This window comes from Streptomyces sp. NPDC005863 (assembly GCF_042871345.1).
GTDB lineage: Bacteria > Actinomycetota > Actinomycetes > Streptomycetales > Streptomycetaceae > Streptomyces.
Map to the genome: position 1 here is coordinate 914,611 of NZ_JBIAII010000002.1, position 56,152 is coordinate 970,762.

At 71.1% G+C, this 56,152-nt stretch carries 50 protein-coding genes and 4 pseudogenes (2 of these 54 running past the window's edge); 36 read left to right on the forward strand and 18 right to left on the reverse strand.

Going from position 1 to position 56,152, the window contains the following annotated elements:
* The 6 genes in view from ACFYO9_RS10025 to ACFYO9_RS10050 are tightly spaced (at most 48 nt apart) and all read left to right on the forward strand, a layout consistent with a single transcriptional unit that may run on beyond the window.
* Nucleotides 1-672, forward strand: the 3' portion of a protein-coding gene (locus ACFYO9_RS10025; RefSeq protein ID WP_358776888.1) for a pyridoxal-phosphate dependent enzyme. The gene continues 324 nt to the left of window position 1, outside the view; the window shows 672 of its 996 coding nt (coding positions 325-996); the start codon falls outside the window, past its left edge; it ends in the stop codon at nt 670-672.
* 37 nt (nt 673-709) lie between these two features.
* The gene (locus tag ACFYO9_RS10030; RefSeq protein ID WP_358776889.1) at nt 710-1,555 is read left to right on the forward strand and encodes a Rossmann-like domain-containing protein; all 846 of its coding nucleotides are present in this window, start codon (nt 710-712) and stop codon (nt 1,553-1,555) included.
* Nucleotides 1,552-2,829 carry an MFS transporter gene (locus ACFYO9_RS10035; RefSeq protein ID WP_358776890.1) on the forward strand — a complete coding sequence of 426 codons (1,278 nt, stop codon included), beginning with the start codon at nt 1,552-1,554 and terminating at the stop codon, nt 2,827-2,829. Before ACFYO9_RS10030 ends, ACFYO9_RS10035 begins: the two co-directional genes overlap by 4 nt.
* Nucleotides 2,826-3,929 (forward strand): iron ABC transporter permease, encoded by a 1,104-nt coding sequence (locus tag ACFYO9_RS10040; protein WP_358776891.1) that lies wholly within the window; start codon nt 2,826-2,828, stop codon nt 3,927-3,929. The genes ACFYO9_RS10035 and ACFYO9_RS10040 overlap by 4 nt, the downstream gene beginning before the upstream one ends.
* A gap of 1 nt (nt 3,930) precedes the next feature.
* On the forward strand, nt 3,931-4,704 hold the full coding sequence (locus ACFYO9_RS10045) for an ABC transporter ATP-binding protein (protein WP_355815902.1): 774 nt from the start codon (nt 3,931-3,933) through the stop codon (nt 4,702-4,704).
* Nucleotides 4,705-4,752: 48 nt separating this feature from the next.
* Nucleotides 4,753-5,757, forward strand: a complete 1,005-nt coding sequence (locus tag ACFYO9_RS10050; protein WP_358776892.1) for an ABC transporter substrate-binding protein — start codon at nt 4,753-4,755, stop codon at nt 5,755-5,757.
* Nucleotides 5,758-5,759: 2 nt separating this feature from the next.
* Here ACFYO9_RS10050 and ACFYO9_RS10055 read toward each other — a convergent pair.
* Both ACFYO9_RS10055 and ACFYO9_RS10060 read right to left on the reverse strand, forming a co-directional pair.
* Nucleotides 5,760-6,669: pseudogene (locus ACFYO9_RS10055) on the reverse strand (SMP-30/gluconolactonase/LRE family protein).
* On the reverse strand, nt 6,669-7,436 hold the full coding sequence (locus ACFYO9_RS10060) for an IclR family transcriptional regulator (RefSeq protein ID WP_355815910.1): 768 nt from the start codon (nt 7,434-7,436) through the stop codon (nt 6,669-6,671). The pseudogene ACFYO9_RS10055 and the gene ACFYO9_RS10060 overlap by 1 nt, the downstream one beginning before the upstream one ends.
* 213 nt (nt 7,437-7,649) lie before the next feature.
* Between ACFYO9_RS10060 and ACFYO9_RS10065 the strand changes: the two genes are divergently transcribed.
* The 6 genes from ACFYO9_RS10065 (at nt 7,650) to mmsB (ending at nt 14,884) form a co-directional block, all read left to right on the forward strand.
* Nucleotides 7,650-8,816 (forward strand): mandelate racemase/muconate lactonizing enzyme family protein, encoded by a 1,167-nt coding sequence (locus ACFYO9_RS10065; RefSeq protein ID WP_355815913.1) that lies wholly within the window; start codon nt 7,650-7,652, stop codon nt 8,814-8,816.
* Complete coding sequence (locus tag ACFYO9_RS10070; RefSeq protein ID WP_358776893.1) at nt 8,813-9,826, forward strand: alcohol dehydrogenase catalytic domain-containing protein; 1,014 nt, start codon at nt 8,813-8,815, stop codon at nt 9,824-9,826. Before ACFYO9_RS10065 ends, ACFYO9_RS10070 begins: the two co-directional genes overlap by 4 nt.
* Before the next feature lie 108 nt (nt 9,827-9,934).
* Nucleotides 9,935-10,903, forward strand: coding sequence for a hypothetical protein (locus tag ACFYO9_RS10075; RefSeq protein ID WP_358776894.1), 969 nt, complete (start codon nt 9,935-9,937; stop codon nt 10,901-10,903).
* 2 nt (nt 10,904-10,905) lie between these two features.
* Nucleotides 10,906-12,063, forward strand: a complete 1,158-nt coding sequence (gene chvE, locus ACFYO9_RS10080; protein ID WP_358776895.1) for a multiple monosaccharide ABC transporter substrate-binding protein — start codon at nt 10,906-10,908, stop codon at nt 12,061-12,063.
* A gap of 35 nt (nt 12,064-12,098) precedes the next feature.
* A complete protein-coding gene (gene mmsA, locus ACFYO9_RS10085) occupies nt 12,099-13,643 on the forward strand; it encodes a multiple monosaccharide ABC transporter ATP-binding protein (RefSeq protein WP_358776971.1) in 1,545 nt (514 codons plus the stop codon).
* 8 nt (nt 13,644-13,651) lie between these two features.
* Nucleotides 13,652-14,884 (forward strand): multiple monosaccharide ABC transporter permease, encoded by a 1,233-nt coding sequence (gene mmsB / locus ACFYO9_RS10090; protein ID WP_358776896.1) that lies wholly within the window; start codon nt 13,652-13,654, stop codon nt 14,882-14,884.
* Between the two features lie 83 nt (nt 14,885-14,967).
* Here the strand turns inward: mmsB and ACFYO9_RS10095 are convergent, their stop codons facing one another.
* Nucleotides 14,968-16,032 carry a WYL domain-containing protein gene (locus tag ACFYO9_RS10095; RefSeq protein ID WP_358776897.1) on the reverse strand — a complete coding sequence of 355 codons (1,065 nt, stop codon included), beginning with the start codon at nt 16,030-16,032 and terminating at the stop codon, nt 14,968-14,970.
* A 61-nt stretch (nt 16,033-16,093) separates the two neighbouring features.
* Between ACFYO9_RS10095 and ACFYO9_RS10100 the strand changes: the two genes are divergently transcribed.
* Nucleotides 16,094-16,873, forward strand: coding sequence for an NIPSNAP family protein (locus ACFYO9_RS10100; protein WP_358776898.1), 780 nt, complete (start codon nt 16,094-16,096; stop codon nt 16,871-16,873).
* 177 nt (nt 16,874-17,050) lie between these two features.
* Here the strand turns inward: ACFYO9_RS10100 and ACFYO9_RS10105 are convergent, their stop codons facing one another.
* Nucleotides 17,051-17,944 (reverse strand): NADP-dependent oxidoreductase, encoded by an 894-nt coding sequence (locus tag ACFYO9_RS10105; RefSeq protein ID WP_358776899.1) that lies wholly within the window; start codon nt 17,942-17,944, stop codon nt 17,051-17,053.
* Between the two features lie 70 nt (nt 17,945-18,014).
* On the opposite strand from ACFYO9_RS10105, the gene ACFYO9_RS10110 reads away from it, so the two are divergent.
* Complete coding sequence (locus tag ACFYO9_RS10110) at nt 18,015-18,602, forward strand: helix-turn-helix domain-containing protein (protein WP_358776900.1); 588 nt, start codon at nt 18,015-18,017, stop codon at nt 18,600-18,602.
* A 67-nt stretch (nt 18,603-18,669) separates the two neighbouring features.
* Here ACFYO9_RS10110 and ACFYO9_RS10115 read toward each other — a convergent pair whose 3' ends face one another.
* Nucleotides 18,670-19,551, reverse strand: a complete 882-nt coding sequence (locus ACFYO9_RS10115) for an alpha/beta hydrolase (protein WP_358776901.1) — start codon at nt 19,549-19,551, stop codon at nt 18,670-18,672.
* A gap of 125 nt (nt 19,552-19,676) precedes the next feature.
* Between ACFYO9_RS10115 and ACFYO9_RS10120 the strand changes: the two genes are divergently transcribed.
* Complete coding sequence (locus tag ACFYO9_RS10120) at nt 19,677-20,237, forward strand: CGNR zinc finger domain-containing protein (RefSeq protein ID WP_358776902.1); 561 nt, start codon at nt 19,677-19,679, stop codon at nt 20,235-20,237.
* Nucleotides 20,238-20,304: 67 nt separating this feature from the next.
* Complete coding sequence (locus ACFYO9_RS10125; protein ID WP_358776903.1) at nt 20,305-20,787, forward strand: hypothetical protein; 483 nt, start codon at nt 20,305-20,307, stop codon at nt 20,785-20,787.
* Between the two features lie 63 nt (nt 20,788-20,850).
* Here the strand turns inward: ACFYO9_RS10125 and ACFYO9_RS10130 are convergent.
* A pseudogene (locus ACFYO9_RS10130) lies at nt 20,851-21,445 on the reverse strand (sigma factor-like helix-turn-helix DNA-binding protein).
* Nucleotides 21,446-21,534: 89 nt separating this feature from the next.
* On the opposite strand from ACFYO9_RS10130, the gene ACFYO9_RS10135 reads away from it, so the two are divergent.
* Nucleotides 21,535-22,584 carry an FAD-dependent oxidoreductase gene (locus tag ACFYO9_RS10135; RefSeq protein WP_358776904.1) on the forward strand — a complete coding sequence of 350 codons (1,050 nt, stop codon included), beginning with the start codon at nt 21,535-21,537 and terminating at the stop codon, nt 22,582-22,584.
* A 60-nt stretch (nt 22,585-22,644) separates the two neighbouring features.
* A pseudogene (locus ACFYO9_RS10140) lies at nt 22,645-23,062 on the forward strand (DUF2199 domain-containing protein); the annotation flags it as partial.
* A gap of 199 nt (nt 23,063-23,261) precedes the next feature.
* Here the strand turns inward: ACFYO9_RS10140 and ACFYO9_RS10145 are convergent.
* Nucleotides 23,262-23,876: a CGNR zinc finger domain-containing protein gene (locus tag ACFYO9_RS10145; RefSeq protein WP_388666117.1), complete on the reverse strand. Its 615-nt coding sequence runs from the start codon at nt 23,874-23,876 to the stop codon at nt 23,262-23,264.
* A gap of 80 nt (nt 23,877-23,956) precedes the next feature.
* Between ACFYO9_RS10145 and ACFYO9_RS10150 the strand changes: the two genes are divergently transcribed.
* Nucleotides 23,957-25,186 carry an MFS transporter gene (locus ACFYO9_RS10150; RefSeq protein WP_358776905.1) on the forward strand — a complete coding sequence of 410 codons (1,230 nt, stop codon included), beginning with the start codon at nt 23,957-23,959 and terminating at the stop codon, nt 25,184-25,186.
* Nucleotides 25,187-25,303: 117 nt separating this feature from the next.
* Nucleotides 25,304-25,897, forward strand: a complete 594-nt coding sequence (locus tag ACFYO9_RS10155) for a GNAT family protein (protein ID WP_358776906.1) — start codon at nt 25,304-25,306, stop codon at nt 25,895-25,897.
* A 7-nt stretch (nt 25,898-25,904) separates the two neighbouring features.
* Here ACFYO9_RS10155 and ACFYO9_RS10160 read toward each other — a convergent pair whose 3' ends face one another.
* Both ACFYO9_RS10160 and ACFYO9_RS10165 read right to left on the reverse strand, forming a co-directional pair.
* Nucleotides 25,905-26,591, reverse strand: coding sequence for an HD domain-containing protein (locus tag ACFYO9_RS10160; RefSeq protein WP_358776907.1), 687 nt, complete (start codon nt 26,589-26,591; stop codon nt 25,905-25,907).
* 51 nt (nt 26,592-26,642) lie between these two features.
* Entirely contained in the window at nt 26,643-27,206 is a 564-nt protein-coding gene (locus tag ACFYO9_RS10165) for a barstar family protein (RefSeq protein ID WP_358776973.1), read from the reverse strand.
* Between the two features lie 263 nt (nt 27,207-27,469).
* Here ACFYO9_RS10165 and ACFYO9_RS10170 point away from each other — a divergent pair, with 263 nt between their 5' ends.
* On the forward strand, nt 27,470-28,252 hold the full coding sequence (locus tag ACFYO9_RS10170) for a hypothetical protein (RefSeq protein ID WP_358776908.1): 783 nt from the start codon (nt 27,470-27,472) through the stop codon (nt 28,250-28,252).
* Between the two features lie 132 nt (nt 28,253-28,384).
* A pseudogene (locus tag ACFYO9_RS10175) lies at nt 28,385-28,714 on the forward strand (ABC transporter ATP-binding protein); the annotation flags it as partial.
* Nucleotides 28,715-28,750: 36 nt separating this feature from the next.
* On the opposite strand, the gene ACFYO9_RS10180 reads toward ACFYO9_RS10175, so the two are convergent.
* The gene (locus ACFYO9_RS10180; protein WP_358776909.1) at nt 28,751-29,695 is read right to left on the reverse strand and encodes a Gfo/Idh/MocA family oxidoreductase; all 945 of its coding nucleotides are present in this window, start codon (nt 29,693-29,695) and stop codon (nt 28,751-28,753) included.
* 318 nt (nt 29,696-30,013) lie between these two features.
* Between ACFYO9_RS10180 and ACFYO9_RS10185 the strand changes: the two genes are divergently transcribed.
* On the forward strand, nt 30,014-30,991 hold the full coding sequence (locus ACFYO9_RS10185) for a YafY family protein (protein ID WP_358776910.1): 978 nt from the start codon (nt 30,014-30,016) through the stop codon (nt 30,989-30,991).
* A gap of 123 nt (nt 30,992-31,114) precedes the next feature.
* Nucleotides 31,115-31,828, forward strand: a complete 714-nt coding sequence (locus tag ACFYO9_RS10190; RefSeq protein ID WP_355815976.1) for an NAD(P)-binding domain-containing protein — start codon at nt 31,115-31,117, stop codon at nt 31,826-31,828.
* 22 nt (nt 31,829-31,850) lie between these two features.
* On the opposite strand, the gene ACFYO9_RS10195 is transcribed toward ACFYO9_RS10190, so the two are convergent.
* Entirely contained in the window at nt 31,851-32,240 is a 390-nt protein-coding gene (locus ACFYO9_RS10195) for a VOC family protein (protein ID WP_355815979.1), read from the reverse strand.
* Nucleotides 32,241-32,399: 159 nt separating this feature from the next.
* Here ACFYO9_RS10195 and ACFYO9_RS10200 point away from each other — a divergent pair, with 159 nt between their 5' ends.
* Nucleotides 32,400-33,278 carry a LysR family transcriptional regulator gene (locus tag ACFYO9_RS10200; RefSeq protein ID WP_355815982.1) on the forward strand — a complete coding sequence of 293 codons (879 nt, stop codon included), beginning with the start codon at nt 32,400-32,402 and terminating at the stop codon, nt 33,276-33,278.
* A 10-nt stretch (nt 33,279-33,288) separates the two neighbouring features.
* Here the strand turns inward: ACFYO9_RS10200 and ACFYO9_RS10205 are convergent, their stop codons facing one another.
* The 5 genes from ACFYO9_RS10205 to ACFYO9_RS10225 all read right to left on the reverse strand — a co-directional run bounded on the left by ACFYO9_RS10205 (nt 33,289) and on the right by ACFYO9_RS10225 (nt 41,509).
* Nucleotides 33,289-34,008: a class I SAM-dependent methyltransferase gene (locus tag ACFYO9_RS10205; RefSeq protein WP_358776911.1), complete on the reverse strand. Its 720-nt coding sequence runs from the start codon at nt 34,006-34,008 to the stop codon at nt 33,289-33,291.
* 224 nt (nt 34,009-34,232) lie between these two features.
* Nucleotides 34,233-36,773 carry a SpoIIE family protein phosphatase gene (locus tag ACFYO9_RS10210; RefSeq protein WP_358776912.1) on the reverse strand — a complete coding sequence of 847 codons (2,541 nt, stop codon included), beginning with the start codon at nt 36,771-36,773 and terminating at the stop codon, nt 34,233-34,235.
* Nucleotides 36,774-36,940: 167 nt separating this feature from the next.
* Complete coding sequence (locus ACFYO9_RS10215) at nt 36,941-39,421, reverse strand: MFS transporter (protein ID WP_355815991.1); 2,481 nt, start codon at nt 39,419-39,421, stop codon at nt 36,941-36,943.
* Between the two features lie 257 nt (nt 39,422-39,678).
* Nucleotides 39,679-40,122, reverse strand: coding sequence for an SRPBCC family protein (locus ACFYO9_RS10220; protein WP_355815994.1), 444 nt, complete (start codon nt 40,120-40,122; stop codon nt 39,679-39,681).
* A 139-nt stretch (nt 40,123-40,261) separates the two neighbouring features.
* Nucleotides 40,262-41,509, reverse strand: coding sequence for an SLC13 family permease (locus ACFYO9_RS10225; RefSeq protein ID WP_358776913.1), 1,248 nt, complete (start codon nt 41,507-41,509; stop codon nt 40,262-40,264).
* Nucleotides 41,510-41,644: 135 nt separating this feature from the next.
* Here ACFYO9_RS10225 and ACFYO9_RS10230 point away from each other — a divergent pair, with 135 nt between their 5' ends.
* Nucleotides 41,645-42,685: an Rv2578c family radical SAM protein gene (locus tag ACFYO9_RS10230; protein ID WP_358776914.1), complete on the forward strand. Its 1,041-nt coding sequence runs from the start codon at nt 41,645-41,647 to the stop codon at nt 42,683-42,685.
* Between the two features lie 60 nt (nt 42,686-42,745).
* Here the strand turns inward: ACFYO9_RS10230 and ACFYO9_RS10235 are convergent, their stop codons facing one another.
* On the reverse strand, nt 42,746-42,949 hold the full coding sequence (locus ACFYO9_RS10235; RefSeq protein ID WP_358776915.1) for a hypothetical protein: 204 nt from the start codon (nt 42,947-42,949) through the stop codon (nt 42,746-42,748).
* Nucleotides 42,950-43,300: 351 nt separating this feature from the next.
* Here ACFYO9_RS10235 and ACFYO9_RS10240 point away from each other — a divergent pair, with 351 nt between their 5' ends.
* From ACFYO9_RS10240 to ACFYO9_RS10250, 3 genes are read left to right on the forward strand one after another with little or no spacing between them, the layout of a single operon-like run.
* The gene (locus ACFYO9_RS10240; protein ID WP_358776916.1) at nt 43,301-44,929 is read left to right on the forward strand and encodes an alpha/beta hydrolase; all 1,629 of its coding nucleotides are present in this window, start codon (nt 43,301-43,303) and stop codon (nt 44,927-44,929) included.
* Nucleotides 44,926-45,324, forward strand: coding sequence for a RidA family protein (locus ACFYO9_RS10245; RefSeq protein WP_358776917.1), 399 nt, complete (start codon nt 44,926-44,928; stop codon nt 45,322-45,324). Before ACFYO9_RS10240 ends, ACFYO9_RS10245 begins: the two co-directional genes overlap by 4 nt.
* Nucleotides 45,325-45,894, forward strand: coding sequence for a GNAT family N-acetyltransferase (locus ACFYO9_RS10250; protein ID WP_358776918.1), 570 nt, complete (start codon nt 45,325-45,327; stop codon nt 45,892-45,894).
* A gap of 173 nt (nt 45,895-46,067) precedes the next feature.
* Here the strand turns inward: ACFYO9_RS10250 and ACFYO9_RS10255 are convergent, their stop codons facing one another.
* Nucleotides 46,068-46,649, reverse strand: a complete 582-nt coding sequence (locus tag ACFYO9_RS10255; RefSeq protein WP_358706654.1) for an adenylosuccinate lyase — start codon at nt 46,647-46,649, stop codon at nt 46,068-46,070.
* 379 nt (nt 46,650-47,028) lie between these two features.
* Here ACFYO9_RS10255 and ACFYO9_RS10260 point away from each other — a divergent pair, with 379 nt between their 5' ends.
* The 7 genes from ACFYO9_RS10260 to ACFYO9_RS10290 all read left to right on the forward strand — a co-directional run.
* Nucleotides 47,029-48,810, forward strand: a complete 1,782-nt coding sequence (locus ACFYO9_RS10260; protein ID WP_358776919.1) for a 3-hydroxyacyl-CoA dehydrogenase family protein — start codon at nt 47,029-47,031, stop codon at nt 48,808-48,810.
* 94 nt (nt 48,811-48,904) lie between these two features.
* Nucleotides 48,905-49,729, forward strand: a complete 825-nt coding sequence (locus ACFYO9_RS10265) for a TetR family transcriptional regulator (protein WP_355816232.1) — start codon at nt 48,905-48,907, stop codon at nt 49,727-49,729.
* 392 nt (nt 49,730-50,121) lie between these two features.
* On the forward strand, nt 50,122-51,483 hold the full coding sequence (ccrA, locus tag ACFYO9_RS10270; protein ID WP_388666120.1) for a crotonyl-CoA carboxylase/reductase: 1,362 nt from the start codon (nt 50,122-50,124) through the stop codon (nt 51,481-51,483).
* A gap of 22 nt (nt 51,484-51,505) precedes the next feature.
* The gene (locus ACFYO9_RS10275; protein ID WP_355816015.1) at nt 51,506-53,533 is read left to right on the forward strand and encodes a protein meaA; all 2,028 of its coding nucleotides are present in this window, start codon (nt 51,506-51,508) and stop codon (nt 53,531-53,533) included.
* Nucleotides 53,530-54,495 carry a CoA ester lyase gene (locus ACFYO9_RS10280; RefSeq protein ID WP_358776920.1) on the forward strand — a complete coding sequence of 322 codons (966 nt, stop codon included), beginning with the start codon at nt 53,530-53,532 and terminating at the stop codon, nt 54,493-54,495. The genes ACFYO9_RS10275 and ACFYO9_RS10280 overlap by 4 nt, the downstream gene beginning before the upstream one ends.
* A gap of 5 nt (nt 54,496-54,500) precedes the next feature.
* On the forward strand, nt 54,501-55,013 hold the full coding sequence (locus tag ACFYO9_RS10285) for a MaoC family dehydratase (RefSeq protein ID WP_355816021.1): 513 nt from the start codon (nt 54,501-54,503) through the stop codon (nt 55,011-55,013).
* A gap of 4 nt (nt 55,014-55,017) precedes the next feature.
* Nucleotides 55,018-56,152: the 5' portion of an acyl-CoA dehydrogenase family protein gene (locus tag ACFYO9_RS10290; protein ID WP_358776921.1), read on the forward strand. Its footprint extends 71 nt past the window's final position; 1,135 of the gene's 1,206 nt are visible here — the first part of the coding sequence; its start codon is at nt 55,018-55,020; the stop codon falls past the right edge of the window.

Sequence of the window (56,152 nt, forward strand, 5' to 3'; positions counted from 1 at the left end):
CGCCTGGACCAGGAGTTGCGCGTCAAGCGCATCGCCGAGATCCTCGCGGACCACCCCTCGTACCACTGGATGCGGCAGTACCACGACGACATCCACTACTACGGGTACCGCGAGGTCGCCGAGGAGATCGACCAGGAGCTGCCCGCCGGGCCGCTCGCGCTGGTCGGCGGGGTCGGTTCGGGCGCGTCGACCGGGGCCGTCGCCACGTATCTGCGCGCGGCGGGCCGTGACGTGTCGCTCGTCGGCGTGCAGCCGTTCGGCAGCGTCACCTTCGGCGCGGCACACGTCGCCGACCCGGACATGATCATCGCCGGGATCGGCAGCGCCATCGAGTTCCGCAACGTCCGGCACGAGCTGTACGACCGCGTGCACTGGGTGAACTTCGACAGCGCCCTCTCCGGAGCCGTCGCCCTGCTGCGCACCACCGGCATCTTCGCCGGCCTCTCGACGGGTGCCGCCCATCTGAGCGCGCTGTGGGAGCGGACCAGGGATACCTCGCGCCACTACGTCTTCATCGCCGCCGACACCGGCCACCGCTACGTGGAGAGCGCCTACGTACACCACGAACAGGCCCCGGACATCGATGGGTTGAAGCCGCACGAGATCACCTCGCTCGACGAGCTGCGCCACCCCTGGTCCACGACGGCCTGGCCGCCCGCCGCCACCTCCTGAGCACCGAGCCCGTCCCCGTTTCCCGGAAAGAACTCTCATGCCGCATCCCACACCCCACACCGTCGCGGAGCTCACCGACGCCGTCCTGTCGGGCGCGCACGGCCCCGACCCCGCCGGCCTCACCGTCACCAGCGCGTTCTGGCTCTACAACACCACCCGCCTCGCCGACGGCGACGTCATGTACCACAACCACTATCTGCTGCTCCGCGTCGGCGACGCCTTCGGGGCCTGCTCGTTCGAGGTGGGTGAACTCGCCCCGGAATTCTGCGAGAACGCCTCGGGGCACTCCCTCGACAAGCTCCTGCGGGACGAGTCCGCGGTCGTACGCACCGCCGCCCTCGACGCGTACCTCGCCCGGGTGCGCCCGCACCGCGAAGCCGCCGAACTCGGCGCAGCCGAGCGCGTGTTGCTGCCCGCCGGTACGCCCGAGGTGCGCGCGGCGGCCCGTGACGCCTCCGTCGCCGGGCTGCTCGACATCGGACCCGGCGCCCGGGTCGCCCTGATCGGCGTGGTCAACCCGCTCGTCGCCGCGATACGGGAGCGGGGCGGCGTCTGTCTGCCCTGCGACCTGAACCTGCGTACGACCGCGTGGGGCGAGCCCGTCACCGACGACATGACGGAGGTCCTCGCCTCCGCCGACGTCGTGGTCGCCACCGGAATGACGCTCAGCAACGGCACGTTCGACCTGATCCTGCGCCACTGCGTCACCCATGGCGTGCCGCTGGTCGTCTACGCGCAGAGCGGCAGCGCCGTCGCCCGCGCCTTCCTCGGCGCGGGCGTCACCGGGCTGAACGCGGAGCCGTTCACCTTCTCCCAGTTCAGCGCCGACCCCACGCCGATGTACCGGTACCGGGCCGCCCTCGCGAGCGGGGTGACCGCGTGAGCGTCGACACCACCAAGGACACCGGCGGCCCGTCGCCCGACGCCGCCGACGAGGCCGTGCCGGGCGACCTGCGGATGGCCCGCGCGCTGTGGCCGGTGCTGCTGGCCTCGGCCGTCGGACTGCTGCCGTTCACCGTCTTCAGCACGTATCTCGTGCCCATCGCCGACGAGGCGGGCAGCGGCGTCGCCGCGATGGGCGGGCTGCGCGGCCTCGGCGGTCTCGCCGCGCTCCTCGTGGGCACCGCGCTCGCCCCGCTCATCGACCGGGTGCCTCGGGAGTGGGCGGCGGCGGGCGCGCTCACCGCGCTGGCCGCGGCGGCCGCGCTCGGCGCCGCCGGCGACTTCACCCTGCTCGCCGTGTTCTGTCTGCTGGTCGGGGCCGGCACCTCGGTGCTCAATCCGGCGCTGACCGCCGCGGCCGCCGACCGCTTCGGCGCGGGCCGGGCGGCCGGGCGTGCGGCGACCCTGGTCACCGCCGTCCAGTCGATGACCGCGATGCTCGCCGCGCCGGTCATCGCGCTGCCCGCGCTCTTCTGGGGCTGGCAGGGCGACCTATGGGGCGTGACCGCGGTGTCGCTGCTGCTCGCCGCCGTCTTCGTGGGCCGTAGCAGGAAGACGGGGGCCGTACGGGAGGCCGGCGGCGGTCAACGCCTCGGCTATGTCGCCTCGTTCAGGGCCCTGGGCGCCGTGCGCGGTGTCGTTCCGCTCCTGGTGATCGCGCTCCTGCGCACCGCGGTGTTCATGGGGTACCTCTCGTATCTCGCGGCGTTCTACGAGGAGCGCTTCGAGCTGAGCGCCGGGCTCTTCACCTTCGTGTGGACGCTCAGCGGCGCCTCGTTCTTCGTCAGCAACCTCCTCACCGGGCGGCTCACCAACGCCGACCGGCCGCGTGTCGGCACCGAACGGCTGCTGGCCCTCGGCCTGTTGGCCGCCCTGGTCTCCGTCGTGGGCTTCTACTTCACGCACTGGCTGCCGCTGGCGCTCGCCCTCACCGCACTGCATGCCGCGAGCCATGCCGTCGTCGCGGCCTGTGTGGTCAGCCTCATCGTGCGGCGCTGCGGGCCGGAGCTGCGCGGTGCCGCGCTGAGCGTCAACGCGGCCGGCATGAGCCTCGGTGTCTTCGTCGGCGCCGCACTCGGCGGCGCGGGGCTCGGGATCGCCGGATATCCGGGCGTGGCCGCCGTGTTCGGCACCCTGGTCGTCCTCGCGGGCGGCGCCGCGGCGCTCGTCCTGCGGGCGGGACCGGCACGGCCCTGGGCGGCGGGGCCCTCATGACCGCGACCGTCGAGACACCCGTCGGGCCCGCCGCGCCCCGCCCCACGCTGCGGGAACGCCTCGCCTCCCCCAGAGCGCTCGCCCTCACCTGCCTCGTCCTCTTCCTGGTCCTGGCCGCCTCGGTCGTGGTGGCGATCGGGCTCGGCGCGGCGGTGGTCACGCCCGGGGACACCGCACGCTATCTGTGGGCGGCGCTCACCGGCGGCCGGATCGGCGCCGACGAGACGACGACGTACCAGATCGTCTGGCAGATCCGGACGCCGCGCGTACTGCTCGCGGCGCTGGTGGGGGCCGGGCTCAGCGCGGTCGGCGCGGCCATCCAGGCGATGGTGCGCAACGCCCTCGCCGACCCGTTCGTGCTCGGCGTCTCGTCGGGGGCGTCGGTGGGCGCGGTCGGCGTGACGGTCACCGGTGGCCTCGCCGCCCTCGGGGTGTACGCGGTGTCGGCGGGCGCCTTCGTCGGCGCGCTGGTCGCGTCCTTCCTCGTGTACGCGGCCGCCAGTGACCGCGGCGCGCTCTCGCCGCTGCGCCTGGTCCTCACGGGGGTCGCGATGTCCCTCGGCTTCCAGGCCCTGATGAGCGTGATCATCTACTTCGCGCCGGACACCGAGGCGACCGGCATGGTCCTGTACTGGACGATGGGCGGTTTCGGGGCCGCCGGATGGGGAGCGCTGCCCGTCGTCTCCGCCGTCGTCCTGACCGGTCTCGTCCTGCTGCACCGGCGCGCCAGGGCCCTCGACGTGCTGGCGCTCGGCGACGAGACCGCGGCGAGCCTCGGCGTCGGCGCCGACCGGCACCGCAGGTCGCTGCTCGTCCTGGTCTCGCTGATCACCGGGGTGATGGTCGCGGTCAGTGGCGCCATCAGCTTCGTGGGACTCGTCATGCCGCATCTGGTGCGGATGGTCGTCGGGGCCGGGCACGCCCGGGTGCTCGCCGTCGCGCCCCTGGCCGGCGCGGTGTTCATGGTCTGGGTCGATCTGCTGTCCCGGACGGTGGTCGCGCCCCGGGAACTGCCGCTCGGCGCCATCACCGCGCTCGTCGGCGTCCCGGTGTTCATCACCCTGATGCGCCGCAAGGGCCATGTCGTCGGGGGGCGTTGAGATGGAACTGCGACTCGACGGGCTCGGTGTCGTCACCGACGGCAGGAGCCTGGTGCGCGATCTGTCGCTGACCGTCGGCAGCGGCCGGGTCGTCGGCCTGGTCGGCCCGAACGGCAGCGGCAAGTCGACCGCCCTGCGCTGCGTGTACCGGGCACTGCGCCCGACGACGGGCACGGTCACGGTCGGCGGGGACGACCTCGCCGGGCTCACCGCGCGCCGCGGCGCCCAGTTGGTGGCCGCGATGACCCAGGACGGCGCCGTCGACCTGGACTTCACCGTGGAGGAGGTCGTCGCGCTCGGCCGGACCCCGCACCAGCGCGGCAACCAGGCCCTCGACCGGCGCGAACGGGAGCTGTGCGCACGGGCGTTGGAACGGCTCGGCATCCGTCATCTGGCCCGGCGCAGCGCCCTCACCCTCTCCGGCGGCGAGCGTCAGCGCGTGCTGCTGGCCCGGGCCCTCGTCCAGGAGCCGGAGATTTTGGTACTCGACGAGCCGACCAACCACCTCGACGTACGCCACCAGGTGGAGGTCCTCTCCCACCTGCGCGGCGCGGGGCTCACCGTCCTCGTCGTCCTGCACGACCTGAACCTCGCGGCGGCGGCCTGCGACCGGCTCGGCGTGCTCTGCCAGGGACGGCTGGTCGCCACCGGGACTCCGGCGGAGGTCCTCACCGAGGAGCTGGTCGCCGATGTGTTCGGCGTCAAGGCCACCGTCGTGCCGCATCCGCTGACGGGCGACCCCCAACTCCTGTATTCGCTCAACTCCTCCGCCTGATCACCTGCCCCCAACTGACCGCCTCCCTCGCCCATCCGAAAGGCCCCCATGTCCTACCCCAGATGCGTCGCGGCCGGATCCGCGCTCACCCTCACCCTGCTCCTCGCCGGCTGCGGCGCAGATGTCGCCCCGGACGGTGCGGCCGGCGCCTCGGACGAGGTCACCGTCAAGCGCTGCGGCGAGCCGGTCCCGTACAAGATCCCCGAACGCGCGGTCGCGTACGAGGGCGGCAGCGCGGACAAGCTGTTCAGCCTCGGTCTGACCGATCACGTCCGCGGCTATGTGATGCCGCCCGCCAATCCGCCGGTGAGCGAGTCGCCTTGGGCGTCGGAGTACGCCAAGGTGGAGAAGCTCAGCGATGACCTGCTCAACAAGGAACTGGTCGTCGAGGCCAGGGCGGACCTCGTCGTGGCGGGCTGGAACTCCGGCTTCAGCGACCAGCGCGGCATCACCCCGAAGATCCTCGACAAGCTCGGCATCCAGAGCTTCCTGCACACGGAGAGCTGCTTCAACTACCCCGGCCACCCTGAGAAGGTCACGCCGTTCAAGGCGCTCTACAGCGACCTGGAGCGGCTCGGCAGGATCTTCCGCGTCGAGAAGCGGGCGCACCGGGTCGTGGACGGCTTGAAGAAGCGGGTGGCGGCCGTCGAGGAGAAGGCGCCGAGGGGCGGCAGGCCGCTGCCGGTCTTCCTCTACGACTCGGGGACCGACCAGCCCTTCACCGCGGGCAGCCAGGTGCCGCCGAACGACATCATCAAGAGCGCGGGCGGCCGCAACATCTTCGACGGCCTCGACGAGCGCTGGACGCAGGTCGGCTGGGAGTCCGTGACCGCGGCACGGCCCGAGGTCGTCATCATCCTGGACTACGGCGACAAGCCCGCGAAGGAGAAGATCGAGTTCCTGAAGAAGTCCCCGCGCACGCGGGACCTGCCCGCCGTCAGGAAGAACCACTTCTTCATCCTCGACTACAACGAGGGCATCAGCGGACCGCGCACCATCGACGGCCTGGAGAAGTTCGGGGCGTACCTGCGGAAGCTGTCGGCGAAGGACTGAGCTCAGCCCGCGAACGCGACGCCCGGCAGGCCACGCCCCGCGTCCGGCACGACCAGGACCGATCCCGCCAACGGGTGCGGCGAGGCGAGGCCGGTGCGGGCCGTGGTGATGTACAGGTCGCGCAGGTCGGGGCCGCCGAAGACACAGGCCGTCGGCCGCCGCACCGGCAGCTCCACGGTCCGGTCGAGCCGGCCGTCGGGGGTGTAGCGGCGGACCGCAGCGCCGTCCCAGAGGGCGACCCACACGCAGCCGTCGGCGTCCACGGTGAGCCCGTCGGGGAAGCCCGCCCCCGGCTCGATGTGCGCGAACGGGAGCCTGTTCAGGGCCTGTTGGCTTTCGCCGTCGAGCACGTCGAGTACGTCGATACGGCGGGTGGGGCTGTCGACGTAGTAGACGAGGCGTCCGTCGGGGCTCCAGCCGGTGCCGTTGCTGACGGCCACATCGCCGAGCAGTTCGGTGACGGTGCCGTCGGGGGGCGACGCGTGTCAGGCTGCCGCCGCCCGGCGTCTCGTCGTAGCGCATCGTGCCCGCCCAGAGCGCGCCGTCGGGCGCGACGGCCGCGTCGTTGCCCCGGCGGCCGGGCACCGGGTCGCGCGCCAGCCAGGTGAAGGGGGCGCCGCCGGGACCGTACAGGCCGATGCCGTCCCGGAGGTTGACCACCAGACCGCCGCCCGCCCGCGGTTTGGCGGCGCCGACGTGCTGTTCGGTGGCCATGACCGTGCGGCGGCCGTCGGCGGGGTCGTAGGTGTGGATCCGGGAGCCGAGGATGTCGACCCAGATGAGGCGGCCGGTGGCGGCGTCCCAGGTGGGCCCCTCCCCGAGGGAGGCCTCCGCGCGCACCGCCACCTCGTACGCACGTCCCGTCACACGCGTCCGCGCCCGCCCCGGCACATCCGCCTGCGCCCGCCCCATCACGCGCCCCGGTGGCCGAGGCGGACGGACAGGTCGCCCGCACCCTTCGCGGCCAGCTCGGCCAGTTCGCTCTCGCGCTCCTCGTTCCAGCGGATCATCGGCACGGAGATGGAGAGCGCCGCCACCACCCGCCCCGCGCCGTCGCGCACCGGCGCCGCCACGCAGCTGACGTCGGGGTTGGACTCCCGGTGCTCGACGGCGACGCCCCGCTCGCGGATCCCGGCGAGCGCGGTCAGGAGCTCGTCGGGGTCGGTGATGCTGTCGGGGGTCATGGCGGTGAACTCCCGCCCCCGGAGGCGCGCTTCGAGCTCCGTCGGGGGCAGCGAGGCGAGCAGCATCTTGCCGACCGAGGTGCAGTGCGCGGGCAGCCTGCGGCCCGCCGCGGAGACCATCCGTACGGCGTGCGTGGAGTCCACCTTGGCGATGTAGATGACGTCGGTGTCCTCCAGGACGGCGACGTGGACGGTCTCGTCGCAGGTCTCGGCGACCTCGCGGGCCACCTGCTGGCCTTCCGCGGCGAGGTCGAGCTGCTCGGCGTACCGGCTGCCGAGCTGGTAGGTGCGCACGCCGAGGCGGTAGCGGCCCGGCTGGTCGGGGAGCTGGACGAGATACGAGCGGGCGGCCAGGGTGGTCAGCAGTTCGTGCACGGTGGTGCGCGGCAACTGGAGCCTGCGGGTGACCTCCGGCGCCGACAGCGTCCCGTCGCCGTCCAGGAAGAGTTCGAGTATGTCCAGCGACCTGGTCACCGCGGGCACCAGTCGTCCCATGAGTTCGGCCTCCCACTTCAAGCGTCCGACGTTGAGCGTCCGAAATCTCGGTCGCCGATCGATATGACGAACACAGGGTAGGCACCGCGCAGTTGACCGCGCAATGGCCTTCTTGACGTCCGACCCATTGACACGTTCCCGCCACCGTGAATACCGTCACGCCAACATTTCGAACGTGTGACGAAATATCGAACAAGTCGAGGGGCAACTGCCTTGCGCATCACGGGAATCAGCACGCATGTGGTCGGGACGCCCTGGCGTAATCTCACCTATGTCCAGGTCCATACCGACGAGGGCCTGACCGGTGTCGGCGAGACCCGCATGCTGGGCCGCACCGACGCCCTCATCGGCTACCTCCGCGAGGCGGCGGCCCACCACATCGAGGGATCCGACCCGTTCGCGGCCGAGGATCTGGTGCGCCGGATGAAGTACGGCGACTACGGCCGGGCCGGCGAGATCGTCATGTCGGGCATCGCCGTCATCGAGATGGCCTGCTGGGACATCAAGGGCAAGGCGCTGGGCGTCCCCGTCTGGCAGCTCATGGGCGGCAAGGTCACCGACCGCGTCAAGGCGTACGCCAACGGCTGGTACACCACGGAGCGCACCCCGGAGGCGTACCACAAGGCGGCCCAGGGGGTCATGGAGCGCGGTTACCGCGCCCTGAAGATCGACCCGTTCGGGACCGGGCACCACGAGTTGGACCACGAACAGAGCCTGTACGCCGTCTCGTTGATCGAGGCGGTGCGGGACGCGATCGGGCCCGACGCCGAGCTGATGCTGGAGATGCACGGCCGGTTCTCGCCCGCCACCGCGATCCGGCTCGCCCGCGACCTCGCGCCGTTCCGGCCCGCCTGGCTGGAGGAGCCGGTGCCGCCGGAGAACCTCAAGGCGCTGGAGAAGGTCGCGGCCAAGGTGGACATGCCGGTGGCCACCGGCGAACGCATCCACGACCGGATCGAGTTCCGCGAACTCTTCGAGAGCCAGGCGGCCGACATCCTGCAGCCCGACGTCGGCCACATCGGCGGCATCTGGGAGACGCGCAAGCTGGCGGCCACGGCCGAGACCCACTACATGCTGGTGGCCCCGCACAACGTCGGCGGTTCGGTGCTGACCGCGGCCTCGCTCCAAGTCGGCTTCACCGCACCGAACTTCAAGATCCTTGAGCACTTCAACGACTTCGCGGACGCCGACATCAAGAAGGTGGTGAAGGGCGCGCCGCAGGTCGACCCGGAGACGGGCTGCTTCCACCTGTCGCACGCGCCGGGCCTCGGCGTCGAGCTCGACACCGACGCGGCGGCCGAATTCCCGCAGCAGCAGGCCCGGTTCGACCTGTGGGCCGAGGGCTGGGAGAAGCGCGCGCCGGGCAGGGCCGCGGGGTGAGCAGCCGCGCGCTCGTCGTCGACCGGCCGGGCGAACACCGGATCGTCACCGGCGACGTCCCGGTGCCGGGGCCCGGCGAGGCCCTGGTCGAGGTCGCCGCCGCCGGGATCTGCATGAGCGACCGCGAGGTGTACGACGGACAGCGCGACAGCGCCTACGTCCGCTACCCGGTGATCCCCGGCCACGAGTGGTCCGGGACCGTGGTGGCCGTCGGCGCCGGCGCCGATCCCGCGCTCGTCGGACGCCGCACGGTCGCCGAGGGGTTCCGGGCGTGCGGTGTCTGCGAGCGGTGCCGGTGCGGCGAGACGAGCCTGTGCACCGGCGGATACGCCGAGACCGGGTTCACCGAGCCCGGCGCCTTCGCCGACCATCTCACCGTGCCCGTACGGCTGTTGCACCCGCTGCCCGACGACGCCGACCTGCGCGCCGCCGCGCTCCTCGAACCGTCCGCCGTGGTCGCGGCGGCCGTGCGCACCGGCAGGCCGCGGCCCGGCGAGCGTGTCGCGGTGGTCGGCGCGGGCACGCTCGGGCTGCTCGCCGTGCAGCTGCTCGCCGCCTCGAACCCGGCCGACCTGACCGTCGTCGACCCGCGGGCCGCCCGCGGCGAGCAGGCCAAGGAGTTCGGGGCGACCCGTGCCCTGTCCCCCGCCGACGCCGAGTCGGAGCACGGCTCCTTCGACCTGGTCGTGGAGACCGCGGGCGCCCCCACCACCGCTGCCGCGTCCTGTCTGCTGGCCCGCAGGGGCGGGCGGGCCGTCCTCACCGGCATGTTCGCGCCGGGTGCGGCCGGCATCGACCCGGTGCACCTCTCGCTCAGCCAGCTGGAGGTGCGGTCCGTGTTCGGGGCGCCGTCCTCGGCGTGGTCGGACGCGGTGCGGGCGTTCACGCTGGGCCTGCTCGATCCCGCGCCGCTGATCACCCACGAATTCCCGCTGGAGCGGTTCGGGGAGGCGATCGCCCTGGTGGGCGGGGGCGACCCGGCGACCGGGAAGGTGCTGCTGCGCCCCTGAGCAGGCCCGGGTGACGCCTCGGGGACGCCCCTCCTCCCGTACACCGCCGGCCCACTGCGCATGCCCTCCTGCCCGAACTTCGTTCGACCCACCGAACATTGGAGTCCCGTGACCCCCTCATCGATCCCCCGGCGCCCCGGCGTCGACGCGCTCGCCCGGATCGGGCACGCCGTGCCCGCCCCCGATCCGGCCGACGCCTCCCCGCACACGTTCCCCGACGGCGGCACCTGGCGCACCGAGATCCCCTCCGTGGAGGGCCCCGAGGCGCTCGGCGTCGTCCTCAAGGAGAGCGCCCGCCTCGACGTGCCCGTCCACCGGATCAGCCAGGGCAGCGGCGTCTGGATGCTCACCGACGTGGAGATCACCGAGATGGTGGAGTCCTGCGCCGAACGCGACATCGAGCTCTGCCTGTTCACAGGACCGCGCGGCACCTGGGACACCGGCGCCTCCACGCGCACCGACTCCGGTGGCGCGGGGCTGCGCGCCCGGGGCCACGACGCGCTCGCCGGATGCGTCGAGGACGCCGTGCGCGCCACCGGGCTCGGCGTGCGGTGTCTGCTCGTCGCGGACGAGGGCGTGCTGTGGGCCCTGCACCGGCTGCGCGTCGCCGGGGTGCTGCCCGCCGCCACCACCCTCAAGCTGTCCGCCCTGACCGGACCGGTCAACCCCGCCTCGTTCGCGGTGTACGAACGGCTCGGCGCCGACTCCCTCAACGTGCCGTCCGATCTGACCCCGGACCACCTCACCGAGATCCGCCGGGTCAGCCGGGCGCCCATGGACATGTACGTGGAGGCACCCGACGACCTCGGCGGCTACGTGCGGATGTACGAGGTCGCCGAGCTGATCCGGCGCGGCGCGCCCCTGTACGTGAAGTTCGGCCTCTCCAAGTCCCCCGGCATCTACCCGTACGGCGCCCATCTGCGCGAGCACGCCCTGGCGACCGCCCGTGAGCGGGTCAGGCGCGGGCGGCTCGCCCTCGATCTGCTCGCCCGGCACGGCGCGGACGGCGGCATGTCCCCGCTCGGTTCGCGGCACCCCGGCGAGCTGTGCCGCTTCCCCGTCCCGGAAGGGGACTGACCATGCGCACCCGACCCCGCCCCCTCACTCGCCCCCGCACGCGAACCCGCCCCGGCACCCGTACGCTCGGTGTCGCCCTGACCGCCGCGCTGCTCACCGTCTCGCTCGCCGCCTGCGGTCAGGAGGCCAAGGGCGGCAGCCGCTACAAGCCGGACACCGCCAAGGGCGGCACGATCGGTCTGGCCATGCCCACCAAGGCCTCGGAGCGCTGGATAGCCGACGGCGAGAACATGGCGAAGCAGTTCCAGAAGGCCGGTTACCGGACCGACCTCCAGTACGGCGACAACAAGGTGGAGAACCAGGTCGCCCAGTTGGAGAACATGATCACCAAGGGGCGCCGGCTCCTGGTGGTGGCCGCGATCGACGGTTCCGCGCTCACCGAGGTGATGCGCCAGGCGCACGACGCCGGGATCCCCGTGATCTCGTACGATCGTCTCATCCTCGGCACGAAGAACGTCGACTACTACGCGTCCTTCGACAACGAGCGCGTGGGCGAGCTGCAGGGCCGCTACATCGTCGACAAGCTCAAGCTCGGCAAGCCCGACGCGGACTCCGACGACTCCTACAGCATCGAGCTGTTCGCGGGCTCGCCCGACGACAACAACACCAAGTACTTCTGGAACGGCGCCCTGCGGGTGCTCCAGCCGTATCTGAGGTCCGGTCAGCTCGTCGTGCGCAGCAAGCAGACGAGGATGAACCAGGCCACCACGCTGCGCTGGGACGGCGGCACCGCGCAGAAGCGCATGGACGACCTGATCAGCAAGAGCTACGGCGACCGGCGGGTGGACGCGGTCCTCTCGCCGTACGACGGCATCTCGATCGGCGTCATCTCCGCGCTGAAGAGCGCCGGTTACGGGACGAAGAGCCAGCCGCTGCCCGTCATCACCGGGCAGGACGCGGAGCTCGCGTCGGTGAAGTCGATCATCCGGGGCGAGCAGACGCAGACCGTCTTCAAGGACACCCGCAAGCTGGCCGCGCAGACGGTGCAGATGGGCGACGCGATGCTGACCGGCAAGAAGGTGCAGGTCAACAACGTCAAGGACTACGACAACGGCACGAAGACGGTACCGGCCTTCCTGCTCAAGCCGGTCAGCATCGACAGGAAGAACACCCGACTCCTCGTCGACGAGGGGTACTTCACGGCTGGGCAGCTCAAGTGAGCCGGGACGAGCGGGAGTCCGGGTCGCTGCTGGAGATGCGCGGGATCACGAAGACGTTTCCCGGCGTGAAGGCGCTCTCCGACGTCCATCTGAGCGTGCGCCCCGGCGAGATCCACGCGATCTGCGGCGAGAACGGCGCGGGCAAGTCGACGCTGATGAAGGTCCTCAGCGGGGTGCACGAGCACGGCAGCTACGACGGCGAGATCCTCTTCGACGGCGAGCGGATGGCCTTCAAGGACATCCGGGCCAGCGAGAAGCGCGGCATCGTGATCATCCATCAGGAGCTGGCGCTCGTACCGTACTTGTCGATCGCGGAGAACATCTTCCTCGGCAACGAACAGTCCACGCGCGGGTTCATCGACTGGAACGACACGCTGCGCCGGGCGAGTGCCCTGCTGAAGCGGGTGGGCCTGAACGAGAAGCCGCAGACGCCGGTCTCCGACATCGGCGTGGGCAAGCAGCAGCTGGTGGAGATCGCCAAGGCCCTGTCGAAGGAGGTGCGGCTGCTCATCCTGGACGAGCCGACGGCCGCGCTCAACGACGAGGACAGCGCGAAACTCCTCGACCTCATCGTGGAGCTGCGCGGCCAGGGCATCGCCTGCATCATCATCTCGCACAAGCTGGGCGAGATCCGGCAGATCACGGACGCGGTGACGATCCTGCGGGACGGTCGGACCATCGAGACCCTGACGGTACGTCAAGAGCCGGGCGGGGCAGCGGATGTTTCCGAGGACCGCATCATCCGGGGCATGGTCGGCCGCGACCTCGACCACCGCTTCCCCGACCGCACCCCGTACGAGGGCGCGGACGCGGGCGAGCTCGCGCTGGCGGTCGAGGGCTGGACGGTGCGGCATCCGGTCGACCACCAGCGCACCGTCGTCGACGACGTCTCGCTGACCGTGCGGCGCGGCGAGATCGTCGGCATCGCCGGGCTGATGGGCGCGGGCCGCACCGAACTCGCCATGTCCGTGTTCGGCCGCTCGTACGGGCAGTACGTCGCCGGGGACGTCGCGGTGAACGGCAGGCCGGTGGTCACCAAGACGGTGCCCGCCGCCGTCGACGCGGGCATCGCGTACGTCACCGAGGACCGCAAGCGCTACGGCCTGAACCTCATCGACAACATCAACCGGAACGTCTCGCTGGCCTCGCTGCCCGGCATGCGCCGGCGCGGCGTCGTCGACGAGCACCACGAGCGCCAAGTCTCCGAGCGTTACCGGAAGTCGATGAACATCAAGGCGCCCACGGTCTTCGAGCAGGTGGGCCGGCTCTCCGGCGGCAACCAGCAGAAGGTCGTCCTGAGCAAGTGGATCCACGCCGATCCCGAGGTCCTGATCCTCGACGAGCCGACGCGCGGCATCGACGTCGGCGCCAAGTACGAGATCTACACCGTCATCGACAGGTTGGCGGCGCAGGGCAAGGCGGTCCTGTTCATCTCCTCCGAGCTGCCCGAGCTGCTCGGGATGTGCGACCGGATCTACACGATGGCCGAGGGCCGCCTGACCGGTGAGGTCACGCGCGCGGAGGCCACCCAGGAAGTTCTGATGCGCCACATGACCCAGACCAGAAGCACCGGGAGCTGAGGCCCGCCATGACCACCACGACCACTCCCCCGCGGGACCCGTCCGCCGGGCCCGCGCCCGCCGCCCCGTCGGCCGGCGCGCTGCTGATCCAGAGCGTGCGCTCCAACATGCGCCAGTACGGCATGCTCATCGCGCTCGCCTTCATCGTCGTGCTGTTCCAGATCTGGACGGACGGCACGCTGCTGCTGCCGAACAACGTCTCCAACCTGATCCAGCAGAACGGCTACATCCTCATTCTGGCCATCGGCATGATGATCGTCATCATCGCGGGCCACATCGACCTGTCCGTCGGCTCGCTGGTCGCCTTCGTCGGCGCCATGTCGGCGGTGATGATGGTCAAACACGACATGCCGTGGGTGCTCGCGCTCGTCCTCTCGCTCCTGATCGGGGCGGTCGCGGGCGCGTGGCAGGGCTTCTTCATCGCGTACGTCGGCATCCCGTCGTTCATCGTGACGCTGGCCGGCATGCTGCTCTTCCGGGGCCTCACCCAGATCGTCCTGGAGGGCCAGTCGCTCGCCCCCTTCCCCGAGGGCTTCCAGAACATCGCCAAGGGTTTCATCCCGGAGATGGGCCCGTACACGCAGTACCACAACCCCACGCTCGTCCTCGGCCTCGCCACCGTCGTCTTCCTGCTGCTGCGTGAATGGCGGGACCGCAAGCGGCAGTTGGCGTTCGATCTGGAGGTACTTCCGGCCGGGCTGTGGGCGGCGAAGTGTGTGGCGATGACGGCCGCGGTGGTCGCCTTCACGCTGACCCTCGCGAGTTTCCACGGCGTCCCGGTCGTCATGCTGATCATGTGCGGGCTGCTGATCGGCCTGGGATACGTGATGCGCAACGCCGTCGTCGGGCGGCACGTGTACGCGCTCGGCGGCAACAAGGCCGCCGCGATGCTCTCGGGCGTCAAGGACAAGCGGGTCACCTTCCTGGTCTTCGTCAACATGGGCGTCCTCGCGGCGCTCGCGGGCTGTGTGTACGCGGCCCGGCTCAACGCGGGCACCCCGCAGGCGGGCCTGAACTTCGAACTGGAGGCCATCGCGGCGTCGTTCATCGGCGGCGCGTCGATGAGCGGCGGCGTCGGCACCGTGATGGGCGCGGTCATCGGCGGCCTGGTCCTCGGTGTCCTCAACAACGGCATGTCGCTCGTCGGCATCGGCACGGACTACCAGCAGGTCATCAAGGGGCTCGTACTGCTCGCCGCGGTCGGCTTCGACGTCTGGAACAAGCGGAAGGTCGGCCGGTAGCAGCGTCAACTCGGGGGCGGGGGAGGGCGCGTGGAGGCGAGGAGTGGGACGCGCCGTACTCATCGGCCGGGCGGCCTGTGACATCAGGAGGGAGCGGGTCCCGGTCCGTACGTCCGGGCGAGCACCGACACCGTCGAGGTCATGGCGTCGCGCAGCTCGGCGGGGGCGACCACCTCGACGTCGACGCCGAGCCGCAGCAGTTCGCCGCACGCGTGGCCGGTGCTCTCGGTCGGGATGACGGCCTCGACCCACCCGGCGTCGCCGACGGGGGCCGCGGTGGCCTCGACGGCCCGCACCACCTCCGGCGGCACATTGTCGGGCAGTCGGCCGCGCCCGCGCGGGGAGAGGCGCACGGTGGCGGTGCCGGTGAATCGGCGCGCCTCGAAGTCGCCGAGGTAGCCGGCCCAGTGGGCGCCGAGGTCGAAGCCGCCGGGCCGGTCGAACCGCTCGTCGCTGAGGGCAGCTTCGAGGATCCGGGTGACCCGGTAGGTGGCGACGCGGGCGGCCCGGACGGGCGACGCCGAGGTGACCGCGGTGGGTCCCTCCCCCGCCGTCGTCGCCGCTGACGCCGCTGACGCCGCTGACGCCGCCACCAGGTACCAGGTGCCGGACTTCAGGACGAGACCGTACGGACCCAGTCGGTACGCCACCTCCTGCGGCACCCGCCAGCGCCGGTACCGCACGTCGACCGCGCGCCGGGTGAGCACCGCGTCGACCAACAGGGGCAGTACGGGGGCGGGTTGGGGCTCCCGGTACCAGCCGGGGGCGTCCAGATGGAACACCTCGGCGGTCCGCGCCGCCTCGTCCCGCAGCCCCGCCGGTAACGCGGCCAGCAGCTTCAGCCGTGCGGCCGCCACCTCGGCCGCGAACCCCAGGTCGGCGGCCGGCCCGGGCAGCCCGGCGAGGAACAGCGCCCGCGCCTCGCCCTCGCTCATCCCGGTGAGCCGGGTGCGGTAGCCGTCGAGCAGCTGGTAGCCCCCGCCGCGCCCGGTCTCCGCGTAGACGGGGACGCCCGACTCCTGGAGCCGCGCCACGTCACGGTAGGCCGTCCGCACGGACACGCCCAGCTCGTCGGCGATGCCGCGCGCGGAGACGCGGCCCCGCGATTGCAGCAGCAGGAGCACGGACAGCAGTCGGCCGGCGGACATGCGCGCATTCTCTCCCGGAACACTGACAGCCCCTGTCACACGGCCCGCCTACGGTCCTCCCATGCGTGACACCGACAACACCGACGACATAGCTGATGCCCGCGGAGCCCATGGCGCCCACCGACCCGCCGTGATCGAACTGCGCCGATACACCCTGCGGTCCGGACGCCGCGACGAGCTCATCGAGTTGTTCGACCGCGAGCTCGTCGAGACGCAGGAAGAGACCGGGATGAGCGTGCTCGGTCAGTTCAGGGACCTCGACGACCCGGACCGCTTCGTCTGGCTGCGCGGCTTCCCGGACATGGCGTCGCGCCGGCGGTCCTTGGCGGCGTTCTACGACGGCCCGGTCTGGGCGGCGCACGGCCCGCGGGCCAACGACACGATGGTGGACTCGGACGACGTGCTGCTGCTGCGGCCGCTCACGGAACGGACCGGCTTCGCAGGCCACCGCCCGGAGCGGCGCGGGGCACCCGGCACCGCGGCGCCGGACCGGTTCGTCGCGGTGACCCTCTGGTCCTTCCCTCCGGGCGTCCAGGACGGCGCCGGCCTGATCCGGGAGGGCCTGCTCCCCCTCCTCCGGGAGACGGGCCCCGCGCCGCTCGCCGCGCTGACCACGGAGACGGCGCCGAACACGTTCCCCCGCCTGCCGGTCCGCGAGGGAGAGAACGTCGTCGCGGTCGTCACGTCCTACCCCGACGAACCCGCACACCACGCCCATGCCAAGGCCCTCGAAGCCCACCCGGGGATGCGGGACGAACTCCTCCCGACCCTGAACCGAACCCAGCACTCCCCACCCCAACTCCTACGCCTGACCCCGACGGGCCGGTCCCTGGTCCGTTGAGACTCGGCACCTTGGTCGTCGCGCCGCGGGCGCGCGTCGTGGCCGTCGCGCGCAGCGAGCGCGGGGGCCGGGAGCGCGGGGTTGACGGACGGCGGGCGCGTGCCGCACGCCTCCGCCGGGCCCCCTCCTCCTTGGCGGGAGGGGACCCCGGCGAGAGCCGGCTCCAGCGGAGGCGCTCTAGACGACGATCACCCGCCGCCCCCGCGTATGCCCCGCCTGGCTGTCGACGTGCGCCGCCGCGGCCTCCGCCAGCTGGTACGACTTCTCGACCGGGATGTGCAACTCACCCTTCGAGATGAGCTCGACCGCCTCGGCGAGCGCGTCCGGCACGCTGCCCGCCGCGCCGGAGAACCGCACGCCGAACTCCGGCGCGCCGAGGTCGGCGATGGAGACCACCTTTCCCGGATCCCCGGTCAGTTCGACGAGCTCACGGATCACGCCCGACCCCGCAAGGTCGAGCGCCCCGTCGACGGGGCCAAACTCCCGTACCCGCTCGACCCAGCCCGCGCCGTACGTCGTGGCGAGCGCGCCCAGGCTCCGCAGGTAGTCCTGGTTGGCGGCGCCCGCCGTGCCGATGACCCTGATGCCGCGATGCCGGGCCACCTGCAACACCGCCGACCCGACTCCCCCGGACGCGCCGCTGACCAGCAACGTCTGCCCGGGTCGCACCCCGACCTCACGGATGATGCGCAGCGCGGTCTCCACCACCGAGGGGTACCCGGCCGCCTCTTCGAACGACAGCCCCGCGGGCATCCGGGCCCAGGCCGACAGCACGGCGAACTCGGCGTAGGTGCTCTCCCCTTCGCCGAACACACGGTCGCCGACTTCCACCCCGTCGCCCCCCTCGCCCACCTCGTCCACCACCCCGGCGGCGTCAAGACCAACCCCGGCCGGGAGCCGGGTCGGGTGGGCCGACAGGACCTGGCCCTCGCGGACCCGCCAGTCGACGGGGTTCACTCCCGCCGCCCGTACGGCGATACGTATGTGGCCGGGGCCCGCGTGGGGCTCCTCGGCGTCGATGAGGTGCAGGACATCCGGACCGCCGAACTCGGCGAAGCTCACTTTCTTCATGCCGACGAACGTAACACTAACGGTTAGCTTTTTGTAGTTGTTGCGTCTTTGCATCTGTTAGCATCCGGGAATGACCGTGCAGCAGTCCGGGCGCCGCGAGCGCAAGAAGGCCGCGACCCGCCAGAAGATCGCCGACACCGCCCTGCGGCTCTTCCTGGAGCGCGGCTACGACGAGGTGGGCATCCGCGACGTCGCCGCCGAGGCCGACGTGGCCGTCACCACGGTCTTCTCCCACTTCACCGCGAAGGAGGCCCTGGTCTTCGAGCAGGACCAGGACTTCGAGCGGCGCCTCGCGGAGGCGGTCACCGATCGCGCACCGGACGAGCCGCTGGTCCCCGCGCTGCGCCGCGAGATCCACGCCCTCGTGCGGCACTGCACGGCGGACGGCGCGGCTCCGCTCTGGCAGATGATCGACGCCTCCCCCGCGCTGCGGGAGTACGAGGCGTCGATGCGGCTGCGCCACGCGGAATCCCTGGCCGCGGCCGTCGCCGCCGACCCGAACCTGCCGCGGGGCGCGACGCCCACGGCCTGCCGGACCATCGCCCGGTTCGCGATCGACGCGTTCTCGCTGGCCCGCGAGTCGGCTGATCCGGGCGCGGCGGTGGACGAGATCTTCCGGATGATCGAGGCGGCGTGGGAGGCGGCACGGGTCAGCTGACGCCGGGTCGCACCGAAGGCTGGGCGACCGCGGCCTTACGTCTTCTGCCGGGGTCACGTGTGCCGGGTTACGTGTGCCGGGGTGAGGCCTGCCGGGTCAGGAACCCGCGTACGTACCCCACCACCGCGTCGACATGACTCTCAAGCAGGAAGTGCCCGCCGCCGGGGACCAGACGGATCTCCGCGTCCGGCAGATCCCTGGCGAAGGCGCGCGCGCCGTCCGGGCCGAAGATCTCGTCGCCCGCACCCCACACCGCGAGCAGCGGCACCTGGCTCTCGCGGAAGTAGGCGTGCACCTGGGGGTAGAGGGGCGGGTTGGTGGCGTAGTCGCGGAAGAGGGCGAGCTGGACGAGGTCGACGCCCGGCCGGTTGACCTCGCGGTGGTCCGCGGCCCAGGTGTCGGGGTCGACCAACTCGGGCCGCTCCACGCCGTGCAGGTACTGCCAGCGGATGGCGTCGAGCGAGAGGGCGGCCCGGACGGCGGGCTCGGTCCGGGGGCCGGGATCCTCGCCGTACTCCCACACGGGCTTCCAGAACTCCGGTACGAAGCCGTCCTCGTAGGCGTTGCCGTTCTGCGTGATCACCGCGGTGATCGCCTCCGGGGCACGCAGCGCGAGCCGCCAGCCGATGGGGGCGCCGTAGTCCTGGACGTACAACGCATAGCGGCTGACGCCGAGTTGGGCCAGGAGCGCCTCGGTGATGTCGGTGAGGGCGTCGAAGGTGTACGTGAACTCGCCCGCGGGCGGGGCGTCGGAGTTGCCGAAGCCGAGGTGGTCGGGGGCGATGACGTGGAACCGGTCGGCCAGCGCGGGAATCAGCCGGCGGAACATGCGCGAGCTGGAGGGGAAACCGTGCAGGAGCACGAGCACGGGCGCCCCACGGTCACCCGCCTCGCGGTAGAAGACGCGGTGACCCCGCACGGTGGTGCTGCGATGAAGAACCTCAACCATGACTAACCCCTTTAAGGCCTGATGGCGGTTACTCCCACTCCCAGTAGACTCCCGCTGGGCTAACCTGTCAATTGACGCAATGGGGTTACGTGGGGTTACGCGGGGGAAGGGGAAAGGTGAGGGACGTGCTGGACGACCAGGCCCTGATGGAGGCGTTGAACAGCACGCCCGCGGTGGACGGCCGACGCGAGGACCGCTGGCAGGACGACCGTGAGCTGGGCAGATGGGCGAGGGAACACGGAGGGATCGGCGACGACGCGGAGGAGCGCCGCTGGCTCCGGGCGGCGCGGGACGCACTCCAGGCGACGGAGTGGGGTACGGGTGACGCGGAGGAGGGGGCGGGGGCGGAGGCGGGCCTGCGGCGCGTGCTTGCGGGGGTCCGCAAGGTCCCGAGGCCTGGCGCCGGGTTGGCCACATTCGCCACGGGCATCGAGTGGCACCTGGAGGCACCGCGGGAGCGCAGACTCGCCGTGGAACTCGTCCTGGCGTGGGCGGACGTCAAAGAGCGCATGCCGGGCCGGCTGCGGCCGTGCGGAAACCCCGAGTGCCGCCTCTTCCTCCTGGACCGAAGCCGCGCCAACACCGCCCGGTGGTGCTCCATGAAGACCTGCGGCAACCGCCTGAAGGCCCGTAGACACCAGGCCCGTGCCCGGGTCCGGGGCGAGTCGGGGCCCGGGCCCGAGTAGCACCCGGGGAGAGGGGCGGAAATCGGACGGACGACGCCCCGTCGGGCGCGCAGGGCACCATGGCGTGATGCCTGATCTGCTGTGGAACGACGTCAAGGACTTACTCGACCCCGAACTGATGGGAACGTTGCCGGACGTACACGTCCCGAACGCCTCGGTGGAGGACTGGCAGTCGGTGCTTGATCTGGTGCGGTCGCGTGGGTGGTCGTACGCGTATTCGGAGGACGGTGTCGCGGTCCGGCTGCCGCGGGCCGCGGACATGCTGGCGCGCAACGAGGACGCCGATTCGGTGCTGCGGGTCTGGCCGGCCCCCGGTTTTCTGGTGATCTTCCGGGCGTACGAGGCCGGGCAGATCGACTTCGACACGGATCTGCGGGAGCTGCGGGGCCAGGACGGCGTCGACGCGCTGTGTGGTCTGTTGCGGGCGATCGGGCGCCGCTTGGGCAAGCCGGTGCTGCTGACCCCGGAGTCGGATCCGCGTCACCCCGTTCTGGGCTTCGATGTGGCGGCCGACCGAGTGGTGCTGCTGATAGAGCCGCAGCCAGGGTGACCGCTCTCGGAGCGCTTCCGGGACGCGGGGTTGCCAGGGTGGTGGGGCCGTTGGCGCTGCGGCTCAGCGGCTGATTACGGTCTCCCGTTCCGCGCGGGCAGGCTCTCCGCGTTGCGTACGCCGTACAGCCCCGTGATCAGGCCGTCGTCGATCTGGACCGCCACCACCGTGTCGATCTTTCCGTCGACCCGGACGAGCAGTCCCTGCGCGCCGTTGACCTGTGTCAGCCGCCCCCGGCCAGCAGACGCGTCAGTCGGGCCGCACCCACCACCGGCCGCAGCAGGGCGTGCCGGACGCCGCCGCCGTCGCTCAGGGCTACGACGTCCGGGGCGAGGACGCCTAACAGGCTCTGCAACTCGCCGGTCTCGACCGCGCGTTGAGCTTAGGCCCGGGCCCGGTACGCCGTCTGCCGTACCCCGGTCTCCGTCTTGCCGACGGCCTCAGCGATCTCCCCGTACTCCAGGGCGAACACCTCGCGCAACACGAACACCGCCCGTTCGGTCGGCGCGAGCGTCTCCAGTACCAGCAGCATCGCCATCGAGACACTCTCGGCGAGCTCGACGTCCTCGGCGACGGCGACGGAGCCGAGCGACTCGTAGGCGGCGGTGAACAGCAGGCTGCGGTGAGTGACGAAGACCTCGTCGCGGCGTCCGTAAATTCCGTTGTGCCGTGCTGGCCTCTGCCTGAAGGGTTGGCCCGTCGTCGCCCCGTGACCTATCGACCTGTCGACCCATCGAGGAGGACCTCATGTCAGCCCTTGTCGTCGGCGCCGGAATCGTCGGCTCCTCCGTGGCCTACCACCTGGCCCGTAGGGGCGTCCCGGTCACGCTCCTGGAGCAAGGTCCCGCACCGGCCGCCGGCGTGACAGGAGACTCCTTCGCCTGGATCGGCGACTCCAAGGCCGACTGGCCCGGCGGAGCGCGGGACCTACGCGAGTACGTCCTGGCGGACCACAAACGTCTGGAAGCCGAACTCCCGCACACCACTCTCCGCCGCACCGGATCACTGTCCTGGACCGGCACGCCGCCAGAGGCCCCACGGCACGGGCACGAACCCGGCCCCGGCCAATTCCGCATCGGCCGAAGCGACATCGCAGCCCTGGAGCCCAACCTCCGGCATCCACCCGAGCAGGCCATCCACACCCCGAGCGACGCGGGCGTCGACCCGATTGCCCTGACCCGTGCGCTCGTTGCGGCCGCCGTCGCCCACGGAACGAGGGTGTTCTACGACACCTCAGTCACCTCCTTGCAGGTGACCAATGGGCGCGTCGAGGGAGTGTTGACTCCGGCCGGGCCTCACGCCGCCTCCACCGTGGTACTGACTGCCGGCACCGGCGTCCCCCAACTCTGCGAGCCACTCTCCCCACACCTGGACATGGCCGCCTCCCCCGCCACGCTCGCGCGCATCGCAGCGCCATCTGGCCTGGTCAAGGCCATCGTCGCGAGGCCCGACTTCGAGGTCCGGGAAGCTCGAGAAGGTGAACTCCTGCTGGTCGTGCCGCACGTCGAGGGCTCAGCCGCACTCGATCGTTCCGCTCAACACGCCTTCCAGCGCCTGAAGATGACCTTCCGAGGAAGCGAACGGTGCCGCCTGCTGGGTTACCGCACCGGCGTACGCCCCATGCCCGCGCACGGCCCCGTCATCGGACACGCGACACGCGATCGATCCGTCTACGTCGCCGTCATGCACTCCGCCATCTGCCTGGCACCCACGGTCGGCCGCCTCATCGCAGACGAGCTCGTGACGGACCGACCGGCCCCCGAACTGAAGCGTTGCCGCCCGCGCGTGGCCCGGTAGCCGGTCGTCTCTACCTCACCTACGTGAGCAGCACCGGCATCGGCCCTTAGGCTCCGGCCCATGATCAGCGATCGTGGATTCACCTGCTCATGCTGCGGCGAGCATCATGCGGAACTGCCGTCGCATCACGGGGACCACAGCCCCAACGTGTGGGACGAACGGTTCGCGGACGCACCGGACTGCCTGCTCTGCTCCGATCAATGCGTCATCCAGGCACAGCCGGGACAACTTCTCCCGGGCCGCGGACCTCTGGGAAAGCCCACAACGCGCCGCCGAGAAACCGTACTTCGGATGGATGACCACCGAACTCGGCCCCTACTCTCCCAGCACCATCAACCTGAAGACCCACGTCCACACCAGGCAACTCGGCCGACGCCCATACGTCGAACTGGAGCCCACCGACCACCCCCTCGCCGTCGAACAACGCACCGGCATCACCACGGACCGCGTACGCGAGATCGCCGAAGCGGTCCTGCACTCAGCGACGAACGGAGCACCCTCGACAGGGTTCGGTTCCTGGATGGCCGCCTGCAGGCAGTGCATCCGCTCATTCTCACGTGGCCGGCGACAGGCAGTACCGTCTCCATGCCCTCTGCGGTCATCCTCCGGGTCGAGGCGCCGAGTTGACCCGCCGTACGACGCCGGTCATCGTGACCCAACTCCGTACCCGTACTGCGTCAGGGCGCCTCCGTGGCGCGTCCGTGGCGGTGGGCTGCGACTCGTTCGCGGGTGGCGCAGCGGCGGGAGCAGTAGCGGCGTTCCGGGCCGCTGCCTTGGGTGATGAAGACGTTCTGACAGCTGGTCGACGCACAGATCCTGCCGGGCGGGCGTTGGCGGTCCCAGAGGAGGACGGTCAGGGCCATGCAGGAGGAGGCAAGGAACCACTCGTCCCACGGAGCGTCGTCGTCGTGGTCGAGGTGGGGGTGCCAGGGGCTGTTGCCGCCATGGGAGGTCAACCTCAGCGGCCCGGCGTGGTCCTTGAGGAGGCCGTTGAGGACGGCTGCGGCGTCGTCCACGTGCTCGGCCGCGAAGACCTGCCGCAGCAGGGCGGCGGCTTTACGCAGTTCAGCGATATCCCGCTCCGTGAGGTCGATGGGGTCGGCCTCACCGTGGGCGCGGAGCACGTCGGCCACGGCGTTCGGGTCGGGGTGCTCGTCGGCAAGGACATTGAGCATGTCGGCGGTGCGCCGAGCCGTCGTCAGCACGGAGTGCCGGGTGGACCAGTCGTCACCGGTGAGGGGCGCGTGGGGGAAGGACCCGCGGGGGAAGGACACGTGCGGAATGTAACGCATCTTGCCATGTTTTGAGTTACCTCCGTAACGTCCCGTCGATGACAAAGCGTTACTCACTCCGCCTCTATCTCGCCGGAGCCGTGGCAGCCCGTGCCGGCGACGAGATGTCGGGGACGGCGCTGATGCTGGCGGCATTCGCTCTGACCGGGTCGACCATCGAGGCGTCGTCGCTGCTCGCGGGCGTCACGATCTCCGCTGCGGTGGGCGGGCCGGTGCTCGGAGCGCTTCTCGACAGGGCTCGACGGCCGGGACGCCTGCTGTCCATGGCCCTCGTCCTGTACGCGGTGGGGCTCGGGGTGATCCTGGTGGGACTGGGGCCGCTGCCATTCGGCGTCACCCTCTCGATCGCTGTGGTGGCGGGGCTGCTGGGGCCGGCCTTGTCGGGCGGCTGGACGGCCCAACTGCCGCGTGTCGTAAGGGAGGACCGCCTGCCGCGGGCCAACGCGCTCGACGCCATGACGTTCGGCGTGGCCGGTCTGGCGGGTCCGGCTCTCGCCGGCGGCGTAGCGGAGACGCTGGGGGCTCCGGCGGCCGTGGTGGTCTCCGCGGCGCTCACCGGCTCGGCGCTGCCCGCCGCATGGATGCTGCCCGCCCGTCCCGGCCGGGTGCGGGGCGTTCGGCCGACCTCGGTGGCCGGCGATCTCGCCGCCGGTCTGCGGGTCCTCGTCAACCGGCCGTCTCTGGCCAGAGCGACCCTCACTTCGGTTCTCTCCTGTGCTGGTCAGGGCGTATTCATGGCCTGCGTTCCGCTCCTGGGCGAGCGCGTCCTCGGCGGAGCGGGTCGCGGCGCGCTGTTGCTCTCCTGTACGGCGGTCTCCGCCCTGCTGGCCACCGCCGTACTCGCGCGGTTTCCACGTCTGATCGCCCCCGACACGGTCATCTGGGCCGGCGCCCTCGTCCAGGCCGCCGCGTCGGCCTTGGCGGTATGGGCCTCATGGCCCTCGTGGGCCGGAGGGGCCGCATCCGGATGGGCCGGATGGGCCGGATGGGGTCAGCCGACCGTACTCGTCGTGGCCGTCCTCATCGCCGGGGTCGGAGAGGGCCCGCAACTCGCCGCGTTGTTCGCCATCCGCCATCGCGAAGCGCCTGAACGCCTGCGCGCGCAGATATTCACCACCGGCGCCAGCTTGAAGATCACGGGGTTCGCGTTGGGAGCGGCGGTCGCCGGACCGATCGCGTCATGGTCCCTTCGAGGTGCGTTGGTGTCGGCGGCGGGTGTGGCGGTCGTCGCGGCATTGAGCTTCTTCGCCGTGCCGTCGGCGGTGGCTGCGGCCGATTCGTCGGAGGAGCGGGCGATGGCGGGTTGGTGACGGGTTGATGGCGCACCGTCATCGTAGCTTCGTACATTTCCGTGATCAGCGGTGGTGATGGCGGCTGTTGGGGAAAACCCACGCGACAGACGGCACCTGTCGAGGAAGACTCGCGTCGTGCGCGATCGTGTGGATACCCCCTCCGGCCTGGTGCTGCGGCCATGGCAGATCGAGGACGCCCGGACGGTGATGACCGCGTTCGCGGATCCACTCATGCGCGGCCAGTCCGTCGAGCCGGTCGATACCGTTCAGGACGCCCAGCGGTGGATAGCCGCTCGTGGCGAGCAGTGGGCTACGGACTCCGCGTATTCCTTCGCCGTCGTCGATGGCGGCGGCGGTGACGGTGACGGTGGCCGTCGCAGTGGCGGTCGCAGCGGCAGCGGTCACGTTCTCGGCCACGTGCGGATCGGCTCGGTCGATCGGCGTCACGCCACGGGGTGGGTCTCGTACTGGACGACGGCGTCGGCACGCGGCCGGGGCGTAGCCTCCCGTGCCTGCGATGCCGTGGCCCGCTGGGCTTTCGACGATGCGGAGCTCTTCCGGCTGGAGCTTGGCCACCGCGTGAACAATCCCGCCTCGTGCCGGGTGGCCCGTAGTGCCGGCTTCGCGGTGGAAGGGCGGCAACGACAGAAACTCGCGTACGACGGTGTCCGTTTCGACGTGGAACTCCACGCCCGGTTGGCGACAGACCCTGAGCCCACGTCGTGGTGAGGTCACGTCACTCCGAGGCCTCCGCGCTCCTCGCCCACCCTCGTGCCTCGCCCTCGTCGATGAGGCGTCGCCCCGCCTCCCACAAGGAGGACGACGCGTCTCCGATCACCGCCTTGCGGGCGCGGACATCGTCGGCGGTGACGCCCGGGGTACGCCACGTACCACCGCGTGCCATCCAGTTGAGAAGCAAGGGCTGGAGCCGGTCCATGGCCTTGGCGAACCTGGCTTCGGGCGTGCGGCGTTCCTCGAATTCGTCCCAGAGCGCCCGCATGCGCCGGGCCTGGTCCGACGGGAGCAAAGCGAAGAGTTCATCGGCCGCGGCGACTTCCCGCTCCAGTTGGTCGGCGCCCGCGGCGGCGTCGTACAGCGGGGTGTCCCCGGCGTAGATCTCCACGAGGTCGTGCAGCAGGACGAGTTGAATGGTGTGGCCCACGTCGATGGGCCGGTCGGAGTGTTCGGCGAGGACCGCGACCATCATCGCCATGTGCCATGAGTGTTCCGCGTCGTTCTCGCGGCGGTCCGTCGCGGCGAGGGGCGACTGACGGAGGATGGTCTTCAGCTGGTCCACCTCCACGAGGAAGGTGAGTTGGGCGCGCAGCCTTTCGTCGAGGTCGTCGGGGAAGGGCGTCTTCTCCGCGAGTGGGCTTCGGCGTTCATCGCTAGTGCGTTCATGGCTGCTGTGGTCGTGGCTCATGCGTTCATCGTGGCATCGAGGGCGTTGACTCAGCGCTCACTCGGAACGGGCTCAAGAGCCGGGGCCCCCGCCGGGTGGCCAGTCGGTGTCGGTCAGAGTGACGAGCAGGCGGCCGTCCTGGAACGCCACCACCACGTCCACGCCGCGGGCCACCTTCTCGGTGAACGCGGCGGGTGCGGTGTGGTCCAGGAGAAAGACGAAGTGCTGGGCCGTACGCGGCCGCCACTCGTCGAGCTCGCCGTCGGCATCCAGACGGAGGTTGGAGTGCCAGGCCGCCTGGGCGAGAACCGATACGAACAGCCCGAGGAAGTCCGACTTCAGCAGGTCGTCCGCGTGCTCGATCAGAATCGCGAGGTCCTGGTTCCCGTGGCCGGGACCGTGCCAGTCGTGGAGGCAGTCCACGAGCGCGTCCCAGTTGTGGCCGAAGTAGCCGAGGAAGGACAGGTCCCGGGCGAAGGTACGGAAGACGGACGCCGGATCCGTCATTTCCCGGCCGTCGAGCCGCAGGACCAGACCGTTCCGCCGTACGAGCGCGGCTGTCTCCGACGCCGGCCAGGGGTCGGCCGCGGAGGTGAACACGACCCACGGAGGGCGGCGTTCCGTCAGGGTCGGCATGGTCGTCACGGGCGGGATCCTCGCACGGCTTCGTTCGGAGGCGGGGTGGGGGGCGGGGGTGGGGGCGGGCGCCTCCTCGCCCTGCGGGGCCACACCCCGGGTGGCCCGGGGGGGGCCACGGATCGACGCTCCGGTACCGGCTCGGCACGCCGTGCGAGCGCCCAGTAGAGTGCCGCGCGCGTGATCTCACCCGTCACTGGAACCACATCTCACCGGCCCGCGGCCTCGCGGGGCGGGGCAGGACCCGACGACAGGAGCCTTCCGTGCAGCGGAGCCGTACCCCTCGTACCCCCCGCACCTCCCGTACCACCGCCCTGACCGCGCCCGTTCTCGCCCTTGTCTCCGCACTGGCCCTGAGCGCCTGCGGAGGGTCGGGCTCGTCCGGCGACGATTCTTCGGACGGGGGCGCCAAGGGCAAGCCCAAGACGTCCACGGCTCCCAGCTCGAAGGCGGACCCGGCAGCCGAACTGAACAAGGTCGTCCTGGGCAAGAGTGAGGTGAAGGGGTTCAGGGTCGAGAAGCCGCAGACGGAATTCGTCTTCGCCAAGTCCAGGGACGAGATCAAGGTCGACAAGGCCGGCTGCGCGCCGCTCGCGTACGCGATGAGCCAGTTCCCGCTGGCCACGCCGCGCGCCGACCTCACGCGTGTCGCCTCCGGCGCGAAGGGTCCGGGCGCGTTCACGTACGTGGCCCTTGCGTCGTACCCGGCCGGCAAGGCGAAGGCCGCCCTGGCCGAGTTGTCCCGGGCCGTCGGCTCCTGCGGCGGCGGCTTCACCGCCAAGGCGGGCAAGAACACCAACCCGTACGCGTCCATCACCGCCGAGAAGGCTCCGACGCCGGCGGGCGCCGACGAGTCGGTGGCCTTCAACGCCGTGACACCGTACAAGGGCCGGAACCACACGGTGCGCACGCTGGCGGCCCGCCATGGGGACACGCTCGCGGTCTACTTCGCCGTGGACGGTACGGCGTTCGTGCAGTCGTACGCGGGCAACGCGAAGGTCGCGCAGCCGATCGTGAAGGCGCAGAGCGCGAAACTCTCGGGGTGACGGTAAGTTTCTTTCGTTCCCGAACGCGCGGTGGGACCCGGCCGGTTGCCGCCGGTGGGTTCGCATGCGAGGGCGCCTGCCAGCACCTGATCGGCGTCTCTCGTCGCGGACTTGTGAGTGTCGCGATCGCGCGACGCGGCCGCCTTCGTCGACGAATCCACCTCCGCCCTCGACCCCGAGGCCGAGACCGCCGCCTTCGACCGCATCCGGCGCCTCGCCGCACCGCACCGGGCCGTCGTTCTCGTCACGCACCGCATGTCCGGCGTGCGGCACGCCGACCACATCTACGTCCTCAATCAAGGCCGCCTCGCCGAACACGGCACGCACGACGACCTCATCGCCACGCGCGGCCGCTACGCCGACATGTTCGAGACGCAGACGGCCCAGTACGCGCCTGCCGCCGGCGTCCCCCGCCCCGCGCATCCCCCGAAGGCACGCACGGACGACAGCTCCCCTCACTGACATCGACGCGGCCCTGGTGTGCCCGCAACTGCTGCGTCAGTGGCCTGCGTTGACCTGTTGGTCGATGCGCAGGGTCAGTCGCAGGGCGTCCAGGGCGCCGGCCGGAGTGATGCGGTTGTCCGCCTCGCCGCGCAGGACCGCCAGGACGTGCTCGATCATCGCGGTGTACTGATCGGCCGGGGGCAGCTCCACCTGATGGATGCCTTCGCCGGTGTAGGCGGTCAAGGAGGTGGTGGGCCTGCCGTCGTGGCCCATGGTGAAGACCGACTCCAGGACGCCGTCGGTGAAGGCGGCCGTCCAGCCGCCTCGGCCGCCCCACGGCATCGGCCGCAGCGAGGAGACCGAGCTGCGGGCCAGCGCCCCGTCGAAGGCCATGACGGCCTCGACCGCGCCGGCGTCCGCGTTCCGTTCGACCGAGGTGACGTGGACCTGGTGGGGCATGCCGAGGGCGCGGGTGATCAGGTCGAGGTCGGTGTGCATGGCCTCCATCGGCAGCACCTTCGCCCCCAGGCTTGCCCCGGGCCACAGCGGCGCCATCGCGGACCAGCAGGTCAGCTCCTCCAGCCGACCGTACGTACCGTCCCGTACGGCGTCGTCGAGGACTTGGTTGGCGGGGATGAACCGCTCGAACATGTCCACGAACACGTGCCGGTCGCTGGACTCGGAGGCGGTCACCAGCCTGCGGCCTTCCTCCAGGGAGGCGGCCATGGGCAGTTCGGTGAGGACGTGCTTGCCGGCCTCCAAGGCCCGCAGCGCCATTGGGGTGTGCAGCGCGATGGGCAGGCAGACGTCGATCAGGTCGACGGAGTCGTCGGCGAAGGCGGCGTCCAGGTCGGTGGCGGCGGTGAAGCCGAACTGACCGGCCACGTGTGCGGTCTTGTCCGCGTCGCGGCCGATCATCACCACTTCCACGTCCTCGCGGGCGGCGTAGACGGCGGCGTGCGCCTGGCCGAAGTTGGTGCCCAGGAGTGCGATCTTCATGAGTCTTCCTTTCGCATGCGACGGGGCGGTACGGCATGGGTTCGGCGAGGCCGTGGTGCGGCCGTGGGCTTGGTACGGGTGTCATGGGTGAGGTCAGGGGGACTGGGCCGACAGTGACGGGGAAGGCGACCTCGTTGCCGTACTCGTCGGGGTAGGGGGCGCCGACCTCTCTGCCGAGTGCGGCGGCGTAGAACTCGGCGAGCCGGCGCCCGTCGTCGGACCAGATCGCGTACGAGCTCACCGAACCGGTGGGCATGTCCTCACGCTAGAGGCCTTTTAGGTCACCTCATGTCCTTAGAGGACGTCATTCTGGAGAGCATGACGACTGGCCTTCCCGCCCGGATGCTCCGCCTGCTGTCCCTGCTGCAGACGCGCCGCGAGTGGTCCGGCGCCGAGCTCGCCGTACGGCTCGGTGTCACCACGCGCACCGTGCGCCGCGACATCGACCGCCTGCGCGAACTGGAGTATCCCGTCGAGGGGACCACCGGCCACGCCGGTGGATACCGCCTGACCGCAGGCGCCGCGATGCCTCCGCTGCTCCTCGACGACGAGGAGGCCACCGTCACCGCGGTCGCCCTGCGCACCGCCGCCGGGCAGTTGACCGGCATGGAGGAGACCACCCTGCGCGCCCTCGCGAAACTCGAACAGGTCCTCCCCTCCCGCCTCCGTACGCAGGTGGCCGCCCTGCAGGAGTCGACCGCCGCCATCGAGTGGGAGCGTCGAGGGCCCCGCACCGACCCGTCGGCCCTGGCCGAGCTGGCCGCGGCCTGTCGCGACCGGGAGACCGTCACCTTCGCCTACACCACCCGCACCGGCCACGACGCCGATCGCCGCGTCGACCCGCACCACCTCGTCGCCTCCGGGGGCCTGTGGTACCTCCTCGGCCACGACCAGGACCGCGACGACTGGCGCATCTACCGCCTCGACCGGATCTCCGGCCTGACCCCGATCCGCCATCGCTTCGTCCGCCGCGCCGTGCCCGGCGGGGACCCGGCCTCGTACGTGGCCGGGAAGATCGCCTCGGCGCCCGTGCGCTATCGGGCCGTCGCCACGGTCCGGGAACCCGCCGACGCCGTACGGCACCGCACCTGGGCTCTGGCCACCCGCATCCGGGCGACCGGCCCGAACGAATGCACGGTGGACTGCTCCGGCGACCACCTCCCCGGCATCGCCCAGATCCTCACCGGCCTCGGCGCCGACTACACCCTGGACGCCGACGAAGCCGTCCGCGACCACCTGCGCACCGCCGCCCGCCGGGCGCTCGACGCCCTCGAAGCCTCCAGCGCCCTCGGTTGAAGCAATCTCGGCAGAAAGGCTCCTGGGTTTCTTTTAGGACGCGAGCTGTCCCAAATGGTCCGTAATGTGTTTTTTGTGGCCACCGGGTCGCCTGCCCTCAAAGCAGCATCCAGGAGCAGCACTGTGAACATCGCGATTCTCGGCACCGGCGCGGGCGCCCGTCAGCACGCGGCCCGCCTCAGCACGCTCGGCCACCAGGTCGTCGTCGGTACCCGTGATCCCGAGGCGACCCTCGCCCGGACCGAGCCCGACATGATGGGCACCGAGCCCTTCGCCGTCTTCCACGGCGCCCACCCCGAGCTGACCCTGGCCGCCTTCGCCCAGGCCGCGGCCGCGGGCGAGTTGGTGATCAACGGGATCGACGGCGCGAACGCCGTCGCCGCCCTGACGGCCCTGCCCACGGACGCACTCGCGGGCAAGACCCTGATCGATTACGCAGTCCCGTACGTCTACCAGCAACCCGGGGACGCCGAGCACTCCTGGCCCACCCCCTGGGGCGAGATGCCGCGCCTGGACCCCGTCGACACCGACAGCCTCGCCGAACGGATCCAGCGCGCCCTGCCCGGGACGAAGGTGGTCAAGACCTTCGTCACCCAGGAGCAGGAGACCGTCGTCAACCCCGCCGAGTTCGGCGGCGGCGACCACACCATGTTCCTCGCCGGCGACCACCAGGACGCCAAGGCCGCGGCCGGTGAACTTCTGACCGCCTACGGCTGGAGCGACATCATTGACGTCGGTCCCTTGGCCGCCGCCCGCGGTCTGGAGATGTACGCCCACTTCCACACCGCACTCGGCCTCGCCCTCAACGGACGCTTCGGCGTGAAGATTGTCCGCTGAGACAGGTGAACATCCGGCCGGTTCACGCGTCCTGCGGGTACCACCGCAGCTCGATCGTGTTGCCGTCCGGGTCCCGCACGTAGAGGGAGAGTGCGGTGCCGCGCGCGCCGAAGCGCTCGCCGGGGCCGTCCACGACCGTGAAGTCGCCGGAGTCGATGACCTCCTGCCAGTCGAGCGGCTCGACCACGAGGCAGATGTGGTCGACGTTGGATCCCTCGGAGTGCCCGTCGGGGGCCTTCGTCAGGTCGATGATCGTGGTGGGGCTGACCCGCACGGACGGGAAGGGGACCTTGCCGGCCCGCCACTCCTCCACCCGCACCGGCTCAAGGCCCAGCGGGCCGGTGTAGAAGGCGAGCGAGCGCTCGACGTCGGTGACGTTGAGGACGAGGTGGTCGAAGGCGATCACACGCATGAGGGTCTCCATGGGGTGCGGGGGCGCCGACGGCGCCCGAGGTGGTGTCGGGGTGGCCCTCGTGGTGGTGCCGGGCCGGTGGGTTCAGCATCGCCGAGCAGTCATCGATCGGTCCAACACATGGTTGTCATGCGATCCATCGTGATTCACGATGGATCAATGGATCTGCAACAGATGCGGTACGTCGTCGCGGTGGCGGAGACCGCGAGCTTCACCCGCGCCGCCGAGCGGTGCCACGTCGTCCAGTCCGCGCTCAGCCACCAAGTGGCGCGGCTGGAGAAGGACTTGGGCGCGCGGCTCTTCGAGCGCACCAGCCGCCGGGTGCGGCTGACCGTCGCCGGGGAGGCGTTCCTGCCCGCCGCCCGCCAGGCCCTGGAGGCGGCCGAGCGGGCCCGCGCGGAGGTGGCGGCGGCCACCGGTGAGATACGGGGCAGGCTGACCGTCGGCACGATCCCCACGGTGGCGGCCGTCGACCTCCCCGCGGTGCTGCGCGACTACCGTCAGCGCTACCCCCAGGTGCGGATCAGCCTGCGCGTCGCCGGCAGCGAACGCCTCATCGAGCAGGTGCGGGACGGCGCGCTGGACGCGGCGTTCCTCGGCGTACCGCCCGGTCTCCGGCCGCAGGGCGTACGCGACGTACAACTGGCGCACGGCGCGCACGTCGCCGTGGTCGCGCCGGACCACCCCCTGGCCGGGGAGCCGGAGGTGGGGCTGCCCCGCCTGGCCGAGGAGGAGTTCGTGGACTTCGCCGCGGGCTCCGCCGCCCGCGCCCAGTCGGACGACGCGTTCGCCGCGGCCGGGCTGCGGCGCGAGGTCGCCTTCGAGGCCGGCGTCGAGCTCATGGCACGGCTGGTCCGTCAGGGCCTCTGCATCGCCCTGCTGCCCGCGGCGTTCGCCGCCGAACTGCACGGCCTGCGCAGCGTGCCGGTCCGCGAAGGGCCGGTACGGGTCGAGCGGCTCATCTGGAGCCGGTTCACCCCCTCCCCCGCGGCCGCCGCGTTCCTCGCCCTGCTGGACGTCCCCGGGTCGGAGGGCTAGCCGTCCGTCCTCAGCGCCCCAACACCAGCCATCGCGCGGGCAGTTCGATGCGTACGCCGTCGGGTGTGAACTCCGTACTGGCCAGCGGGAGGTCGTCCGAGTCGATGATCCGCAGCCCGGCCGCCTCGACGTATCCCTCCACCACGTCGTCCACGACGTCGGCGGGGGCGAGGCCGTGCGCGAAGATCGGCGCCAGTTTCGGCGGCGGCCCCGCCGGGCCCTGCAACAACTCCATCAGCACCGGACGCGCCCGCTCTGACAGTTCGACGAGGAACGCGCGGCCCCGCTCGCCCAGCAGCGTGGCGATGCCGTCCAGGAGCGGCTGCCGGTCATCGGACTCGCACTGGTGCAGCACGCCGCGCATATAGATGTTCACGTCGCCGATCTCCGCGTGCAGCTGCTCGGCCTCGCTCTTCTCGACGACGTCGAGCTGCCGGAAGTCGACCTGTCCCGCCGGGTCGGCGCGCCGGGCGTGGTCGAGGGCGGCCGCCGAGAGGTCGACCCCGAGGACGCGCGGAAAGCGGTTCGCGAGGAACCGCGTCTGGGTGCCGTTGCCGCATCCCAGGTCGACGACGGGCAGGCCGACGGCGGTCATGTGCGGTTCGAAGAGGGCGAGATGGAGGCTCGCGGTGAGGGCGGGTTCGGCGTCCCAGAAGACGGCTCCCGGCTCGTCGGAGGCCTCCCGCCAGAACCCCTCCCACGCCTCCCTGTACCGACTCGTGATGCTCATGTCCGTGCTCCCCGGGGTGCGACGACGGCCGCCGAAGCCGGCGACAAGATCGGTCTACCGCGCCCGGGGCGCACGGACAAGTCACCGGCGCACTACCTTCACCGGTCATTCGATTCGCCCCACGGGGCGCGCGCCCGCTCCCGGGAGCAAGCGGTACGAGCGGTACGAGCCGTACAGGGCGACGGTACGGGCAACACGGGCCGCACGAGCAGGGCAGGCCGCAACTACCGCCGTGGCAACGACAGTTCGAACCACACCGTCTTGCCCCGCCGCGTCCGGCTCGTGCCCCACTCCTTCGCCAGCGCGCTCACGACGCGCAGTCCGCGCCCGAACTCGTCGGCCGGGCCCGCGCTGAGCAGCGTCGGCAGGGTCTGGTCGTCGTCCTCGACCTCGCACACCAGCGCGCCCGCGCGGACCAGGCGCAGATCGATCCGCGTACTGCGCGAGTGGCGCACGACGTTGGTGACCAGTTCGCTGACGAGCAGTTCGGCCGTGTCGGTCAGGGACTCCAGGGACCAGGCGCGCAGTTGGGCGCGGACCGCCTCGCGGGCCCTTCCCACCTCCGCGGCGTCGACGGCGAGGCGCTGGTGCGCGACGTCCCGGGCCGCGATGCCGTTGAGCCGGGCCATGAGGAGCGCCACGTCGTCCTTGCGGCCGCCGCGGGTGTTGAGGGCGCGGATGATCGTGTCGCAGGCGTCGTCCATGGAGGCGGCCGGGTGCGCGGCGGACTCGGTGAGCGTGGCGAGACCCACGCCGATGTCCTCGCCGCGCACCTCGACGAGGCCGTCGGTGCACATCAACAGCCGGTCGCCGGGCGCGACCCGCACCACGACCGACTCGAAGGGCACACCGCCGACGCCGATGGGCGCCCCCGTCGGCAGGTCGAGGAGTTCGCTGCGGCCGCCCTCGGCGCGGACCAGGACGGGCGGGATGTGGCCGGCGTTGGCGAGGTGCAGCTCGCCCGCGATCGGGTCGTAGACCGCGTACAGGCAGGTCGCCAGGTAGTGCTCGCCGAGGCGCTGCGCGAGGTCGTCGAGGTTGCGCAGGAGCTGCTCGGGCGGCAGGTCGAGGGCGGCCATGGTCTGTACGGCCGTACGCAACTGGCCCATCATCGCGGCCGAGTTGAGGCCGTGGCCCATCACGTCGCCGACGACGAGCGCGGTCCGCGAGCCGGGCAGTTTGACGGAGTCGAACCAGTCGCCGCCGACGCGGCCGAGCAGGGTGCCGGGCAGATAGCGGGTCGCGATGTCACAGCCGGACATCCTGGGCTGGATGTGCGGCAGCATGCTGTCCTGGAGGGTGTCGGCGACGCTCTCCTGGTACGTGTACATGCGGGCGTTGTCGAGCACGAGCCCCGCGCGAGCGGCCAGTTCGGCGCCGGTCACGCGGTCCATGTCGTTGAAGACCTGCCGCTCCTCGTGACGGAGCAGGATCATGAATCCCAGCACCACGTTGCGCGCCTTCAGGGGCACGACGAGCATGGAGCGCCGGTTGATCAGCGGGCGGATGTCGCGCTTCTCGAACTGCGAGGCGATGGCGTTGCCCATCTCGTCGGAGATGCGCGGCACGAGCACCGGTTCACCGGAGGTCATGCACTGGAAGAACGGGGTGTGCGCGGGGAACGGCATGGACTCGCCGACGGGGACCACGTCGTCCCAGCGCCCGGGTTCGTCGGTGTGCTCCAGAGCGACGCGGTGCCACAGGGTGGTCTCGTCCGGCACGCCCTCGGGAAAGCCCTCGCCCGCGACGACCTGCTCGCGCAGATAGGTGCCCGCGACATCCGTGAAGCGCGGCACGACGGCCTTGCTGACCTCGACGATCGTCCGGGACAGATCGAGCGAGGAGCCGATGCGCCCGCTGACCTCGTTGAGGAATTCGAGGCGCTCGCGCACCGCCACGTACTCCAGGTCCTCGACGTCGTCCGCCGCCTCCGGTGTCACCGGCAGTCCCTCGGCGGCGGTCTGCGCGGCGCGCCGTCTGCGCTCCTTGCGCTCGGCCCGCCGGGCGACGCCCCAGTCCGGGGTCACCGGAACCCGGTCGTGGTGGCTGAACTCCAGGACGGGATAGCCCAGTTCGAGGACCTGGGCGACGATGCGGGCGCTCTCGCCCACGCTCATGCTCGGCAGGATCTCGGGCAGCCGGGCCGCCAGTTCGTCGGCGCCGGGGAAGTCGGTGTGCAACGCGAAGCCGGGGGCTATCCGCTCGGTCCGTTCGTCACGCTCGTCACGTTCGTCGCGCTCGTCCCGCTCTCCCCTGCCGTCGTGCGGCTGCCCGGACGGCGTCAGCCGCGCGGCGTCCGCGGCGAGCACGAGGAGCCGCTCGGGTCCGGGGCCGATCAGCGGGTACGCCCACCACAGCACGTCGACGCGGCCACGGTCGCGTGCGCCGCCCCGGTCGCCTCCGCCACCCCGGTCGTCCTCGCCGTCCCGTCCGCCGCCCGCCTCCGCGAGCCGCGCACGCCCGGCGGCGGGGTAGGAGATCTGTCCGTCCAGGGAGGTCTCCAGGTCGGGGCCGAGTCCGTCGTAGGCCCCATAGGCCTCGCGGTCCTCCCGGTCCTCGCGGTCGTCCTGGATCGCGCCGTGCACCGGGAGCAGATCGCCCACGGGACGGCCGACGGCCTCCTCCTTGCCGTACCCGAAGAGGCGGCGCGCGCCGACGCTCCAGTGCGAGACGAGTCCCGCTCCGTCGACGACGACCACGGCCAGCGGGATGCGTCCGGGCGCGGCACTCCGCGTGACCGGCTCGCCCGGAGTGCCTCGCTCCATGGCTCATGCTCCTTCCCCTGGCAGCGCAAGATCTGGACCGCCACCAACCACCGTACGGCCGCCGCGGGTTGCCGTGCGGGGCAATACGAGAATTGCCCCGCGGCGGCCGGGCCACCGGCGCACGCCCCCTCGGAACGCCCGCCGGCCGGCTGCCGGACGGCCCCGGCTCAGTCCTCGTGCCCGAGCTGGAGGTCCCGCTCCGTGCGGCCGCCGCCGGCGACCTGCAGGACGGTCGCGACCGGCGGGTAACCCGCCGCGATCACGGTGTACTCGCCGGACGAGAGGTCGATGAAGCGGAACGTGCCGTCCATGCCGGTGGTGAGGGTGTCGACGACGTTGCCCGCGGCGTCCAGGAGCGTCACGCGCGCGTCCTCGACGGGCCGGCCGCCGCTGGCCCGCACGGTGCCGCGCAGCACGGCGCCGCCGGCGAGCTCCACGTCCTGGCGGGTCTCGCGGGAGGCCTGCACGCTGACCGGCAGGGCGGCGGGGCGGAACGCGGGGGCGCTGGCCGCCAGCGTGTACTCGCCGGCCACCAACTCCGTGATGACGTAACCGCCTTCGCGTCCGCTGCGGGTGGTGGCGACGACCTCGCCGCGGACGTCGGTGAGGGTGACGGCGGCGTCCCTGACGGGCGTGCCGTCGGCGGTCACCACGGTGCCGGCGAGGCGGCCCGCGCCGCCGAGGACCACGTCGAGCTCGACGGGCCGCTCGCCGACGGTGACGGTGACGGCCTGCGGCTGATGCCCGCCGGCGGCCGCGATCAGCACGAAGGAGCCGGTGCCGGGCGTCGACAACGCGTACCGCCCGTCCTCGCCGCTCGCGCCGCGGCCGATCTGCTGCCCGCCCACGTCGATGAGGGTGAGGGCCGCGCGCGGCACCACGGTGCCGTCGGGGTGCTGCACGGTGCCGCAGACCGGGACCCCGGCCGCGTACGTCGCCGGGCGGGTCTGCGGCGGTACGGCCACGGCCTCGTCGGCGGGTGCGTTGTGGGAAGTGGCGCTGGACAACAGGGGAGTCTCCTTGAGGAAGAAGGCGAGCAGCATGCCGAGGACGAGCACCGGCACCAGGTAGAGGAAGATCCGCGGCATCGCGTCGGCGTAGGCCTGGATGTAGCCGTCGCGCAGCGGCGCGGGGAGGGTGTGGACGAGCTGCGGGGTGATGGACTCGGCGTCGGGCAGGGCCGCGCCCGCTCCGGCGGGGATCCGCTCCCGCAGCGCGTCGGCGAGCCGGTCGGCGAAGAGCGTGCCGAAGATCGCGGCGCCCACGCTGCCGCCGATCTGCCGGAAGTAGTTGTTGGCGCTGGTGGCGGTGCCCAGGTCGGCGGGGCGGACCGCGTTCTGCACGGCGAGGACGAGGACCGGCATGACCAGGCCGATGCCCGCGCCGAGCACGGCCATGTACACGCTGTACTGGAGCCGGGAGGTGTCCACCTCCAGACGCGAGAGCAGCCACATGCCGACGACGGACAGGGCGCCGCCGACGATCGGATAGATCTTGTAGCGCCCGGTGTGGCTGATGAGCTGCCCGGAAATGATGGACGCGCCGACGATGCCGCCCATCATCGGCAGCATCAACAGGCCGGACTCGGTGGCGCTCGCGCCGTCGACCATCTGCAGGAAGGTCGGCAGGTAACTGGCCGCTCCGAAGAGGGCGATGCCGATGACCATGCCGACGAGAGAGGTGATGTTGAAGACCGGGTCACGGAACAACCGCAACGGAATGATCGGTTCTGCGGCGAACTTCTCGGCGAGCAGGAAGAGCACGCTCGCCACGACGGCGCCTGCGCCCAGCCCGAGGATGACGCGGTCCCCCCACTCGTACTCGGTCCCGCCCCAACTGGTCAGCAGCACCAGGCAGGTGGAGGCGGCGGCGAGCAGGAGCGCGCCGAGCACGTCGAGCCGGGCCTTGGCGGTGGGCTTGGGGAGCTTCAGGACGAGGCTGACGACGAGGAGCGTGACGAGGCCGAAGGGCACGTTGAAGTAGAAGCACCAGCGCCAGGAGACGTGGTCGGTGAAGAAGCCACCGAGCAGCGGGCCCGCGACCGACGCGAGGCCGAACGCAGCGCCGATCAGGCCCATGTAGCGGCCGCGCTGCCGGGGCGGCACGATGTCCGCGATGATCGCCTGGACGCCGATCATCAGGCCGCCCGCACCGGCGCCCTGGATCGCGCGGAAGGCGATGAGCTGGTCCATCGTCCGTGACCACCCGGCGAGCGCCGAGCCGACGATGAAGACGACGATCGCGAACTGGAAGACGCCCTTGCGCCCGAAGAGGTCGCCGAGCTTGCCGTAGATGGGCAGGCCGATGGTGGAGGTGAGGAGGTAGGCGGTGATCGCCCAGGACATCTTGTCCAGGCCGTGCAGCTCACCGACGATCTTCGGGAGCGCGGTGGCGACGATCATCTGCTCCAGGGCGGCGAGCAGCAGGGCGAGCATCAGCCCGACGAAGACCATCCGCACCCGGCTGGGGCTGAGCCCGTGGCCCGGCGGTCCCGGCGCGGGTGGCGGGGCCTGGCCGCGGCCCTGATCGCCCTGGGTGGCGGGGGCGCCGGCCCCCTCCTGATCCCGTACGACCCGCTGCTCGGCCCGGCCGTCCTTCTCGTCCCGCTCGTCCTGCTCGGCGACCTTCACCAGCGTCGTCCCACCCACGTCCTGCTCCCCTCGTCGCGCCTGCGCCGCCCATTTCTCGCATTACGCGACAACAGCGAGCAAGCGCGACGAGTCGCCCCGCGCGGGGCCTCGGGAGAGTAAGTGCCGGTGGGAGCCCTACGGCGTACAACGAAGCCGCACGGAAAACCACTCGAACCGGTGAGCGTGGGAACAACCCTGATGGGTTACGCGGGAGTTGGGCGGGCGTGCGGCAGTCGGGCGGGCGCGTGGCGCGGGCCGCACGCCCGCCGCGGGGCCTACTTCTCGACGTGGGCGGCCAGATTGGCGAGCACGGCGTCGTAGATGCGGGCGAGGCCCTTGGGCGCGAAGGTCTTCTCGAAGAAGCCGCCGATGCCGCCCGCGCCGTTCCACACGGTGGTGACGACCACGCGGGACCTGCCCTCGCCCGCCGGGGTCACCGTCCAGGTCGTGACCATGGAGGAGTTGCGGTCCTTCTCGACCAGCTCGCCGTCGGTGGGCTCGGTGACGTCGAGGAGGCAGTCGCGGATCCGCTTGCTGGTGGCCTGCAGCTTCCAGTGGACGAGGGTGCCCTCGCCGTCACCGCCCTCGCGCACCTCGTACTCGCTGAAGTGCTCCGAGAGGAGCTTCTCCCGCGTGCCGTTGTAGTCGGCCAGCGCGTCGAAGACGTCGTCCGGCTTTGCCGCGATGATCCGCTCCGCGGTCGCTTCGACCTGCGCCATGGGGTTTCCTCCAGCATGTGTGTTTCTCCGGGTCTGCACGGAAAGCCAATCACCCGCCGTACCGGCGCCCCAAATCGGGTCCCCGCTCGGCCGCTTGACCGCACCGCGGACCGGGCCCTTCGCTCACCCGAACCCCCGCTCAGGCGGGCAGCAGCTTCAGCGAGATCCAGAGTGCGAGGGTCGACAGGAGGAGGGCGGCGGGGGTGGTGAGGAGGCCGAGGCGGGTGAAGCGCGCGAGGGAGACCTCGTGGTCGTGCTGGTGGGCGATGCGGCGCCACAGCAGGGTGGCGAGGGATCCGGCGTAGGTGAGGTTGGGCCCGATGTTCACGCCGATCAGCACGGCGAGTACGGCGCCGGGGCCCGCCGGTGCGGCCAGCGGGACCAGGGCGAGGACCGCGGGCAGGTTGTTGATCAGGTTGGCGAGCAGCGCGGCGACGGCGGCGGTGCCGAGGAGCGCAGGCAGGGCGGTGCCATCCGGCAGGACCCGGCCGAGGGCGTCGCCGAGGCCGTTGTCGACGACGGCCCGTACGACGATGCCGAGGGCGAGGACGAAGGCCAGGAACGGCACCGAGGCGGAGCGCAGGATCGCCACCGGCGTCGTACGGCGGCGCAGCAGGGCCCGCACCGCGAGGGCGAGGGCGCCGGCCGCGGCCGCCCAGGCGGGGTCGGCGCCGGCCCCGGAGGCCACGGCGAACCCGGCGAGCGTGAGGGCGACGGTGACCAGGGCGAAGCGCGGCATGTGCGGCACCTCCGTCGCCTCGGCGCCGGCCACCGGGGCGTCGAGGTCGGCCGCGAAGAACCGCCGGAAGACGGCGTACTCGACGGCGATGGCGGCCAGCCAGGGCAGCGTCATGAGCAGCGCGAAGCGGGTGAAGCTGAGTCCGGTCGCGGCGAACGCGAGGAGGTTCGTCAGGTTCGAGACGGGGAGCAGGAGGGACGCCGTGTTGGACAGGTGGGCGCTCGCGTAGACGTGCGGCGCCGGGCGGGCGCCCATCCGCGAGGCGGTGGCGAAGACGACCGGGGTCAGCAGGACGACGGTGGCGTCCAGGCTCAGGGCCGCGGTGATCACGGAGGCGAGGCCGAAGACCGCGGCGAGCAGCCGTCGGGGCCGGCCTGCGGCGCGGCGCGCCATCCAGGTGCCGCAGGCGTGGAAGAGCCCCTCGTCGGCGCAGAGCTTGGCGAGCACCAGGACGGCGGCGAGGAAGCCGATGACCGGTCCGAGGCGCTCGGCCTCCGCCCGCACGTCGTCGAGCGGGATCGCGCCGGACACGATCACGACACCGGCGGCCGGTACGGCGAAGGCGGCCTCGGGCCAGCGGAACGGGCGGACGACGGCGCAGACGAGCACCACCACCAGGGCGGCGACGGACAGGGACTCGACGAGCATGCCTCTGATCATGCCTCGCGCACGGTGCTGCCCGGTCGCCGCCCTCGGACCCGCGGCGGGGCGGTGCCGTGACGGCGTCACACGATCAAGGGAACAGATGTTCTATTCTGTGGTCAGTGCTACCGAGGAGGCGTCATGCGCTGGGAGAACCTCTCCGACGAGCCGCGTCAGAGGACCGCCGACGCCGCGCTGTTCGGCGCGGACGCGGTGACCACACGCACCTTCGACACCCCGGAGTTCCGGGGGATCACCTTTCACGAGGTCCGGGCCAGGTCGATCGTGAACCGCGTGCCGGGCGCGTCCCGGATGCCGTTCGAATGGACCGTGAACCCCTACCGGGGGTGCACGCACGCGTGCGTCTACTGTTTCGCCCGCAAGACGCACAGCTACCTGGACCTGGACACCGGCCTCGGCTTCGACAGCCAGATCGTCGTCAAGGTCAACGCCGCCGAACTGCTGCGGCACCGGCTCGCCTCACCGCGCTGGCACGGCGACCACATCGCCATGGGCACGAACGTGGACTGCTACCAGCGCGCGGAGGGCCGCTACCGCCTGATGCCGGGGATCATCGAGGCGCTGCGCGACCACGGCAACCCCTTCTCGATCCTGACCAAGGGCACGCTGATCCTGCGCGATCTCGACCTGCTGCGGCAGGCGGCGGACGTGACGGACGTCGGGATCTCCGTCTCCGTGGGCTTCGTCGACCAGGAGCTGTGGCGCACGGTCGAGCCGGGCACGCCGGCCCCGGAGCGGCGCCTCGACGTCGTCCGCGCGCTGACCGACCACGGCATCGGCTGCGGCGTCCTGATGGCGCCCGTCATCCCGTTCCTCGGCGACCACCCCGACCAGCTGCGCGCCACGGTCCGGGCGATCGCCGCGTCCGGCGCGACCTCCGTGACCCCGCTGGTGCTGCACCTGAGGCCGAGCGCCCGCGAATGGTTCATGGCGTGGCTGGCGCAGCACCATCCACATCTGGTGCGCCGGTACGAGCGCCTCTACGCGGAGGGGGCCTACGCCCCGAAGTGGTACCAGCGGCGCGTCACCCGCCATGTGCACGAACTGGCCGAGGAGTTCGGCATCGGCCCCTCCCGCGCGGGGGCGTCCCGCCGAATCCACGCCCCGGCGACCCCCGAGCCGACCACGGGGCCGGGGCCTACCCAGTTGACGCTGCATTGACGAGGCCGGCCGGCGAGCATGCTGCTGTGTGAGGCCCACGGAGCCGCACAAGGCTCGGCCCTACGCGCGCTTGAACTGGCGGTAGCGGATGACCGCAATCCCGGCTCCGGGAGCCAGGAGAATGAGTGGCGCGGCCAGTGAGGCACCGAGCGATCCGCCTGAGAGGTATGAGACGACGAACCACACCAGGTAGAGGACGAGCAGGACGACGAGCAGTTGCGTCATCGCCCGACGAAGCCTTGGACGCGTCGAGGTTTCATGCATGGATGGTCCTCCTGCTCCACCCGAGACGGGTCGGTGGTTCACTCTGCGGGTCACCCGGTTCGGTCGGATCACCGTAGGTACACCTGCTGCAGCCGGCCTGCGTCGGCGTACGCAATCGGGGTGCCCCCGAGTTCTCGGTTGAAGCCGAATCCACACCGGGAGTTGAAGTCGCCGAAAGGCCACGTGGGCCGTTCTGGAAGTAGGTGTCGGCGTTCACCCTGCTCCAACACCCCGCCCCTTTAGGGTCAATTTCCGCCGCAGCGCCCCCTTTCCTTCGCGGATTCCGGGAGCATGCGCTGGGCCGAGGGTCACCGTCAGCAGGGCCCCGGAGCCGTCGCCCCGGGAGGCCGGATGAAGAAGCATGCCGTCGTACTCTGCTCAGTCGCCGTCGCGGCTGCCGGACTGGTCAGCACCGTGCCACCCGCCTCGGGTGCGTCCGCGGGGGCGGCCACCGCACATGCCGCCGCCCCGCTCACGTGGAAGAAGTGCGCCACCAAGGACCACCCGACACTCCAGTGCGCCTCCCTGAAAGTCCCCCTCGACCGTCAGGAGCCGCGCGGCAGACAGCTCACCCTCGCCCTGTCCCGCGTCCCGCACACCGCGAAGGTGTCGCAGGGGCCTCTCCTGGTCAATCCCGGCGGGCCCGGCGGCAGCGGACTGGCCATGGCGGGCTCCGTCGCCGACGCGCTGCCGACCAAGGTGGCGGCCCAGTACGACATCATCGGCTTCGACCCACGGGGCGTGGGCAAGAGCAGGCCCGCCCTCGACTGCCGACCCGGTCACTTCTCCCCCGTACGCCCCGCCACCGTGCCCACCACAGCGGCCCTGGAACGGGCCAACCTCGACCGCGCGCGGGCCTTCGCCCAGGCGTGCGGCACGAAGTACGGGGACCTGCTGCCCTTCATCGACACGGTGAGCGTCGTCCAGGACATGGACGCCATCCGCGCGGCCGTCGGCGCGCGGCGCATCAACTACTTCGGCTACTCCTACGGCACCCTCCTGGGCGCGCTCTACGGAAAGCTCTATCCGCACCGGGTCCGCCGCATGGCACTCGACTCCCTGGTCGACCCCTCGGGCGTCTGGTACGCGGACAACCTCCGCCAGGACGAGGCCTTCGACGCCCGCCACAAGGCGTTCATGGCCTGGATCGCCCGGCACGACGCGACGTACCGGCTCGGCAAGGACCCCGCGAAGGTCGAGGCCAAGTGGTACGCGATGCGGGCCGCGCTCGCCAAGAAGCCCGCGCGCAAGAAGGTGGGCGCCGCCGAACTGGAGGACACGTTCATCCCGGGCGGCTACTACAACGGCTACTGGCCGTCCTTGGCCGACGCGTTCGCGGCCTACGCCAACGCCAAGAAGAGCGCCCCGCTCGTCAAGGCCTACGAGAGTTACGCCGCGGTGGACGCCGCCGGCGACAACAGCTACAGCGTCTACACCGCCGTACAGTGCCGGGACGCCCAGTGGCCGCACGACTGGGCCACCTGGCGTGCCGACAACGACCGGGTGCACGCGAAGACGCCGTTCTCCACCTGGAACAACGCCTGGTACAACGCCCCGTGCGCGTTCTGGCCGACGCACTCGCTCTTCCCGCCGGACGTCGCCAACACCGAACTCCCGCCGGTCCTGCTGTTCCAGGCGACCGAGGACCCCGCCACACCGTACGACGGCGCCGTTGCCCTGCACCGCAAGCTGGCCGGCTCCCGTCTGGTGGTCGAGCAGGGCGGCGGCAACCACGGCGTCACCCTGAGCGGAAACGCCTGCCTGGACCGCCACTTGACCGCCTATCTGGCGAGCGGCACGGTGCCGCGGGGCACCGGTGAGGTCGACGCGGTGTGCAAGGCGCAGCCGGACCCGAAGCCGCGGTCCGCCGTCCGGGGGGCCTCGGACGCCTCCGGGGGCGCGGAGGGCAGCGGCCGTGGAGCGGTGTTTGTCACCGGGCGCCCCGCGTTGTCACACCCGTGGTCCACCATGGGGTCATGAGCCGACTGACCCACATCAGCGCCCCCGAGGGCGTCGCCCCCGCCACCGCGTACACCCACGTCGTCATGGGAAGCGGCCGCTTCGTGGCGGTGTCCGGCCAGTTGGCCCTGGACGAGGAAGGGAAGCCGGTCGGCGAGGGCGACGCGGGGGCGCAGGCCCGGCAGGTCTTCGAGAACCTTCGGCGCTGCCTCGCGGCGGCGGGCGCGACCTTCGACGACGTCGTGAAGCTGACGTACTTCGTGACGGACATGGCGCACATGCCGGCCGTGCGGGCGGCGCGCGACGCGTTCCTGGACCCGGACCGGCTCCCCGCGGCCTCGGCGGTGCAGGTGGCGGCCCTGGTCGCCCCGGAGTTCCTGATGGAGATAGAGGCGTTCGCGGTGGTGGCGGAGTAGGTGCCCGAGCCCGAGCGCATGACGCCCCTGGGGATCCGCGCCCTGCGGATCCCCGCCCTGCGGATCCGCGCCCTGCGCGAGGCCGACTGCGAGGCCGTCGCCACCCTCCGCGTCCTCGGCTGGCGTTCGGCGTACGCCGGGCTGATGCCTCAGCCGTTCCTGGACGCCCTCAGCGTCGAGGAGAGCGCGGCGCAGCTGCGCGAGCGGCTTGCGCGCGGTGGCGCCGCGACGGTGGACCTGGTCGCGGAGCGGGCCGGTCGCGTCGTCGGCTGGATCGCGTTCGGACCCGCGCGCGACGACGATCTTCCGCCGGGCGAGGCCGAGTTGTACGCCCTGTACGCGCACCCGGAGCAGTACTCCACGGGTGTGGGCCGCGCGCTGCTCCTGGAGTGCGTGGCGCGCTGCGCCGCCGAGAGCCACGCGGCGCTGCGGCTGTGGGTCGTCGAGGGCAACGCCCGTGCCCGCCGCTTCTACGAGCGCTTCGGCTTCGCCGCGGACGGTGCCCTGGACCCGCAGACGGTCGGGGACATGGCCGTGCCCGAGCTGCGCTACCGCCGCGACCTCGCCTGAGCCCGCACCCACCCCGGACCGCCACACCCCAGCCGGCCCACCCCACTGGCGGCACCCTCACCCCGGCCCGCCTCACCCCGGCCGACCCACCCCACCCGCAGCACCCTCACTCGCGCCGGCCCACCCCACAGGCGGCGCCCTCCCCACCCCGGCCCACCCCATCCGCGGCACCCTCACCCCGGCAGCCGCGCCAGCGCCGCCGAAGCCGCCGCCGCGAGGCGAGGGTGGCCGCGGGCGGTCATCAGGACCGGTCTGGCCCGCTCGTCCCCGAGCGCCCCGAGCCCCTCCACGCAGGCCAGCGCGATCTTGCCGTACGGATCGTGCGGGGCCAGCCTGCGCTGCAGCGTGGTGATCAGCGCGGGCGCCGACTCGGGGGCGCGCAGCTCGGTCAGCAGCCGCACCGGGTGGAGCGCGTACGCGATGCGGAGCTCGTTCGTGGCGAGGGCGGCCGCCGCGCGCGCCGTGCGCGGGTCGCCGAGCCGGGCCAGCGCGTGCGCCGCCGCCGCGCACCGCGGCGGGTCCCGGTGGTTGAGGAGGAGGACGAGCGACTCGAAGGCCCTGCGGTCACCGGCGACGCCGAGCCTGAACGCCGCCAACTCCCGGGCCCACAGGGGCTGCCCGGGTGAGACGAGCACCTCGGCGAGTTCGTCGAGGTCCGCCGTCGCGATCAGCCGCTCGTACAGCCGCTCGTGCTCCGCGGATCCGCCCGCCTCGGCCCGTAAGCGTTCCGTCACCGTCCGCAACTCCGCATCCATGACCGCGAGCCTAAGCGCTCCCGATGGTCGCGACATAGATCACAGGCAGCAGAGAACAGCACGGGCTGGCGCGCTCGTTACTCGCCGGTTAGTCTCATGTGAGCGGGGCACACTCCCCGTAGCAGTTCCTTTCTCGCGGTGGCCTGGTGACGCAGCCACCGTGAGTGTCTGGTCGGTTCGGTACTTCAGGTACCTCAGTACGACGTGGCTCCGGGACAGAGCCGGTCGGCTTCTCACCGGGCGTGCCCCTGCGCGCCGCCCGGAACACGACACGCATCACTTCCCGCCCGCCGTACGGCAGTTGACGTCGCAGCTCCGCCCGACGCATGTGCCGTGCCCGCGCGCCCCTCAGTCGTCACTCTCTTCCTGGAGTCCACGCATGGACACTCCCCTGAACACCGTCGCCGTCATCGGTCTTGGCACGATGGGCACCGGCATCACCGAGGTCCTGGCCCGCGCGGGCCGCGAGGTCGTCGGCATCGACGTCAGCCAGGCCGCGGCCACCCGCGCGGTCGCCGCCCTGGAGGCCTCCACCGCCCGCGCCGTGCGCCGGGAGCGCATCACGGAGGAGGAGCGCCGCGGCATCCTCGCCCGGTTCCGGACCTTCACCGACGTGCGGGCCGCCGCCGACGCCGATCTGGTCATCGAGGTCGTCCCGGAGTCGTACGAGATCAAGCAGCAGGTCGTCCGGGAGCTCGACGCCGTCGTGCGCCCCGACACGATCATCGCGACCGGCACCAACGCGCTGTCCGTGACCCGGCTCGCCGCCGAATCGGCGCGCCCCGAGCGGGTGTTGGGCCTGCACTTCTTCAACCCGGCGCCCGCGATGAAGCTCGTCGAGGTCGTGTCGTCCGTCCTGACGGCCCCCGCCGCCGTCGCCTCCGTCACCGAGCTGGCGTACGCCCTCGGCAAGGAGCCGGTCGCGGTCGGCGACCGGCCCGGCTTCGTCGCCGACGGGCTGCTCTTCGGCTACCTCAACCAGGCCGCCGCGATGTACGAGGCGAAGTACGCCTCCCGCGAGGACATCGACGCCGCGATGCGGCTCGGCTGCGGCCTGCCGATGGGTCCGCTCGCCCTGCTCGACCTGATCGGCGTGGACACCGCCCGCACGGTCCTCGACGCGATGTACGCGGAGTCCCACGACCGCCTGCACGCCCCCGCGCCGATCCTCAAGCAGCTCAGCGAGGCGGGGCTGACCGGGCGCAAGGCCGGCCGCGGCTTCTACACGTACGCCGCTCCCGGCAGCGAAGAGGTGGTGGCCGACGCGCTCACCCCGACGGCGGGCGAGGCGCGTGCGCAGGGGCGCACGGTCCGCTCCGTGGGCGTCGCGGGCTCCGGCACCATGGCGTCCGGCATCGCCGAGGTCTTCGCGAAGGCCGGCTTCGACGTGGTCCTCGCCGCGCGGAGCGAGGAGAAGGCCGAGACGGCGAAGGCGCGGATCGGCAAGTCGCTGGCGCGCTCGGTCGACAAGGGCAGGATGACGGCCGAGACCGCCGCGCGGGCGCTGGACCGGATCGCCCCCGCCGGGTCGTACGAGGCGTTCGCCGACGTCGACCTGGCCCTGGAGGCGGTCGCCGAGAACCTGGAGATCAAGCGGCAGCTCTTCACGACGCTCGACAAGGTCTGCAAGCCGGGCGCCATCCTCGCCACCACGACGTCCTCGCTGCCGGTGGTGGCCTGCGCCCGCGCCACCTCGCGGCCCGGCGACGTGATCGGCATGCACTTCTTCAACCCGGCCCCGGCGATGAAGCTGGTCGAGATCGTCCGCACCGTGGTCACCGCGGACGACGTGCACGCCACGGTCCGCGAGGTCTGCGCGACGATCCGCAAGCACCCGGTGGACTGCGGCGATCGCGCCGGGTTCATCGTGAACGCGCTGCTGTTCCCCTACCTCAACAACGCGATCAAGATGGTCGAGGAGCACTACGCGACGCTGGACGACATCGACGCCGCGATGAAGCTCGGCGGCGGCTACCCCATGGGCCCCTTCGAGCTCCTGGACGTGGTCGGCCTGGACGTCTCGCTGGCGATCGAGAAGGTGCTGCACCGCGAGTTCCGCGACCCGGGCCTGGCCCCGGCGCCGCTGCTCGAACACCTGGTGGCCGCGGGCTGCCTCGGCCGCAAGACGGGCCGTGGCTTCCGCGAATATGCCCGGCGCTGAGCAGGCCGAGGGGCGCCGGGGCGAACGGGCCGACTGGGGAGGGCTGCTCGAACCCCCGGGCAGCCCCGTCCCTCAGGAGCACCTCGCCGCGCCCATGCAGTACGTTCGTGGCATGTCCAAGGCCGCCAAGTCCTCACGCAACGCAAGCTCAGACGCTCCGGAGAGTGCCGCGGGCAGCCGTGCCGCCGCCCAACGGCTCAAGATGCGCAGGGAGCTGGCGGCCGCGGCCATGGAGCTCTTCGCGTCCAAGGGGTACGAGGCCACGACGGTCGACGAGATCGCGGCGCAGGCCGGGGTGGCCCGCCGGACCTTCTTCCGGCACTTCCGCTCCAAGGAAGAGGCGATCTTCCCGGACCACGACGACACCCTGATCCGCGCGGAGGCGGTGCTCAACGCGGCGCCGCCGCACGAGCACCCGCTGGACACGGTGTGCCGGGGCATCAAGGAAGTCATGAAGATGTACGCGGCGTCGCCCGCGGTCTCCGTGGAGCGCTACCGCCTCACCCGCGAGGTGCCCACGCTCCGCGAGCGCGAGATCGCCTCGGTGGCCCGTTACGAGCGGCTCTTCACGCGCTATCTGCTGGGCCACTTCGACGAGCACGCGCACCACGACGGCAACGACGATCCGCTGCTCGCCGAGGTCGCCGCCTCCGCCGTGGTCACCGCCCACAACCACGTGCTGCGGCGCTGGCTGCGGGCCGGCGGCCAGGGCGACGTGGAGACCCAGCTGGACCACGCCTTCGCCATCGTGCGCCGCACCTTCGGCAGCGGCATCGGTGCGGGCCGCGACACCCTGCCCGCCGCGGCCCCGGCGACGGCGTCGGTGCGGGGTGAGGTCCTGGTCACGGTGGCGCGCACGGACGCGCCGCTCGACGAGGTCATGCGGACCATCGAGAAGGCGCTGCGCGAGCACTCATAGTCACCCGTTTGACCCGATTCGTCCGTGGCTTTCGAGGGGGCGCTACCGACCGGTAGCGCCCCCTTCGTCGTGCTCGCACCCCTTCTGACCTGCACTGATCGATCATCGGTCAAAAATTAATGGCACCCAGTGTCTTGCCCGTTGGCACGCGGTGCCATACGTTGAGGGTGTCCGGGCGGCCGGCGTACAGCGAAATCCCGTACGCCGGCTGTCCCCTCAAGCCACGGCTTGTGCGCCCGGACGCCTGCGTCACAGGCACCTCCCACGCCCCACCAAGGCGTCGCCGAGCACCACCCTCCGCCGAACCGACGGCACACCTCCACCGCTACTTCAGCACCCGACGCAACCCTCAAGAGCGTTCCCTCAGACGCTTCTTCGCCGGAGGCAATACCGTGAAGGAAATCCTGGACGCGATTCAGGCGCAGACCCGCACCGCGAACGGCACCGCCGCGGTCACGTCGGCCGACTTCGCCGCTCTCCCCCTGCCCGACTCGTACCGCGCCATCACCGTGCACAAGGACGAGACGGAGATGTTCGCCGGGCTCGAGACCCGCGACAAGGACCCGCGCAAGTCGCTCCACCTGGACGACGTGCCGATCCCCGAACTCGGCCCGGGCGAGGCCCTGGTGGCCGTCATGGCCTCCTCGGTCAACTACAACTCCGTGTGGACCTCGATCTTCGAGCCGGTGTCCACGTTCAGCTTCCTGGAGCGGTACGGCAGGCTCAGCGAGCTCACCAAGCGCCACGACCTGCCGCACCACATCATCGGCTCCGACCTGGCGGGCGTCGTGCTGCGCACCGGCCCCGGCGTGAACGCCTGGAACCCCGGTGACGAGGTCGTCGCGCACTGCCTCAGCGTCGAGTTGGAGTCGTCCGACGGCCACAACGACACGATGCTCGACCCCGAGCAGCGCATCTGGGGCTTCGAGACCAACTTCGGCGGCCTCGCCGAGATCGCGCTCGTCAAGTCCAACCAGCTCATGCCCAAGCCGGGCCACCTGAGCTGGGAGGAGGCCGCGTCCCCCGGTCTGGTCAACTCCACCGCGTACCGCCAGCTGGTGTCCCGCAACGGCGCCGGCATGAAGCAGGGCGACAACGTCCTGATCTGGGGCGCGAGCGGCGGACTCGGCAGCTACGCCACGCAGTTCGCGCTCGCGGGCGGCGCCAACCCCATCTGTGTGGTGAGCAGCCCGCAGAAGGCGGAGATCTGCCGCGCGATGGGCGCCGACGCGATCATCGACCGGAACGCCGAGGGGTACAAGTTCTGGAAGGACGAGCGGACCCAGGACCCCAAGGAGTGGAAGCGCTTCGGCAAGCGCATCCGCGAGCTCACCGGCGGCGAGGACATCGACATCGTCTTCGAGCACCCCGGCCGCGAGACCTTCGGCGCCTCGGTCTACGTCACCCGCAAGGGCGGCACCATCACCACCTGCGCCTCGACCTCGGGCTACATGCACGAGTACGACAACCGCTACCTGTGGATGTCCCTCAAGCGCATCATCGGCTCGCACTTCGCCAACTACCGCGAGGCGTGGGAGGCCAACCGCCTGATCGCCAAGGGCAAGATCCACCCCACGCTCTCCAAGACGTACCGCCTGGAGGACACCGGCCAGGCCGCCTACGACGTCCACCGCAACCTCCACCAGGGCAAGGTCGGCGTCCTCGCCCTCGCGCCCGAAGAGGGCCTGGGTGTGCGCGACCCCGAGATGCGGGCCCAGCACATCGACGCCATCAACCGCTTCCGCAACGTCTGAACGCACTGAGGAGCAGCGGAACATGACAGAGCGCCAGAAGGACCGGCCGTGGCTCATGCGGACGTACGCCGGTCATTCCACGGCGGAGGCGTCCAACGAGCTGTACCGGCGCAACCTCGCCAAGGGGCAGACCGGGCTCTCGGTCGCCTTCGACCTGCCCACGCAGACCGGCTACGACCCCGACCACATCCTCGCCCGCGGCGAGGTCGGCCGGGTCGGTGTGCCGGTCTCGCACCTCGGTGACATGCGACGGCTGTTCCAGGACATCCCCCTGGAGCAGATGAACACCTCGATGACGATCAACGCCACCGCCATGTGGCTCCTGGCGCTCTACCAGGTGGTCGCGGAGGAGCAGGGTGCGGACATCACCAAGCTCCAGGGGACGACGCAGAACGACATCGTCAAGGAGTACCTCTCGCGCGGGACGCACGTCTTCCCGCCGGGTCCTTCGCTGCGGCTGACCACCGACATGATCACGTACACGGTGGCCCGCATCCCCAAGTGGAACCCCATCAACATCTGCAGCTACCACCTCCAGGAGGCGGGGGCCACACCGGTCCAGGAGATCGCGTACGCGATGTCCACCGCCATCGCGGTTCTCGATGCCGTACGCGACTCGGGGCAGGTTCCCGAGGAGAAGTTCGGGGACGTCGTGGCCCGCATCTCCTTCTTTGTGAACGCGGGTGTCCGCTTCATCGAGGAGATGTGCAAGATGCGGGCGTTCGGGCGGATCTGGGATCAGGTCACGCGCGAGCGGTACGGCATCGAGAACCCGAAACACCGCCGGTTCCGCTACGGCGTGCAGGTCAACTCCCTTGGCCTGACCGAGGCCCAGCCGGAGAACAACGTCCAGCGCATCGTCCTGGAGATGCTGGCCGTCACCCTCTCCAAGGACGCACGCGCGCGTGCCGTGCAGCTGCCCGCCTGGAACGAGGCACTCGGCCTGCCCCGGCCCTGGGACCAGCAGTGGTCGCTGCGCATCCAGCAGGTCCTCGCGCACGAGAGCGACCTCCTGGAGTACGAGGACATCTTCGCGGGCTCGCACGTCGTCGAGACCAAGGTCGAGGAGCTCGTCAAGGAGTCCCTGACCGAGATGGAGCGGATCGAGGAGATGGGCGGCGCGATGGCCGCCGTCGAGTCCGGCTACCTCAAGTCGCAACTCGTCTCCTCGCACGCCGAGCGCCGGGCGCGCATCGAGTCCGGCCAGGAGAAGATCGTCGGCGTGAACTCGTACGAGTCCACCGAGCCGAGCCCGCTCACCGCCGACCTGGACGCGGCGATCATGACGGTCGACCCGGCCGGCGAGGCGCGCACCGTGCGGGCCATCAAGGAATGGCGCGACACCCGCTACCAGCCGCCGTTCAACCACCCGCGCCCGTGCAAGGCCCTGCAGCGCCTCAAGGAGGTGGCCGCGGGGACGGGCAACCTCATGGAGGCCACCCTGGAGTGCGCACGCGCCGGTGTGACGACCGGGGAGTGGGCCGGGGCCCTGCGGGAGGTATTCGGGGAGTTCCGGGCGCCCACGGGCGTCTCCAGCGCTCCGGTGGCCGTCGCGGCGGAGGAGGGCTCGCCGCTCGCCCTCGTCCGCGAGAAGGTCGCGCGCACCGCCGAGGAGCTCGGCGGCGGCCGCCTCCGCTTCCTGGTCGGCAAGCCCGGCCTCGACGGGCACTCCAACGGCGCCGAGCAGATCGCGGTGCGCGCCAGGGACGCCGGCTTCGAAGTGGTCTACCAGGGCATCCGCCTCACGCCCGAGCAGATCGTCGACGCGGCGCTCGCCGAGGACGTGCACGCGGTGGGCCTGTCGATCCTCTCCGGCTCGCACGCGCAGCTCGTGCCCGACGTGCTGGAGCGGCTGCGCGAGGCCGGCGCCCCCGACATCCCCGTCATCGCCGGGGGCATCATCCCCAACAGCGACGCCGAGGACCTGAAGGCGGCGGGTGTGGCCGCCGTCTTCACCCCCAAGGACTTCGGCATCACCGAGATCATCGGCCGTATCGTCGACGAGATCCGGAAAGCGAACAAGCTCGACCCACTGGAGGTCCCCGCATGACCGCGCCCATCAACCGCCTTCGTCCGCGACGCTCGTGTCTCGCGGTACCGGGTTCGAATCCGCGCTTCCTGGAGAAGGCCCAGGGCCTCCCCGCCGACCAGGTCTTCCTCGACCTGGAGGACGCCTGCGCGCCGCTGGCCAAGCCGGAGGCCCGGCACACCATCGTGAAGTTCCTCAACGAGGGCGACTGGACGGGCAAGACGCGGGTCGTGCGCGTCAACGACTGGACCACCGAGTGGACCTACCGCGACGTCGTCACGGTCGTCGAGGGCGCGGGCCAGAACCTCGACTGCATCATGCTGCCGAAGGTGCAGAGCGCCGAGCAGGTCGTCGCCCTCGACTACCTGCTCACGCAGATCGAGAAGACGATGGGCTTCGAGGTCGGCAAGATCGGCATCGAGGCGCAGATCGAGAACGCGCGGGGCCTCAACAACGTCAACGCGATCGCCGAGGCCTCCCCGCGCGTGGAGACCATCATCTTCGGCCCGGCCGACTTCATGGCCTCCATCAACATGAAGTCCCTGGTCGTCGGCGAGCAGCCGCCCGGCTACCCGGCGGACGCCTACCACTTCATCCTGATGAAGATCCTGATGGCGGCCCGCGCCAACAACCTCCAGGCGATCGACGGCCCCTACCTGCAGATCAAGAACGTCGACGGCTACCGCGAGGTGGCCAACCGCGCCGCCGCGCTCGGTTTCGACGGCAAGTGGGTCCTGCACCCGGGCCAGGTCGAGGCGGCCAACGAGGTCTTCTCGCCCTCCCAGGAGGACTTCGACCACGCCGAACTGATCCTGGACGCGTACGAGTACTACACGTCCGAGGCGGGCGGCAAGAAGGGCTCGGCGATGCTCGGCGACGAGATGATCGACGAGGCGAGCCGGAAGATGGCGCTCGTCATCTCCGGGAAGGGCCGTGCGGCCGGGATGACCCGCACGTCCAAGTTCGAGGCCCCGGAGGCGTAAGACACATGCAGTTCGGCCGCACCTACGAAGAGTTCGAAGTCGGCGCCGTGTACAAGCACTGGCCCGGGAAGACGGTCACCGAGTACGACGACCACCTCTTCTGTCTGCTCACCATGAACCACCACCCCCTCCACATGGACAGCAACTATGCGGAGAAGACGACGGACTTCGGGAAGAACGTCGTCGTCGGCAACTACATCTACTCGCTGCTGCTCGGCATGTCCGTGCCGGACGTCTCCGGCAAGGCGATCGCCAACCTGGAGGTCGAGTCGCTCAAGCACGTGGCGCCGACCTTCCACGGCGACACGATCTACGGCGAGACGACGGTCCTCGACAAGACGCCGTCGAAGTCCAAGTCGGACCGCGGGATCGTGTACGTGGAGACCAGGGGCTACAAGCAGGACGGCACGCTGGTCTGCGTGTTCCGCCGCAAGGTGATGGTGCCCACCGAGACGTACATCAAGGAGCGCGGCGGAGAGCAGCCCGGCCGCCCGGAGCCGAAGAGCCAGGAGAAGTGACGTCATGAGCCGACTCGCGCAGACCGCCGGTCTCACCGACATCCAGCAGGAGATCCTCTCCACCGTCCGGGACTTCGTCGACAAGGAGATCATCCCGGTCGCCACGGAGCTGGAGCACCGCGACGAGTACCCGCAGCAGATCGTCGACGGCCTCAAGGAGTTGGGCCTCTTCGGGCTCATGATCCCGGAGGAGTACGGCGGCCTCGGCGAGTCGTTGCTCACGTACGCGCTGTGCGTCGAGGAGATCGCGCGTGGCTGGATGTCGGTCTCCGGCATCATCAACACCCACTTCATCGTCGCCTACATGCTCAAGCAGCACGGCACGCAGGAGCAGAAGGACACCTTCCTGCCGCGGATGGCGGCCGGCGAGGTGCGGGGCGCGTTCTCGATGTCGGAGCCGGGGCTCGGCTCCGATGTGTCGGCGATCACGTCCAAGGGCGTGAAGGACGGCGACGAGTACGTCCTCAACGGTCAGAAGATGTGGCTGACCAACGGGGGAACGTCGACTCTGGTGGCCGTTCTGTGCCGGAGTGACGAAGGACACCCGCAGGGCACGGCGCCGCACAAGTCGATGACGACCTTCCTCGTGGAGAAGGAGCCCGGATTTGGAGAGGTCCGGCCCGGTCTCACCATCCCCGGCAAGATCGACAAGATGGGTTACAAGGGCGTCGACACGACCGAACTCATCATGGACGGGCTGCGAATTCCGGCCAATCGCGTGCTCGGCGGGACCACCGGCCGAGGTTTTTACCAAATGATGGACGGCGTCGAAGTGGGCCGCGTCAATGTCGCGGCGCGTGGCTGCGGTGTCGCGCAGCGTGCATTTGAGCTCGGTGTCTCATATGCCCAGCAACGCCACACTTTCGGCAAGGCCATCGCCCAGCATCAGGCGATTCAGTTCAAGCTGGCCGAGATGGCTACCAAGGTCGAGGCCGCCCATGCGATGATGGTAAATGCAGCGCGCAAAAAGGACTCCGGGGAACGAAACGACCTTGAAGCAGGTATGGCGAAGTACCTCGCCTCCGAGTACTGCAAGGAAGTAGTGGAGGATGCGTTCCGGATTCACGGCGGTTACGGCTTCTCGAAGGAGTACGAGATCGAGCGCCTCTACCGGGAGGCCCCGATGCTGCTGATCGGTG

Excerpts from the sequence above, each read along its gene's own strand:
- ACFYO9_RS10030 (WP_358776889.1), top strand. The coding sequence starts at position 710 with ATGCCGCATCCCACACCCCACACCGTCGCGGAGCTCACCGACGCCGTC.
- ACFYO9_RS10040 (WP_358776891.1), top strand. The coding sequence starts at position 2,826 with ATGACCGCGACCGTCGAGACACCCGTCGGGCCCGCCGCGCCCCGCCCC.
- ACFYO9_RS10045 (WP_355815902.1), top strand. The coding sequence starts at position 3,931 with ATGGAACTGCGACTCGACGGGCTCGGTGTCGTCACCGACGGCAGGAGC.
- ACFYO9_RS10050 (WP_358776892.1), top strand. The coding sequence starts at position 4,753 with ATGTCCTACCCCAGATGCGTCGCGGCCGGATCCGCGCTCACCCTCACC.
- ACFYO9_RS10060 (WP_355815910.1), bottom strand. The coding sequence starts at position 7,436 with ATGGGACGACTGGTGCCCGCGGTGACCAGGTCGCTGGACATACTCGAA.
- chvE (WP_358776895.1), top strand. The coding sequence starts at position 10,906 with ATGCGCACCCGACCCCGCCCCCTCACTCGCCCCCGCACGCGAACCCGC.
- mmsA (WP_358776971.1), top strand. The coding sequence starts at position 12,099 with ATGCGCGGGATCACGAAGACGTTTCCCGGCGTGAAGGCGCTCTCCGAC.
- mmsB (WP_358776896.1), top strand. The coding sequence starts at position 13,652 with ATGACCACCACGACCACTCCCCCGCGGGACCCGTCCGCCGGGCCCGCG.
- ACFYO9_RS10095 (WP_358776897.1), bottom strand. The coding sequence starts at position 16,032 with ATGTCCGCCGGCCGACTGCTGTCCGTGCTCCTGCTGCTGCAATCGCGG.
- ACFYO9_RS10100 (WP_358776898.1), top strand. The coding sequence starts at position 16,094 with ATGCGTGACACCGACAACACCGACGACATAGCTGATGCCCGCGGAGCC.
- ACFYO9_RS10105 (WP_358776899.1), bottom strand. The coding sequence starts at position 17,944 with ATGAAGAAAGTGAGCTTCGCCGAGTTCGGCGGTCCGGATGTCCTGCAC.
- ACFYO9_RS10110 (WP_358776900.1), top strand. The coding sequence starts at position 18,015 with ATGACCGTGCAGCAGTCCGGGCGCCGCGAGCGCAAGAAGGCCGCGACC.
- ACFYO9_RS10115 (WP_358776901.1), bottom strand. The coding sequence starts at position 19,551 with ATGGTTGAGGTTCTTCATCGCAGCACCACCGTGCGGGGTCACCGCGTC.
- ACFYO9_RS10125 (WP_358776903.1), top strand. The coding sequence starts at position 20,305 with ATGCCTGATCTGCTGTGGAACGACGTCAAGGACTTACTCGACCCCGAA.
- ACFYO9_RS10135 (WP_358776904.1), top strand. The coding sequence starts at position 21,535 with ATGTCAGCCCTTGTCGTCGGCGCCGGAATCGTCGGCTCCTCCGTGGCC.
- ACFYO9_RS10145 (WP_388666117.1), bottom strand. The coding sequence starts at position 23,876 with ATGCGTTACATTCCGCACGTGTCCTTCCCCCGCGGGTCCTTCCCCCAC.
- ACFYO9_RS10160 (WP_358776907.1), bottom strand. The coding sequence starts at position 26,591 with ATGAGCCACGACCACAGCAGCCATGAACGCACTAGCGATGAACGCCGA.
- ACFYO9_RS10165 (WP_358776973.1), bottom strand. The coding sequence starts at position 27,206 with ATGCCGACCCTGACGGAACGCCGCCCTCCGTGGGTCGTGTTCACCTCC.
- ACFYO9_RS10180 (WP_358776909.1), bottom strand. The coding sequence starts at position 29,695 with ATGAAGATCGCACTCCTGGGCACCAACTTCGGCCAGGCGCACGCCGCC.
- ACFYO9_RS10185 (WP_358776910.1), top strand. The coding sequence starts at position 30,014 with ATGACGACTGGCCTTCCCGCCCGGATGCTCCGCCTGCTGTCCCTGCTG.
- ACFYO9_RS10195 (WP_355815979.1), bottom strand. The coding sequence starts at position 32,240 with ATGCGTGTGATCGCCTTCGACCACCTCGTCCTCAACGTCACCGACGTC.
- ACFYO9_RS10200 (WP_355815982.1), top strand. The coding sequence starts at position 32,400 with ATGGATCTGCAACAGATGCGGTACGTCGTCGCGGTGGCGGAGACCGCG.
- ACFYO9_RS10205 (WP_358776911.1), bottom strand. The coding sequence starts at position 34,008 with ATGAGCATCACGAGTCGGTACAGGGAGGCGTGGGAGGGGTTCTGGCGG.
- ACFYO9_RS10210 (WP_358776912.1), bottom strand. The coding sequence starts at position 36,773 with ATGGAGCGAGGCACTCCGGGCGAGCCGGTCACGCGGAGTGCCGCGCCC.
- ACFYO9_RS10220 (WP_355815994.1), bottom strand. The coding sequence starts at position 40,122 with ATGGCGCAGGTCGAAGCGACCGCGGAGCGGATCATCGCGGCAAAGCCG.
- ACFYO9_RS10225 (WP_358776913.1), bottom strand. The coding sequence starts at position 41,509 with ATGCTCGTCGAGTCCCTGTCCGTCGCCGCCCTGGTGGTGGTGCTCGTC.
- ACFYO9_RS10230 (WP_358776914.1), top strand. The coding sequence starts at position 41,645 with ATGCGCTGGGAGAACCTCTCCGACGAGCCGCGTCAGAGGACCGCCGAC.
- ACFYO9_RS10235 (WP_358776915.1), bottom strand. The coding sequence starts at position 42,949 with ATGCATGAAACCTCGACGCGTCCAAGGCTTCGTCGGGCGATGACGCAA.
- ACFYO9_RS10240 (WP_358776916.1), top strand. The coding sequence starts at position 43,301 with ATGAAGAAGCATGCCGTCGTACTCTGCTCAGTCGCCGTCGCGGCTGCC.
- ACFYO9_RS10245 (WP_358776917.1), top strand. The coding sequence starts at position 44,926 with ATGAGCCGACTGACCCACATCAGCGCCCCCGAGGGCGTCGCCCCCGCC.
- ACFYO9_RS10255 (WP_358706654.1), bottom strand. The coding sequence starts at position 46,649 with ATGGATGCGGAGTTGCGGACGGTGACGGAACGCTTACGGGCCGAGGCG.
- ACFYO9_RS10260 (WP_358776919.1), top strand. The coding sequence starts at position 47,029 with ATGGACACTCCCCTGAACACCGTCGCCGTCATCGGTCTTGGCACGATG.
- ACFYO9_RS10265 (WP_355816232.1), top strand. The coding sequence starts at position 48,905 with ATGCAGTACGTTCGTGGCATGTCCAAGGCCGCCAAGTCCTCACGCAAC.
- ACFYO9_RS10275 (WP_355816015.1), top strand. The coding sequence starts at position 51,506 with ATGACAGAGCGCCAGAAGGACCGGCCGTGGCTCATGCGGACGTACGCC.
- ACFYO9_RS10280 (WP_358776920.1), top strand. The coding sequence starts at position 53,530 with ATGACCGCGCCCATCAACCGCCTTCGTCCGCGACGCTCGTGTCTCGCG.
- ACFYO9_RS10285 (WP_355816021.1), top strand. The coding sequence starts at position 54,501 with ATGCAGTTCGGCCGCACCTACGAAGAGTTCGAAGTCGGCGCCGTGTAC.